Origin of the sequence: Pseudomonas sp. UBA6699 (assembly GCF_002454615.1) — a bacterium.
In the GTDB taxonomy this organism is placed as follows: domain Bacteria; phylum Pseudomonadota; class Gammaproteobacteria; order Pseudomonadales; family Pseudomonadaceae; genus Aquipseudomonas; species Aquipseudomonas juntendi.
Genome location: NZ_DKJF01000080.1, coordinates 64,134 through 119,874, shown reverse-complemented (window position 1 = coordinate 119,874; position 55,741 = coordinate 64,134). Strand labels below are relative to the sequence as shown.

The window sequence follows — 55,741 nt, the reverse complement described above, 5'->3', positions numbered from 1 at the left end:
GGCTGCAACAATAGTTGATGCACATTGGCGCAAGCCCGATTCAGCCGGGGCAGCATACCTTCAGGCCCCGCCAGCCGTCGACCGCTCGTCGCCACATTTGTAAAAAAGGATGTGGTCATTTCCCGACAGGCACACTAGGGTAGGCTTTTTCCAGACTGCACTGGCAGATGGGCCACTGACAGCCAAGGAGCCACCATGCGTGCCGCCGCCCTTTCCTTATTGTTCAACTCCCTGTTCACCGCCACCCTGTTCGCGGGTGGCATCGCCCAGGCCGCGCCCCTGAGCGTTTGCAGCGAGGCCAGCCCCGAAGGCTTCGACGTGGTGCAGTACAACTCGCTGACCACCACCAATGCCACCGCCGACGTGCTGATGAACCGCCTGGTGGAGTTCGATGCAGCACAGGGCAAAGTGGTGCCGAGCCTGGCGGCCAGCTGGACGGTCTCGGCCGACGGGCTGGTGTACGACTTCACCCTGCGCGACGGTGTGAAGTTCCATACCACCCCGTACTTCAAGCCCACCCGCGAATTGAATGCCGATGACGTGCTGTTCAGCTTCCAGCGCATGCTCTACCCGGCCCATGCCTGGCACAAGACTGCACCCGGCGGCTACCCGCACGCCCAGTCGCTGCAACTGGGTAGCCTGATCAAGGCGATCGACGCCCCGGCCCCGAACACCGTGCGCTTCACCCTCAGCCACCCAGACGCCACGTTCCTGGCCACCCTGAGCATGGGCTTCGCGTCCATCTACTCTGCCGAATATGCCGACAAGCTGCTCAAGGCCGGCACGCCAGAGAAGCTCAACAGCCAGCCGATCGGCACCGGGCCGTTCACTTTCCAGCGCTTCCAGAAGGACGCAGTGGTGCGCTACCGCGCCAACCCGGACTACTTCGGCGGCAAGCCGGCAGTGGACCCGTTGATCTTCGCCATCACCACCGATGCCAACGTGCGCCTGCAGAAGCTCAAGCGCGGCGAATGCCAGGTCGCCTTGTCGCCCAAACCGCTGGATATTGCCGAAGCGGCCAAGGACGACAAGCTCAAGGTGGCCAGTACGCCCGCGTTCATGACCGCCTTTGTCGCCATCAACAGCCAGCACCCGCCACTGGACAAGCCGGAAGTCCGCCAGGCGATCAACCTGGCCTTCGACAAGCAGGCTTACCTCAAGGCCGTGTTTGAAGACTCTGCGGTGGCGGCCAACGGCCCCTACCCGCCCAATACCTGGAGCTACGCCAAGGACTTGCCCGGCTACCCTCTGGACGTGAAAAAGGCCAAGGCCCTGCTGGCCAAGGCCGGCCTGGCGGAGGGCTTCAGCACCACTATCTGGACGCGGCCATCGGGCAGCCTGCTCAACCCCAACCCAAGCCTTGGCGCGCAAATGCTGCAGGCCGACCTGGCCAAGGTCGGCATCAAGGCCGAGATCCGTGTGATCGAATGGGGTGAGCTGATCCGCCGCGCCAAGGCCGGCGAGCATGACCTGCTGTTCATGGGCTGGGCCGGTGACAACGGCGACCCGGATAACTTCCTCAGCCCGCAGTTCTCCTGTGCGGCAGTGGAGTCGGGCACCAACTTCGCGCGGTTCTGCGACAGCCGCCTGGACCAGCTGATCAGTGCCGGGCGCACCACCAACGACCAGAGCGTGCGTAGCCGGCTGTACCAGCAGGCGCAAACCCTGATTCAGCAGCAGGCACTGTGGGTGCCGTTGGCGCACCCGACGGCGGCAACCTTGCTGCGCCAGGAAGTCGAGGGGTACCAGGTCAGCCCGTTCGGGCGGCTGGATTTCAGCAAGGTGTCGGTGGCCAGGTAGATCTGCACCGGGCTCTTCGCGGGCACGCCCGCTCCCACAGGGACATCACCGCCTTCAAGGCCGGCGAATATCCTGTGGGAGCGGGCTTGCCCGCGAAGAGGCCAGCACACAACTAAACGGCCTAAGCCACGATCCACCCCTGCTCAACCATCGACAACGGCTCCCCGTCGCCAATGATGATGTGATCCAGCACCCGCACGTCGATCAATGCCAGCCCGCGTTTGAGCGACAAGGTCAGGTGCACATCGTCCTGGCTAGGCTCACTGTTGCCTGAAGGGTGGTTATGGCACAGGATCAACGCGGCCGCGTTGTGCAGCAGTGCCCGCCGCACCACCTCCCGCGGGTAGACGCTGGCCCGGTCGATGGTGCCCCTGAACAGAATCTCGAACGCCAGCGGCCTGTGCTTGGTGTCCAGAAAGAGGCAACCGAACACCTCGCTGGGCTCATGGCGCAGCATGGCCTTCAGGTAACGCCGCACCGCCTCGGGCCCTTCCAGCACCGCTGCGCGCGCGATGTGCTCATCCAGGTAACGCCGGCCGATTTCCAGCAGCGCTTGCAACTGTGCGTACTTCACAGCGCCTATGCCCGGCTCGCGCAGCACCGCCGCGCGCTCGGCCTCAAGAAACTGCCGCAGCCCTCCAAAACGCACCAGCAGCCCGCGTGCAAGGTCCAGCACATTGCGCCCGGCCACGCCCGAACCGAGCAACACGGCCAGCAACTCGGCGTCCGACAGCACCGCCGCCCCCCGTTGCAACAGCTTCTCCCTTGGCCGATCTTCAGCCGGCCACTCTCTGATATTCATCCCTGCCCCTCTGCCCTTGCTGCGGCCCATTTCGGCCCTGTGTTAATCTATTTCGCCTCGTACATGCGACGTTCTGCCGCAGGCATTTGCAAACGTCGCCGCCCGCTCTCACTGGAAAAAGGCAAGCCTATGCAGCGGCTGTATCGCAAGCGCATCGTTCTCGGCGTGGGGGGCGGCATTGCCGCCTACAAAAGCGCCGAGCTGATTCGCCGTCTCCTGGAGCACGGCGCGCAGGTGCGCGTCGTCATGACCCGTGGGGGTGCCGAATTCATCACCCCGCTGACCCTGCAGGCGCTGTCGGGCCACCCGGTGCACATGGACCTGCTGGACCCGGCTGCCGAAGCGGCCATGGGCCACATCGAACTGGCCAAGTGGGCCGACCTGGTCTTGATCGCCCCGGCCACCGCCGACCTGATGGCGCGCATGGCCCAGGGCATGGCCGATGACCTGCTGACCACCCTGGTACTGGCCACCGACGCCACCGTGGCGGTGGCCCCGGCGATGAACCAGGCCATGTGGCGCGACCCGGCGACCCAGGCCAACCTCGACCTGCTCAAAAGCCGTGGCATCCAGGTATTCGGCCCGGCCTCCGGCAGCCAGGCCTGTGGTGACGTGGGCCTGGGGCGCATGCTCGAGGCCACCGAGCTGGCCTGGTGCGCGGCAGAAAGCTTCAAGCGCCAGGCCCTGACCGGCAAGCATGTGCTGATCACCGCCGGGCCGACCCAGGAAAACATCGACCCGGTGCGCTACATCACCAATCATAGCTCCGGCAAGATGGGTTTCGCCCTCGCCGAGGCGGCAGCTGAAGCAGGGGCTCGGGTGACCCTCGTGACCGGCCCGGTGCACCTGCCAACCCCGGACCGGGTCAGCCGTATCGACGTGGTCAGCGCGCGGGACATGCTCGCGGCCTGCGAGGCGGCCATGCCGTGCGACCTGTTCATTGCCTCGGCAGCCGTTGCGGACTACCGCCCGGAAGTCGTTGCCACACAAAAACTGAAGAAAGATCCTACGACCGGCGACGGCATGCTGCTGCAGATGGTGCGCAATCCCGATATCCTTGCCACCATCGCCGGCCGCGCCGACCGCCCGTTCAGCGTCGGCTTTGCCGCCGAGACCGAACACCTGCTCGATTACGCCACGCGCAAGCTCAAGGACAAGAACCTCGACCTGATCGTCGCCAACGATGTGGCCAACCCCAGCATTGGCTTCAACAGCGAAGAAAATGCCTTGACCGTGATCGACCGCCAACAGCACCAAACCCTCTTCGCGCAGACCAGCAAGGGCAAGATCGCCCGGCAACTGGTCGCCTTCATCGCCGAACGGCTCAACCAGGTTCAATAAGTTACATGCACGCTCTTCAAGCCAAGATCCTCGACTCACGCCTGGGCAGCGAATTTCCGCTGCCAACCTACGCCACCCCCGGCTCCGCTGGCCTCGACCTGCGCGCCCTGCTCCAGCAAGACACCGTCCTCGAACCAGGCCAGACCCTGCTGATTCCTACCGGCTTGTCGATCTACATCGGCGACCCGGGCCTGGCCGCAATCATCCTGCCGCGCTCGGGCCTGGGCCATAAGCACGGCATCGTGCTGGGCAATCTGGTCGGGCTGATCGATTCGGACTACCAGGGCGAGCTGATGGTGTCATGCTGGAACCGCGGCACCACCCCTTTCACCATCGCCGTGGGCGAGCGTATCGCCCAGCTGGTGCTGGTGCCGGTCGTGCAGGCGCATTTCGATATCGTCGAGGCCTTCGATGAAAGCCAGCGCGGCGCTGGCGGCTTCGGTCACTCCGGCAGCCACTGAGCCGAAACACGACCGTTCAGGCCAAGGATGGCGAACTCTCTGGTGAAACCACCGTCCAAGCGTTCAATTTGCGCCTGCCCAGAAAGCCTTTGATTAATGGAGCTTCCAGAGATGAACGACATGGCCCACCTGGTCCCCGCCACATTGCCAGACAGCATTTTCCGCGCGTATGACATTCGCGGCGTGGTCGGCAAGACCTTGCACGCCGAAACCGCCTACTGGATTGGCCGCGCCATTGGTGCGCAAAGCCTGGCCCAGGGCGAACCGCAAGTCTCGGTAGGCCGCGATGGCCGCCTGTCCGGGCCAATGCTGGTGGAGCAACTGATCAAGGGCCTGGTCGATGCCGGTTGCCAGGTCAGCGACGTCGGCCTGGTGCCAACCCCGGCCCTGTACTACGCGGCCAACGTATTGGCCGGCAAGTCGGGCGTGATGCTGACCGGTAGCCACAACCCGTCCGACTACAACGGCTTCAAGATCGTCATCGCCGGCGACACCCTGGCCAATGAACAGATCCAGGCCCTGCTGACCCGCCTGAAAACCAACGACCTTACCCTGGCTGCAGGGCGTGTGGAAAAAGTCGAGATCCTCGACCGCTACTTCCAGCAGATCGTCGGCGACGTGAAGCTGGCCAGGAAGCTCAAGGTCGTGGTGGACTGCGGCAATGGCGCCGCCGGTGTGATCGCCCCCCAGTTGATCGAAGCCCTGGGCTGTGAGGTGATCCCGCTGTTCTGCGAGGTGGACGGCAACTTCCCTAACCACCACCCGGACCCAGGCAAGCCGGAAAACCTCGAAGACCTGATCGCCAAGGTCAAGCAGACCGGCGCCGACATCGGCTTGGCCTTCGATGGTGACGGCGACCGCGTCGGCGTCGTGACCAACACCGGCAGCATCGTCTACCCCGACCGCCTGCTGATGCTGTTCGCCCAGGACGTACTGGGACGCAACCCGGGCGCCGAGATCATCTTCGACGTCAAGTGCACCCGGCGCCTGACCCCGCTGATCGAACAACACGGTGGCCGGGCGCTGATGTGGAAAACCGGCCATTCGTTGATCAAGAAGAAGATGAAACAGACCGGTTCGCTGCTGGCGGGCGAGATGAGTGGTCACATCTTCATCAAGGAACGCTGGTACGGTTTCGACGACGGTATCTACAGTGCCGCGCGCCTGCTGGAGATCCTCAGCAAGGCCGAACAGAGCGCCGAAAACCTGTTTGCCGCCTTCCCGAACGATATTTCCACGCCGGAAATCAATATTGATGTGACCGACGAGGGTAAATTCAGCATCATTGATGCACTGCAACGCGACGCCGACTGGGGCGAAGCCAACCTGACCACCATCGACGGTGTGCGGGTCGACTATGCCCATGGCTGGGGCCTGGTTCGCGCCTCCAACACCACACCGGTGCTGGTACTGCGCTTCGAGGCCGACAGTGACGCCGAATTGCAACGTATCAAGGATGTTTTCCGTACCCAGTTGCTGCGGGTTGATCCTGAGCTGCAACTGCCGTTCTGACCGATTATCTGTTCCTCACAGGAGCCCTGCATGACCCTCGATCGCGATGCCGCTTCCCATGTAGCCGAGGTTTTGTCCGAAGCGCTGCCCTACATCCGCCGCTTTGTCGGCAAGACCCTGGTGATCAAGTACGGCGGCAACGCGATGGAGAGCGAGGAGCTCAAGACCGGCTTCGCCCGTGACATCGTGCTGATGAAAGCGGTCGGTATCAACCCGGTGGTCGTGCACGGGGGTGGCCCGCAAATCGGCGACCTGCTCAAGCGCCTGTCGATCGAAAGCCACTTCATCGACGGCATGCGCGTGACCGATTCGGCGACCATGGACGTGGTGGAAATGGTGCTGGGCGGCCAGGTCAACAAGGACATCGTCAACCTGATCAACCGCCATGGCGGCAGCGCCATCGGCCTGACCGGCAAGGACGCGGAGCTGATCCGCGCACGCAAGCTGACCGTCAGCCGCCAGACCCCCGAGATGACCACCCCGGAAATCATCGACATCGGTCACGTGGGCGAAGTGGTGAGCGTGAACACCGACCTGTTGAACATGCTGGTCAAGGGCGACTTCATCCCGGTCATCGCGCCAATCGGCGTGGGTGTCAACGGTGAGTCCTACAACATCAACGCCGACCTCGTGGCCGGCAAGGTGGCCGAAGCGCTGAAGGCCGAGAAGCTGATGCTGCTGACCAACATTGCGGGCCTGATGGACAAACAGGGCCAGGTCCTGACCGGCCTGACCACCGAGCAAGTCAACGAGCTGATCGCCGATGGCACCATCTACGGCGGCATGCTGCCGAAGATCAAGTGTGCGCTGGATGCAGTGCAGGGCGGCGTTAACAGCTCGCACATCATCGACGGCCGCGTGCCGAATGCGGTGCTGCTGGAGATCTTCACCGACAGCGGCGTGGGCACCCTGATTACCAACCGCAAGCCGCGCTGAGTGATCGGTTAGCCTGTACCGGCCCCTTCGCGGGCGTGCCCGCGAATAGGCCAAAACAGGCGGCACAAAAAAGGCGACCTTCACAAGAAGGTCGCCTTTTTCATTTCCGGGCCAGGATCAGATCCCGTACTGCGCCCGGTAAGCTTCGACAGCCGGCAGGTGCTGCTTGAGCTGTGGGTCGTCAGCCAGGAACTCCAGCACCTGGGTCAGCGAAACGATGCTGACCACTGGAATGCCGAAGTCACGCTCCACTTCCTGGATAGCCGACAGCTCGCCATTGCCACGTTCTTCGCGGTTCAGCGCGATCAGCACGCCGGCGGCCTTGGCCTGCTGGGCGTTGATGATCTGCATGACCTCACGGATGGCAGTGCCGGCGGTGATCACATCGTCGATGATCAGCACATCACCGGCCAGCGGTGCGCCAACCAGGCTGCCGCCTTCGCCGTGGTCCTTGGCTTCCTTGCGGTTGAAGCACCATGGCACATCGCGCTGGTGCTGGTCAGCCAGCGCCACGGCAGTGGTCGCCGCCAGCGGAATGCCTTTGTACGCAGGGCCGAACAGCACATCGAACGGGATCTTGCTGTCGACGATGGCGGCGGCATAGCAGCGGCCCAGTTCAGCCAGGGCGGAACCGGTGTTGAACAGGCCGGCATTGAAGAAATACGGGCTGGTACGCCCCGATTTCAGGGTGAATTCACCGAAACGCAGTACCCCGCGATCGATGGCAAAACGGATAAAGTCGCGCTGATACGGCTGCATGAATAGTCCCGGACACCACGGATTTAGCTAAATGGGTTGAGCTCGGGTATCATACACGCACGAGATTTATGGGGCCATTTATGCGGATCATCAGTGTGAACGTTAATGGCATTCAGGCTGCGGCCGAGCGTGGTTTGCTCAGCTGGCTTCAAGCCCAGAATGCCGACGTCATCTGCCTTCAGGATACCCGCGCCTCGGCCTTTGAACTCGATGACCCAGCTTTCCAGCTCGATGGCTATTTCCTTTATGCCTGCGACGCGGAGGTGCCAGCCCAAGGTGGTGTGGCCCTTTATTCGCGCATGCAGCCCAAGGCAGTCATCACCGGCCTGGGCTTCGAGACAGCCGACCGCTACGGGCGTTACCTGCAAGCAGATTTCGACAAAGTCAGTATTGCCAGCCTGCTACTGCCTTCGGGCATGAACGGCGACGAAGACTTGAACCAGAAATTCAAGTTGATGGACGACTTCGCCAAGTACCTGGACAAGCAGCGCCGCAAGCGCCGCGAGTACATCTATTGCGGCTCGTTCTACGTGGCGCAGCAGAAGCTCGACATCAAGAACTGGCGCGACAGCCAGCAGTCGCCTGGCTTCCTGGCGCCGGAGCGTGCGTGGATGGATGCGATCACGGGCGAGATGGGTTACGTCGACGCCCTGCGCGAAGTCAGCCGTGAAGGCGACCAGTACAGCTGGTGGCCAGACAACGAGCAGGCCGAGATGCTCAACCTGGGCTACCGGTTCGACTACCAGATCCTCACCCCGGGCCTGCGCCGCTTCGTGCGCAACGCCCGCCTGCCGCGCCAGCCGCGCTTCTCGCAGCATGCGCCGCTGATTGTCGACTATGACTGGACGCTGACCATCTGAAGCCATTGGGGCTGCTTTGCAGCCCCGTTCGCGGGCGTGCCCGCGAACGGGGCCACAGAAAATCTATGTGATCGGCCGCCAGATCAGCGGGCCCAGCAGCGCGGAGAGGTGGCAGAACATCTGCACCTCTCCGGCTGGTCTCAATCGGCCAGCGCCGCCTGCTGCAGCTCGAAGATTTCGGTCATGCCTTTCTGCGCCAGGGCGAGCATGGCGTTGAAATCTTCCGGCTGGAACGGCGCGCCTTCGGCAGTGCCCTGCACTTCGATGAAGCCGCCCGCGCTGGTCATGACCACGTTCAGGTCGGTTTCGGCAGCGGAATCTTCCAGGTAGTCCAGGTCGAGCACCGCTTCGCCCTGGTACATGCCGACCGAAACGGCAGCGATCATGTGCTTGAGCGGGTTACCGCCCTTGAGGCCACCGCGCTTCTTGATTACTGCCAGGGCGTCGCACAGGGCAACCATGGCACCGGTGATGGACGCGGTACGGGTACCGCCATCGGCCTGGATCACGTCGCAGTCGACGTACAGGGTGATGTCGCCCAGCTTGCTCATGTCCAGTGCGGCACGCAGAGAGCGCCCGATAAGGCGCTGGATTTCCAGGGTGCGGCCACCCTGTTTGCCGCGGCTGGCTTCACGCTGGTTACGCTCACCGGTGGAACGCGGCAACATGCCGTACTCGGCGGTCAGCCAACCCTGGCCCTGGCCTTTCAGGAAGCGCGGCACACCGTTTTCCACGCTGACCGTGCAGATGACCTTGGTGTCACCGAACTCGACCAGTACCGACCCTTCGGCGTGCTTGGTGTAGTTGCGGGTGATGCGGATCGAGCGGAGCTGATCGGCGGCGCGACCACTTGGACGTTTCATCTGGGATACCTGTACTGGGACTTTGAATCTGGCGAGCATTATAGAGCCGCAAACCCGGTGAGGACATGCCTATTGTCGCGCGCAGACGGCCCGTCGCCTTTTCCTACCCCGACCACCACCTACCGGTAACATAGGCCGATTGGGCGCCACGCCCCCACTGCGCTACAATCCTGCGCCGTTCACTTATCCAAGCGAGGTACTCCCCATGGTGCATAGCATGACCGCTTTTGCGCGTGTCGAGCGCGCCGGCAGCCAAGGCACCCTGGTCTGGGAGCTGCGTTCTGTCAACCACCGTTACCTGGAGCCGCACCTGCGCCTGCCCGAGGCCCTGCGCGACCTCGAAGGCGGCGTGCGTGAAGGCCTGCGCCAAGGGCTGTCACGGGGCAAGGTGGAATGCACCTTGCGCCTGAATGAAGACAGCACCGGCAAGCCGCTGAAGGTCGACCGCGAGCGCGCCGCACAACTGGTCGCCGCCGCCGAAGAAGTGGCCGGGCTGATCAGGCAGCCAGCCGCGCTCAACCCGCTGGAAGTGCTGTCGTGGCCCGGCGTGCTGGTAGCCGATACCAGTGACCCGCAGGCACTCAACGCTGAAGCCATGGCGCTGTTCGACGAAGCCCTGGCCGAACTCAAGGCCGGGCGCCAGCGCGAAGGCCAGGAACTGGCGCGCCTGATCAACGAGCGCCTGGACAGCATGGCCGGTGAAGTCACGACGCTGCGCGCACTGGTGCCGCAGATGCTCGCGGCACAGCGGCAGAAAATCCTCGACCGCTTCGGCGACATGCAGGCAGAGCTCGACCCACAGCGCCTCGAGCAGGAAATGGTGCTGCTGGCCCAGAAAAGCGACGTGGCCGAGGAACTCGACCGCCTCAGCACCCACGTTACCGAAGTACGCCGCGTGCTCAAGGGGGGCGGCGCCGCCGGCCGGCGCCTGGACTTCCTGATGCAGGAGCTCAACCGCGAGGCCAACACCCTTGGCTCCAAGGCCTTCGACCCACGCAGCACGCAGGCGGCGGTCAACCTGAAGGTATTGATCGAACAGATGCGTGAACAAGTACAGAACATCGAGTAAGGCCACCCCAACCATGAACCACAACAGCGGCACCCTCTACATCGTCTCGGCCCCTTCCGGCGCCGGCAAGACCAGCCTGGTCAACGCCCTGATCAAGGAAGACCGGCAGATCCGCGTCTCGGTCTCGCACACCACCCGCGCCATGCGCCCGGGCGAGCAGCACGGGGTGAACTACCACTTCGTCGTGCACGAGGAATTCAAGGCGCTGATCGCACAGGGTGACTTCCTGGAGCATGCCGAAGTGTTCGGCAATTTCTACGGCACGTCGCGCAGCGCACTGCAGCAAACCCTGGACGAGGGCTATGACCTGATTCTGGAAATCGACTGGCAAGGCGCCCAGCAGGTTCGCCGGGTGATGCCCGATGCGTTGTCGGTATTCATCCTGCCACCGAGCCAGCAGGCGCTGCGCCAGCGCCTGGACGGGCGCGGGCAGGACAGCGAAGAGATCATCAATGGGCGCATGAAAGAAGCGGTCAGCGAGATGGTGCACTACGACGAGTACGACTACGTGATCATCAATGATGATTTCGACGAGGCGCTGGAGGATTTGAAGGCGGTGTTCCGCTCGAATCGGCTGGCGCTGAAGAAGCAGCAGCAGCGTCATGCAGTGTTGCTGAAGCAAATGATCGGCTGAAGATCGATGGGGCCTCTTCGAGGCCCTATCGCGACACAAGGCCGCTCCCACATTAGATGGCGTACGCCGTGCTTTTGTGGGAGCGGCCTTGTGTCGCGATAGGGGCGCAAAGCGCCCCCAGCTTCATTCCTGCAAAGGCAGGGTAGCCTGCTGGCGCAGGGTAGCCCCCAGGAAATACGCCGGCGCACGCAGGCGTGACAGCATCATCAGCCCGATGCCCAGCACCGAGATGATCGCGGCAATCACGAACACCAGCCCCACCCCGCCGACATGCGAGCCGCTGCCGAAGTCCGGCGACGCGCTGTCGATGGCGGTCCGCGCGAAGATCACCGACAGAATCACCCCACCCACCAGCGGGCACATGCCACGCATGAAGAAGTGGCGCACGCTGCTGAACAGGCTGCCGCGGAAATACCAGACGCAGGCAAACGCCGTCAGCGAATAGTAGAAACAGATCATCATGCCCAGCGCAGTGATGGTATCGGCCAACACGTTCTCGCTCAGTGTGCGCATGGTCACGTAGAACAGGCCCGCTGCCACACCTGCGCAAATGGTCGCGTAGCGTGGGGTCTGCGAGCGGGGGCAAACACTGGCGAACTTCGGCGGTACTGCGCCGTAATAACCCATGGCCAGCAGCGTGCGCGCCGGCGCCACGAAGGTCGATTGCAACGAGGCTGCGGTACTGGCCAGCACGGCAATGGACATCAGGATCGCCAGCGGCCCCATCACCGGGCCGGCCAGGTGGGCAAACACGTTCTCCTGGATGCGCGGGTTGTTGAGCCCCAGGCCGGTTTCGCTAATGCCGGCAAACTGCAGGGTGGCAATGGCAGTGAACAGGTACAGGCCGAGGATCAGCATGACGGTCAAGGTGGCAGCCTTGCCCGGCACCTCTTCACTGCCAACCGACTCTTCGCTGACGGTCAGGCAGGTATCCCAACCCCAGAAGATAAAGATCGACAGCGACAAGCCCGCGGCAAAGGCCGAGAACGACTCCACGCCGAATGGATTGAACCAGGCCAGGTCGAACGCCATCGGCGGTGGCGCAGTGGTGCCGCCGAACGCGGCGAAGGCGAAGCCGACCAATACCAGCAGTTGCAGGGCCACCAGGCCATACTGCACGGTCATGGTGGTGGCCATGCCCCGGCAGCAGATCCAAACCGCCAGGGCGATGAACACACAACAGGTGACGATGTTGATCAACAGGTTGTCGGCCAGTCCCGCCAGCGCGTGCCTGCCGGTGATCTGGCCGAGGAACAGGTAGAAGAAGTCGACCGCCACCCCCGCCAGGTTGGACAGCACGATGGTGGTGGCAACCACCAGCCCCCACCCCCCGATCCAGCCGATCATCGGCCCGAAGGCGCGCGCCGACCAGGTAAAGGAGGTGCCGCTGTCCGGCTCTGCCGAGTTCAGTTCACGGTAGCCCAAGGCTACCAGCAGCATTGGCAGGAAGCCGACGATGAACACGGCTGGCAGGTGTGCCCCTACCTCACGCACGGTAGGGCCCAGTGCGCCGGTGAGGGTATAGACCGGGGCGATGGTGGAGATGCCCAGTACCACGCTGGCCAGCAAGCCCAGGCGACCCTTGGCCAGGCCTTTGCTGCGCTGATTGTTGCCCGCTTCGGCCGCCACGTCGGGTGGGCGGGCGGCTTCGGTGTAATTGCTCATGAGTATTTGCCGTAAGTTTTGGAATTGTTCTTACAGGCCTTGCGCACAAGGCCCGCTTTCACTCATTGAAAGCTTGCTGTCAGGGGCGCGTCAGCCGTGCGCCCTTCCGTGCTGCATAGGCAGTGCAGGCCTCGCGAAACGCCTGAAACAGGCGCAGCGAGACCGGGTTTTCGCTGAACCGCCACTCTGGGTGCCACTGCACGCCAAGGACGAAGCCCGGCGCACCGGGCATGGACACCGCTTCGATGAGGCCGTCCGGGGCCCGCGCTTCGACCCGCAGGCACGAAGCCAGGCGCTCGATGCCCTGGCTGTGCAGCGAGTTGACCTCGAACTGCGCTGCCAGCCCCAGGCGCTCGAACAAGCCGCCAGGCTCGACGAACACCGGGTGCCGAAGGCCGTACTGCACCTCCAGGGGCGCGTCTTCGGGCTCGCGATGGTCCAGGTAGCCAGGCAGCGCCTGCACACGCTGGTGCAGGCTGCCCCCCAGGGCCACGTTCAGTTCCTGATAGCCACGGCAAATGCACAACACCGGCACACCGGCGGCGATCGCCGCCTGCAGCAGCGGCAGGGTCAGCCGGTCACGCGCCAGGTCATGAAGGGTGCCCGCGGCACTGGGGGCGCCATTGTAATGATGCGGTTCGATATTTGAAGGCGAGCCCGTAAAAACAATGCCGTGCAGGCAGGCCAGCAACGCTTGCGTGTCGCTACCACCGTCACGGGCCGGCAGAATCAGCGGCAGGCCGGCAAACGCGGCCGCCTCGACATACTTGTCGCCAACCGTGTGCGACGAGTTCTTCCCCACCTGCTGGCGGCAGGCGCTGACACCGATCAAGGGGACCGCAGTTGCGCTCATGGGCTTACACCGTGTGCAGGTACCAGTTGTACTCGAGGTCGGAAATCGACACTTCGAACTCGGCCAGTTCGCTTTCCTTGCAGGCCACGAAGATATCGATGTAGTCCGGGCTGATGTATTGGTTGAGCACCTCACTGTCGTCCAACGCACGCAAGGCATCGCGCAGGTTGTTCGGCAGGCTCTGTTCGAGTTGCTCGTAGGAGTTGCCTTCGATCGGCGCCTGGGGTTCGACCTGGTTGGTGAGGCCGTGATGCACGCCGGCCAGGATGGCCGCCAGCATCAGGTACGGGTTGGCGTCGGCGCCGGCCACGCGGTGCTCAAGGCGCACGTTGTCGCTGCTGTCGGTGGGCACGCGGACGGCTACCGTACGGTTGTCCAGGCCCCAGCTCGGCGCATTGGGCACGTAGAACTGGGCGCCGAAGCGGCGGTAGGAGTTGATGTTCGGGCACAGGAAAGCCATCGATGCCGGCATCGTCTCCAGCACCCCACCAATGGCGTGACGCAGGGTGTCGCTCTGCAGCGGGTCGTCACTGGCGAAGATGTTCTTGCCGGTTTTCTTGTCCAGCAGCGAGATGTGCACGTGCAGGCCGTTGCCTGCCTGGCCTGGGTAGGGCTTGGCCATGAAGGTGGTGTCCATTTCATGGTCGTAGGCCACGTTCTTGATCAGCCGTTTCAGCAGGATCGCGTAGTCGCAGGCTTTCAGCGGATCGGCAACGTGGTGCAGGTTGACCTCGAACTGCGCCGGGGCACTTTCCTTGACGATGGCGTCCGCCGGCAGCCCCTGCTCCTTGGCGGCTTCGAGCATGTCCTGCAGGCAATCTGCATATTCGTCGAGGTCGTCGATCAGGTACACCTGGGTCGATTGCGGGCGCTTGCCGGAAATCGGCGAGCGCGGCGGTTGCGGGCGGCCGTTGAGGTTGTCCTGGTCGATCAGGTAGAACTCAAGCTCGAAGGCGGCGCAGATAGCCAGGCCCAGGTCGTCGAACTTGCTGACCACCTGGCGCAGCACTTCCCGCGGGTCGGCGAAAAACGGCTGGCCATCCAGCTCGTGCATGGTCATCAGCAACTGGGCTGTGGGGCGCTTCTGCCACGGCTCATCCGATAACGTGCCAGGGATCGGGAAGCAGATACGGTCGGCATCGCCGATGTCCAGGCCAAGGCCGGTGCTTTCCACGGTGGAGCCGTTGATGTCCAGGGCGAACAGCGACGCCGGCAGGTTGATGCCCTTTTCGTACACCTTGTGCAGGCTGGCTCGCTCGATGCGCTTGCCGCGTACCACGCCGTTCATGTCGGAGATCAGCAGGTCGACGTACTGCGTATCCGGATGGGCCTGGAGGAAGTCTTTCATCTCGCTGGAAGAACTGGCGCACGGGGTGACCGACGTCATGGCTGTACATCCTTTGATTTGCTGCGGCGATGTGGGGGGGTACGGCTGGCGCCTCATGGGCGACGATGGTTGCAGCTGTTGTTCTTTTCACTTCCCATCGTGGGGATTGTTGACCCGACCGGGCGCATTGATTCCGGGGGGCGGTTTCACTATAAAATGGCCCTGATGCAACAGACATTGGCAATTCGGCAAGCAGAGCGTGCACCAATGCAATATCAGATTACCCACGCCGACCTCACTCTGGTCCTGGCACTGGAGCGTGGCCGCTCGCTGGCGAAGGCCGCCGAGTTGCTCAAAGTTGACGTATCGACGGTCTTTCGCTCGATACGCCGGCTGGAATCGGCCCTCGGTACTGCGCTGTTCGTGAAAAGCCGCAAAGGCTACCTGCCAACCGATACTGCCCAGGCCCTGGCCGAGCAGGCCGAGCGTGCCGAGCAGGCGCTGGAGGCCGCGCGCATTGCCATGACCAGTGGCGAGCAGGTGGTCAGCGGCACGGTGCGCCTGACCTGTACCGAGGCGGTCATGCACAGCCTGCTGCTGCCGGCGCTGGCCGAGTTCATGCCCAACTACCCGGCGCTGTCGCTGGAAATGGGCACCTCCAACACCTTCGCCAACCTCAGCCGGCGCGACGCCGACATTGCCCTGCGCCTGACCAATACACCGCCGGAACACCTGGTGGGCCGCAACCTGGGCTCGACGTCCTATGTCATCTGCGGCCAGCCGCAGTGGCGCGAGCGGCTGGCCGAATCGCCTGCCAGCACCCCGTGGATCGCCCCTGACGACTCCATGCAGGACCACCCCACGGTGGTCTGGCGCAACCAGCAGCACCCCGGGTTGAGCCCGCGCTACCAGTGCAGCAGCATGTCGACCATCGCCCAGTTGGTGACCGCCGGGTTGGGCGTGGCGGCGCTGCCGGACTACATGGTGCATGCGCTGCCCGGCGTCGATGCGCTCAGCGGGCCGCTGGCCGGCTGCGACACCCAGCTGTGGCTGCTGACCCGCCCGGACTGCCGGGCACTGCGCTCGGTGCAGACCTTGTTCGAAGAGCTGACCCCGAGGTTGCGCGGCGCGATGCTCTGAGGTTATCGTCAGGCTCATGCGTCGAGGGTGTCTGTTTCGGCCCTTTCGCGGCTGAAACCGCGCCTGCACGGTGCGGTGGCAGGCTTGGGGATGACGCTGCTCGGCAAAACAGCGCTTCCCTATTGGCTGGTGAATTTTTATACTATCGAGTCCGCCTGCCCACTATTGGGCTGCACGCCCACCGCATTTGCTACTGAGGAAGACCATGGCCCGCGTAACTGTTGAAGACTGCCTGGAACACGTGGATAACCGCTTTGAGCTGGTCATGCTCTCGACCAAGCGCGCTCGCCAGCTGGCGACCGGCGGCAAGGAACCACGCGTAGCGTGGGAAAACGACAAGCCTACCGTCGTTGCCCTGCGTGAAATCGCCGAAGGCATCGTCACCAACGAATTCATCGCCGCTGAAGAGATCGTCACCGAGGATCCGGTGTTCGCCGCGTTCGAGGACGAGAACAACGAGGCTGTCTGATTGATGCCAGGTCGACGTCGCACGGCGCAAGGCCCTCTTCCTCGGCAGGAGGTAAACCCATGCCGGGTATAGAAGCCTTGGCCGAACGGCTGTCGACCTATCTTGGCCCTGAACAGGTCAACCTGGTCCGGCGCGCCTATTTCTACGCCGAACAGGCCCACGACGGGCAGCGCCGCCGCAGCGGCGAGCCCTATGTGACCCACCCGCTGGCCGTGGCCAGCATCCTCGCCGACATGCACATGGACCATCAAAGCCTGATGGCGGCCATGCTGCACGATGTGATCGAAGACACCGGTATCGCCAAGGAAGCCCTCAGCCAGCAATTTGGCGAGACCGTGGCCGAGCTGGTTGACGGGGTCAGCAAGCTGACCCAGATGAACTTCGAAACCAAGGCCGAGGCGCAGGCTGAAAACTTTCAGAAAATGGCCATGGCCATGGCGCGCGATATCCGCGTGATCCTGGTCAAGCTGGCTGACCGCCTGCACAACATGCGCACCCTTGAAGTGCTGTCCGGTGAAAAGCGCCGGCGCATCGCCAAGGAAACCCTCGAAATCTACGCCCCCATCGCCAATCGCCTGGGCATGCATACGGTGCGCGTGGAGTTCGAAGACCTCGGCTTCAAGGCCATGCACCCCATGCGCTCGTCGCTGATTCACCGTGCGGTGAAAAGCGCTCGTGGCAACCGCAAGGAAATCGTCGCCAAGATCGAGCACTCGCTGGCCAACTGCCTGGCTGCCGATGGCATCGAAGGCGAAATCAGCGGCCGGCAGAAGCACCTCTATGGCATCTACAAGAAGATGCGCGGCAAGCGCCGCGCCTTCAACGAGATCATGGACGTGTACGCCTTCCGCGTCATCGTTGACAAAGTCGATACCTGCTACCGTGTGCTCGGCGCCGTGCATAACCTGTACAAGCCGCTGCCCGGCCGCTTCAAGGACTACATCGCGATCCCCAAGGCCAACGGTTACCAGTCGTTGCACACCACGCTGTTCGGTATGCATGGCGTGCCCATCGAAATCCAGATCCGCACCCGCGAGATGGAAGAGATGGCCAACAACGGCATCGCGGCGCATTGGCTGTACAAGTCCAACGACGACGAGCAACCCAAGGGCAGCCACGCCCGTGCCCGCCAGTGGGTCAAAGGCATCCTGGAGCTGCAGCAGCGTGCTGGCAACTCGCTGGAGTTCATCGAAAGCGTGAAGATCGACCTGTTCCCGGACGAGGTCTACGTGTTCACGCCCAAGGGCCGCATCATGGAGCTGCCCAAAGGCTCGACGGCCGTCGACTTCGCTTACGCGGTACACACCGACGTCGGCAACAGTTGCATCGCCTGCCGTATCAATCGCCGCCTGGCGCCGTTGTCCGAACCGCTGCAGAGCGGGTCCACGGTGGAAATCGTCAGCGCCCCGGGCGCCCGGCCAAACCCGGCCTGGCTCAACTTCGTGGTTACCGGCAAGGCGCGCACGCACATCCGCCACGCGCTCAAGCAGCAGCGCCGGTCCGAATCCATCAGCCTGGGCGAACGCCTGCTGAACAAGGTGCTGACCGGCTTCGACAGCAGCCTGGAGAAGATCCCTCAGGAACGTATCCAGGCGATCCTGGCGGAGTACCGCCTGGAACTGATCGAAGACCTGCTCGAAGATATCGGCCTGGGCAACCGCATGGCATATGTGGTTGCGCGCCGCCTGCTGTCAGCCGAAGGCGAACAGTTGCCCGCACCGGAAGGGCCGCTGGCGATCCGCGGTACCGAGGGGCTGGTACTGAGTTATGCCAAGTGCTGTACACCCATCCCGGGCGACCCGATCGTCGGCCACCTGTCGGCAGGCAAGGGCATGGTCGTGCACCTGGAGAACTGCCGCAACATCAGTGAAATCCGCCACAACCCGGAAAAATGCGTGCAGCTTTCCTGGGCCAAGGACATCACCGGCGAGTTCAATGTCGAACTGCGGGTCGAACTGGAGCACCAGCGCGGCCTGATTGCCCTGCTTGCCAGCAGCGTCAACGCGGCCGACGGCAATATCGAGAAAATCAGCATGGACGAGCGCGACGGCCGTATCAGTGTGGTCCAACTGGTGGTCAGCGTACACGATCGCGTGCACCTGGCCCGTGTGATCAAGAAGCTGCGTACCTTGACCGGTGTGGTCCGCATCACCCGCATGCGTACGTAGTCCGCCAACCGCAAGGAGTCATCATGAGCAAGACCGTCATCAACAGCGACAAGGCCCCCGCCGCTATCGGTACCTACTCGCAGGCGATCAAGGCCGGCAATACCGTGTACATGTCCGGCCAGATCCCGCTGGACCCGAAGACCATGGAGCTGGTCGAAGGCTTCGAAGCCCAGACCGTGCAGGTATTCGAGAACCTCAAGGCCGTGGCTGAGGCTGCCGGCGGTTCGTTCAAGGACATCGTCAAGCTGAACATCTTCCTGACTGACCTGAGCCACTTCGCCAAGGTCAACGAGGTGATGGGCCGCTACTTCGAACAGCCTTACCCAGCCCGCGCCGCGATTGGCGTTGCCGCGCTGCCAAAAGGCGCCCAGGTCGAAATGGACGCCATCCTGGTCATCGAATGATGCCTTGGGCGACGGGCACCCTGCCCGTCGCCCCCTCTCCTGCGCAAGGTTTCCCGACATGCGTCACGCACTGCCCCTCGCGCTGGCAGCCCTGCTCCTGAGCGGCTGCGCCAGCCACAAACCCGAAGATTTCAACGGCACCTGGATCAACCAGGCTGCGATCAAGGCCGCGGTAAAGGGCGACAGCCTGCGCCAGGCCCTCAATGAAAATGGTCCGGTATTCGAGTGGAAGCTCGACGTCGCCAACCAGCAGGCCAGCTACAGCAATGGCTTCGAAGCGGCGGACGGCCAGCTGGTCACGCTCGACAAGCAATTGCAGGCCAACTTTGACGGTGGCCAGACCGAGCAGCTTGCGCTGGACGGTGACGAACTGCTGACCACAGACCAGAGCGGCGCAAAGCAGGCTTTTGTCCGCGTACAACCCTCTGCCACCGCCAACGCCTCGCTGGGCAGCAGCTTTGAAAAAGCCCTGTACCAAGCGTATCTGGGCGGTGAATGGACCATTCTCGAAGGCCAGGGCCAAGGCGGAAAAGTACGCTTCAGCGATACCGGCAACGTCACTGGCTTGCCTGGGCCAGACCGTTTCGCCCTGTGCCTGGCCGGCGACTGCGCCACCATGGGCGGCAGCAACGACAGCCTGTGGCTGGAGCGCAACCAACGGGGTGCGCCTTTCATCATCAAGCGTGACGGCGACAAGCTGGAGATCTTCCAGGCGGTGAACCGTGCCCAGGCTGATGACATGCCCCAACTGGCAGCGGGCAAGCGCCAGTGGTTGCTGGAAAAAAACTGAAGCCTGCAGCAGCGGCCTTGTTTCGCGACAGGGCCGCAACACGGCACCAGGGCATCAGCGTCGGCGCGTGGATTGCCAGGGCTGCGTTGCAGCCCAATCGCAACGCCAGGCCGCGCCTACAGAAGTCGCGTCAAGGGTGTGGTCAGGCTTTCGCCGCCAGGATGGCTGCGTAGCCTTCCTTGTAACTCGGATACACCGGTGCCCAGCCCAACGCCTTCACCCGTGCGTTGCTGCAGCGCTTGCTACCGGTACGCCGCACGCGCTGTTCATCTGACCACTCGGTAACCCCCAGGTAGGCCCGCAACCAGGCCACCACATCGGCCAGCGGTGCCGGATCATCGTCAACCCCGATGTAACAGTCGTCCAACGCCTTGCCATCAGCATCTTCCTGCAGCAGAAACGCCAGCAAGCTGGCAGCATCTTCGGCATGAATACGGTTGCCGTACAGCGGCGGCTGCTCAGCCACCCGATAGCCTTGGCGTACCTGGCTCAGCAGCCACTCGCGGCCGGGGCCGTAGATGCCAGTGAGGCGCACCACACTCGCCGGTATGCCGCTGCCAAGGGCCAAGCGCTCCGCTTCCAGCATCACCCGCCCCGAATACCCCTCGGGCTCGGTCGCCGACCCTTCCTCAACCCACTCGCCGTCCTTCTGCGCATACACGCTACTGCTTGACACGAACAGCAAGCGGCGCGGCCGTTGGCCACGCTCGGCCAGCCAGGCCAGCACATGGCGTAAACCGTCGACATAGGCCGCCCGGTAACCCGCCTCGTCATGCTGGCTGGCCGCCACGCAGTACACCAGGTAGTCCAGCGTACCCCGTGGCCATGCGGCTGGCAGCGAAGGCTCGGCCAACTCCGCAGCCACCGGGTGAACCCCCGCAGGCAATTGCCCCACCGAACGGCGCAGACCGCTGACCTGCCAACCACGTGCCAGCATCTGCCGGGCCAAGCGCCCGCCTACATCACCACAACCCACCACCATCACGGAAAGGTCTGACATCACAAAACTCCCTGGACCAACTGATCAGCCCAACCACGCTACACGATGGATGGCTAGACCATAGGCGAAAAAAGCTACAATATTACTTTTGTTAACAAGAATTACTTGCAATAATGGCGACCAAGTTGTTCTCGGCCCGCCTCGAGGCCTTGGAGAACGTTCGTCTTTTCTCTTCATCAGGTCCGGCCAGCATGACACGTACTAAACCCTCCGCTTCGCCAACCCAGTCGCGCGCCTGGCGCGCCATCGCCGCGCTGACGCTCAGCCTGGTGCTGGCCCCGGCAGCCATGGCCGATGAGCCAACCGCCAATACCACCACGCCGGCCGCCGCCACTGCCGCTGCTGCCCCGAGCACCGCCCCGGCTGGCGAAGCACCCGCCACCAGCGCCACTGCCGGTGCACCAGCTGCAGCAGACCCAAGCGTCGAAGCCCTGGTTGAAGATACCTCGCTGGGCATGGCCCACGACCTGTCCCCATGGGGCATGTACAAGAACGCCGACATCGTGGTGAAGATCGTCATGATCGGCCTGGCTATCGCCTCCATCATCACTTGGACCATCTGGATCGCCAAAGGCTTCGAGCTGATGGGCGCCAAACGCCGCCTGCGTGGCGAAATCGCCCAGCTGAAGAAGGCCACCACGCTGAAAGATGCCAGCGAAGTCTCCAGCAAGGAAGGCACGCTGGCCCATACCCTGGTGCACGACGCCCTTGAAGAGATGCGCCTGTCGGCCAATGCCCGCGAGAAAGAGGGTATCAAGGAACGCGTCAGCTTCCGCCTGGAGCGCCTGGTGCATGCCAGCGGCCGTAACATGAGCAGCGGCACCGGCGTACTCGCCACCATTGGTTCCACCGCCCCGTTCGTCGGCCTGTTCGGCACCGTCTGGGGCATCATGAACAGCTTCATCGGTATCGCCAAGACCCAGACCACCAACCTGGCCGTGGTCGCCCCGGGTATCGCCGAAGCCCTGCTGGCCACCGCCCTGGGCCTGGTCGCGGCAATCCCGGCCGTGGTCATCTACAACGTCTTCGCCCGTTCCATTGCCGGCTACAAGGCTCAGGTGTCCGATGCTTCCGCCCAGGTACTGCTGCTGGTCAGCCGCGATCTGGACCACCAAGGCAGCGAGCGCGCCGCCCCGCACATGGTGAAAGTGGGGTAAGCCATGGGCCTGCATCTCAACGAAGGTGGCGACGACCTCGCCGAAAACCACGAAATCAACGTTACGCCGTTCATCGACGTAATGCTGGTACTGCTGATCATCTTCATGGTTGCCGCCCCCCTGGCCACAGTCGATATCAAGGTCGACCTGCCGGCCTCGACCGCCAAACCGGCGCCGAGGCCCGAGAAGCCGGTGTTCGTCAGCGTCAAGGCAGACCAGAAGCTGTACGTCGGCGACGATCAGGTCCCGGCACCCGACCAGCTTGGCCCGATGCTTGACGCCAAGACCAAGGGTGACAAGGAAACCACCATCTTCTTCCAGGCCGACAAAGGCGTGGATTACGGTGACCTGATGGAAGTGATGAACAACATGCGCTCGGCCGGCTACCTGAAAGTCGGCCTGGTAGGTCTCGAGACGGCAGCCAAGAAATGACAAAACCGCGCTCAAACATGGCGCGCTACGCTGGCAGCCTGGCGATCGTGCTGGGCGTGCACGTGGTCGCCGTGCTGCTGACGCTCAACTGGTCTGTGCCCCAGGCCATCGAGTTGCCGCCAGCAGCCATGATGGTCGAACTGGCACCGCTGCCGGAACCCGCGCCACCGCCGCCCCCGAAAGCGGCGCCGCAGCCACCTGCACCGGTAGAGGAACCACCTTTGCCGAAGCTGGTGGAGGCACCCAAGCCGAAGATCGCCATCCCCAAGCCGCCCAAGCCGAAGGCCAAGCCCCAGCCGCCCAAGCCTGAGAAGAAGCCTGAGCCGCCGAAGGAAGCACCGCCGACCGAGCAGACCGTCGACGCGCCGCCGAGCAATACGCCACCGCAGAAGTCCGCGGCACCGGCCCCGAGCATCGCGTCCAACAGCAACGCCCTGCCGACCTGGCAGAGTGACCTGCTGCGCCACCTGGCCAAGTACAAACGGTACCCGGAAGACGCGCGCCGCCGTGGCCTGCAAGGCATCAACCGCCTGCGCTTCGTGGTCGACGCCGAGGGCAAGGTGGTGTCGTATTCGATGGCCGGTGGGTCGGGCAGTGCCGCGCTGGACCGCGCAACCATGGAAATGATCCGCCGCGCCGGCAAAGTGCCAAAGCCGCCACCCGAGTTGTTGAACAATGGCACCATCGAAGTCGTGGCGCCCTTCGTCTACTCGCTGGACCGCCGCTAAGACTTTTGTTTCTGTCACAAATCGGCAAGTCTGATAACGTGCGTCTATCGATTGCAGCCGCTATGCTGGGGCCGCAACTTCATGGACGCACGTTATGACCCTCACAGAACTACGCTACATCGTCACACTCGCCCAGGAACAGCACTTCGGCCATGCCGCCGAGCGCTGCCACGTGAGCCAGCCGACCCTGTCGGTCGGTGTGAAGAAGCTTGAGGATGAGCTTGGCGTTCTGATCTTCGAACGCAGCAAAAGCGCGGTCCGCCTGACCCCTGTCGGCGAGAGCATCGTTGCCCAGGCACAAAAGGTACTGGAGCAGGCCCAGGGCATTCGCGAACTGGCCCAGGCTGGCAAGAACCAGCTGACTGCGCCGCTCAAGGTCGGTGCCATCTACACCGTGGGCCCCTACCTGTTCCCGCACCTGATCCCGCAACTGCACCGCGTGGCACCGCAGATGCCGCTGTACATCGAAGAAAACTTCACCCATGTGCTGCGCGAGAAGCTGCGCAATGGCGAGCTGGACGCGGTGATCATCGCCCTGCCGTTCAATGAAGCCGATGTGCTCACCCTTCCCCTCTACGACGAACCGTTCTGCGCGCTGATGCCTGCCGACCACCCATGGACGGCCAAAAAGACCATCGACACCGCCATGCTCAACGACAAGAGCCTGTTGCTGCTGGGTGAAGGTCACTGCTTCCGTGACCAGGTGCTGGAAGCCTGCCCTACCCTGAACAAGGGGGGTGAAGGGTCGCGGCACACCACGGTCGAATCCAGCTCGCTGGAAACCATCCGCCACATGGTAGCGTCCGGCCTTGGCGTGTCTATCCTGCCGCTGTCGGCGGTGCACAGCCACCACTACGCGCCTGGGGTCATCGAAGTCCGCCCGCTGACCGCCCCGGCACCGTTCCGCACCGTGGCCATCGCCTGGCGCGCCAGCTTCCCACGGCCAAAGGCCATCGAGATCCTCGCCGACTCGATCCGCCTGTGCTCGGTAGCCAAGGCCCCTGCAGAACAAACGGCCTGAGTCATGACGGAGCTGTCGAACGTCCCGGTCACCGTGCTCAAGGGTGTTGGCGAGGCCATGGCCGAAAAGCTCGCCAAGGTCGGCCTGGAAAACTTGCAGGACGTGCTGTTCCACCTGCCCCTGCGCTATCAGGACCGCACCCGCGTGGTTCCGATCGGCCAGCTGCGCCCAGGCCAGGACGCGGTGATCGAGGGGGTGGTCAGCGGTGCCGACGTGACCATGGGCAAGCGTCGCAGCCTGGTGGTACGCCTGGGTGACGGCAGTGGCGTGTTGAGCTTGCGCTTCTACCATTTCAGCAACGCGCAAAAGGAAGGGCTCAAGCGCGGCACCCACCTGCGCTGCTACGGCGAAGCTCGCCCGGGCGCTTCCGGGCTGGAGATCTACCACCCGGAGTACCGCGCACTGAACGGTGACGAACCGCCACCGCCGGTCGACCAAACCCTCACCCCGATATACCCGTCTACCGAGGGCCTTACCCAGCAACGCCTGCGCCAACTGTGCCAACAGAGCCTGAGCCTGCTCGGCCCGCGCAGCCTGCCCGACTGGCTGCCCGACGAACTGGCCCGCGACTACCAGCTGGCGCCGCTGGATGACGCCATCCGCTACCTGCACAACCCGCCCGCCGACGCCGACGTCGAGGAGTTGGCCCTGGGCCACCACTGGGCTCAGCACCGCCTGGCATTCGAAGAGCTGCTCACCCACCAGCTGTCGCAACAGCGCCTGCGCGAGAGCCTGCGCAGCCTGCGTGCGCCAGTGCTGCCCAAGGCCACCCGGCTGCCGGCGCAATACCTGGCCAATTTGGGCTTCCAGCCGACCGGCGCGCAGCAGCGCGTCGCCAACGAAATTGCCTACGACCTCAGCCAGCACGAGCCGATGATGCGCCTGGTGCAAGGCGACGTGGGTGCCGGCAAGACCGTGGTCGCCGCGCTGGCCGCGTTGCAGGCCCTGGAGGCTGGTTATCAGGTGGCATTGATGGCCCCCACCGAGATCCTTGCCGAACAGCACTACATCACCTTCAAGCGCTGGCTGGAGCCTTTGGGTCTGGAGGTGGCCTGGCTGGCCGGCAAACTCAAGGGCAAGGCGCGGGCGGCGTCGCTCGAGCAGATCGCCAATGGCGCCCCGATGGTGGTCGGCACCCACGCCCTGTTCCAGGACGAGGTGAAGTTCAAGCACCTGGCCTTGGCCATCATCGACGAACAGCACCGTTTCGGCGTGCAGCAACGCCTGGCGCTGCGCAAGAAAGGCGTGGCCGGCGAGCTGTGCCCACACCAGCTGATCATGACCGCGACCCCCATTCCGCGCACCTTGGCCATGAGTGCCTACGCCGACCTGGACACCTCGGTGCTCGACGAGCTGCCGCCTGGGCGCACGCCGGTGAACACCGTGCTGGTGGCCGACAGCCGGCGTTTCGAAGTGGTCGAACGGGTACGCGCCGCCTGCGCTGAAGGGCGCCAGGCGTACTGGGTGTGCACGCTGATCGAAGAGTCCGAGGAACTGACCTGCCAAGCAGCCGAAAGCACTTACGAGGAGCTGGGCAGCGCCTTGGGTGAACTGCGGGTCGGGTTGATCCACGGCCGCATGAAACCGGCGGAAAAGGCCGAGATCATGGCCGAGTTCAAGGCCGGCAACCTGCAGTTGCTGGTCGCCACCACCGTCATCGAGGTGGGCGTGGACGTGCCCAATGCCAGCCTGATGATCATCGAAAACCCCGAGCGCCTCGGCCTGGCCCAGCTGCACCAGTTGCGTGGCCGGGTGGGCCGCGGCAGCGCCGTCAGCCATTGCGTGCTGCTGTACCACCCGCCGCTGTCGCAGATCGGCCGCGAGCGCCTGGGCATCATGCGCGAAACCAACGACGGCTTCATCATCGCCGAAAAAGACCTTGCGCTACGCGGCCCGGGCGAAATGCTGGGTACCCGCCAGACCGGCCTGCTGCAATTCAAGGTCGCCGACCTGATGCGCGACGCCGACCTGTTGCCAGCGGTACGCGATGCCGCCCAGGCCCTGATCGCACGCTGGCCGGAGCACGTCAGCCCGCTGCTGGACCGTTGGCTGCGTCATGGCCAGCAATATGGTCAGGTGTGACGCCTGTCCCATAATGGATCCAGATTTGCGCCCAGGGTGGTTATACTTCGCGTTTAAAAGAATCAGTGGATACGGACCATGACTGAAGTTGCCCTGGACACCGCAACCCCACACACGCCTTCCGTCATCAGGCTGCTGCTCGAGAAACTCGGCGTAGCCTACCGCGAGGTGGTCGAACATCCGCACCTGCCCGCAGCCTCGCGGGTACAGGCCGTGCTGCTGGACGACGAGGTGGGCGCCATGATGGTGCTGTTCCCGCAGAGCCAGCTGCTGGACCTGAACCGCCTGGCCGAACTGACCGGGCGCAAGCTCACCGCCGTGTCGGTGCCACGCCTCAAGCAAATGCTCGACAAACACCAGCTCAAGGCGCTGCCGGGCATCCCGGCGCTCACCAGCTCACCGTGCCAGTACGAAAAAAGCCTGCTGGACGTCGACCTGGTGTACATCAATTCGGGTGAAGCCGGCCTGTTGCTGGAAATAGAGCGCGCGCACTTCAAGCGCATGTTGCTCAAGGCCAGCGCCAGCAGCTTTGGCCAGGAAGTCGGGGCGATCAGCCCCAACCTCGACCGCCCTAACGACGATACCCGCGAAATCACCAATGCCGTGCAAGCCTTCACTGCCCGGCGCATCCAGAAGCGCCTGGAAGAAACCATCGAAATCCCGCCGCTGGCCGATACTGCGCAGAAAATCATCAAACTGCGGGTAGACCCCAACGCCAGCATCGACGATATCACTGGGGTGGTAGAAACCGACCCGGCCCTGGCCGCCCAGGTGGTCAGCTGGGCGGCATCACCCTACTACGCCTCGCCGGGCAAGATCCGCTCGGTGGAAGACGCCATCGTGCGCGTGCTGGGCTTCGACCTGGTGATCAACCTCGCCCTCGGCCTGGCCCTGGGCAAGACCCTGAGCCTGCCCAAGGACAACCCTCAGCAGGCCACCCCGTACTGGCAGCAGTCGATCTACACCGCCGCCATCATCGAAGGCCTTACCCGAGCCATGCCGCGGGCAGAGCGCCCTGAAGCAGGCCTGACCTACCTGGCCGGGCTGTTGCACAACTTCGGTTACCTGCTGCTGGCACACGTTTTCCCGCCGCACTTCTCGCTGATTTGTCGCCACCTGGAGGTCAACCCTCATCTGAACCACACCTATGTGGAACAACACCTGCTGGGCATCAGCCGCGAGCAGATTGGTGCCTGGTTGATGAAACTGTGGGACATGCCGGTAGAGCTCTCGGCCGCGCTGCGTTTCCAGCACGACCCAGCCTACGATGGCGAGTTTTCGGCATTCCCCAACCTGGTATGCCTGGCCACACGCCTGCTGCGCTCGCGGGGGATTGGTTCGGGGCCGCTGGAGGAGATTCCTGAAGAACTGCTGGAGCGTTTGGGCATTGCCCGGGAAAAGGCCGAAGATGTGGTGAACAAAGTGCTGGAGGCCGAGAGCTTGCTGCGGGAGCTGGCTTCGCAGTTCAACGCACCGCATTGAAGCCCGGGGCCGCTTGGCGGCCCCAAACATTTCAGCCCTGCTTCTTCTTCGGCTTCAGGTACTTCATCAACCCCTGAAACCACATCACCAACGCCGGATTGCCCTTGATCTGGATGTTCTTGTCCTGAATGCCCTGCATGAACGCCAACTGCTTGTTGCTTGCCTGCAAGGTGGCAAAGCCATAGGCGGCATCCTTGAAGGCAATGGCAAAGGCCGGCTGTGAGTACGACCCGCTTTTGCTGCTGACCCGCTCGTTGCTGACGATAAAGTGCCGGGCGACCTTGCCGTCCAGGGTCTGCATCTGGAACACCAGGTCCTTGCCTTTGAGCTGCTGCTGGAATGCCGGATTATTGCGGCTGGCCCGGGCCATCAGCAGCCCCATGGCCCACAGAAGAAAGCGGAACTTCATCGACACGCCTCGATGGAAAAGTGACTAAGTTGCGCAGTTTATCCTCCTAATGACCTTTTTATGCAAGTTCGCAGCAATTACCGGGTGTAAAGCACAACGGGCGCCATCTGGCGCCCGTTCGGGATCAACGCATCCTCAGTGCACAGTTACTTTTTCTTGCTGGCCTTGCTCGGCGCGGCCGGCGTATTGACGCTGTCCCTGAGGTTCTTGCCGGGCTTGAAAGCTACGGTATTGCTGGCTTTGATCTTGACCGGCTGGCCGGTTTGCGGGTTTTTGCCGGTACGCGCGCCGCGGTGGCGTTTTTCGAAAGTGCCGAAACCAACCAGGGTCACGGTGTCCTTGTCCAGGGCGCCCGTGATGCTGTCGAGAATCGCGTTCAGCACTTGATTAGCCTTTTCTTTGGTCAGGTCAGCTTTTTCAGCGATGACGGCGGCGAGTTCTGGTTTGCGCATAGTAAAGCCTCTTTGACGGAATTCTTGTTGTTATGCCGTGCTGCCTTCAGGAGCAGCGCTCAAGGCACCGCAGGCTCTAACCTGCGGCAGACGGGAGTGAGAATGGCACGTGGTTCGGGGCCGCGCCAGTATCTGAGCGGCCATTGTGCAGGCAACAACAGGACAAACCAGACAGAACGCCGGGCAATTACGCCATAACTGCAGGTAGCTGGCGGTTCAGCGCCAGCTTTTCCGTGACCGCAGCCCCGGTCAGGGCGTAACCCAGCAGCCCGCCACCCGCATCGATGCACAGCACCTTCAGGTCATTGCCCTGCCCTTCGACCTGCCAAGTGCCTTCTCGCCCCTGTGGCGGTGGCGAAACCACCAGCGGGCAGGCCGGGGTTTTCACCGTGATCGGCATTGGCCCGTAGGCAACTGCCGTGGGCTTGCCGGCCAGGGTTTGGGCCAGTGCCCGTGCACAACTCATCAGTGGCATCACGTACAACAGGTTGATGCCGTCTACCTCGGCGCAATCCCCGAGGGCGAAGATATTGGCGTGGGAGGTTCGCAGCACACGGTCCACGCTGACGCCACGGTTGACCTGCAACCCGGCCGCGGCAGCCAGGTCGGTACGCGGGCGCAGGCCAATGGCCGAAACGACCAGGTCACAGCCAACCACGCTGCCATCCGACAGGTGCGCCTCCAGGCCGTGGGGCGCCTGCTGCAAGCGGGTCAGAACAGGCCCAAGGTGAAAGCGTACGCCCAGGTCTTGCAACCCACGTTGTACCGCGCCGGCAGCGGCCGGATGCAACAGGGTCGGCATGACCTGCTCGCATGGCGCTACCACGTCTACCTGAAAGCCCCCCAGGCTCATGTCGTTGGCAAACTCGCAGCCGATCAGGCCAGCGCCGAGAATCAGCACGCGTTGCTTGCCGGCGGCGGCAGCACGAAAGCGTGCGTAGTCCTCCAGGTCGTTGATGGGGAACACCAGGTGGCTGGCATCGCCTTCAACCGGCACCTGCACGGTCTGCGCACCCCACGCCAGCACCAGGTCGCGGTATGCCACGGCCTCTTCGCCGATCCACAGGCGTTTGTGCCCAGGGTCGATGCCGCTGATGCGGGTATGGGTGCGGATTTCGGCGTTCAGCTGCTCGGCCATGGCACCGGCTTCGGCCATGCACAGGTCAGCGGCGCCCTTGTGCTTGGCATAGCCCATGGAAAGCATGGGCTTGGAGTAGGAACGACCGTCATCGGCGGTGATCAGCAGCAACGGCGTATGCGCATCGAGCTTGCGAAATTCGCGGGCCAGGTTGTAGCCCGCCAGGCCGGTGCCGATGATTACCACAGGGGACGTCATGTCGTGCTTGCCTCGCTTAGCCGATGGAGATCATTTCAAAGTCGCTTTTGCCAACACCGCAGTCAGGGCATAGCCAGTCTTCCGGCACGTCCTCCCAACGGGTGCCAGGGGCGATGCCGTCGTCGGGCCAGCCTTCGGCTTCGTCGTAGATCAGGCCACAGACGATACATTGCCACTTTTTCATCAGGTTGTTTTCCTCGGGTCAGACTGGGGCTTTGTGTTGCTGCCGACGGCCCTATGGCGGGTGAACCCGCTGCAACAGGGACCAACGCGCAATGCTTGGGGGCTTTGTAGCGGCCCTGCCCGCAGTATGCAAGCAGTCGGGGCAATCATGCTAAGCTCGCCGCCTCTCAGGTTGTAACAAGCAGACCGACGTGTCGTACGAATCCCCGCAAGCAGCCGCTGTCGCGTGGCTGCCGTATTCACGGCTGGCGACCGACATCGACCAGCCCACCCTTGACTGGCTGTTCGACGAAGGCTCACTGACCCGCCGCCTGACGCGCCTGGCCCACGATGACTTCTGCGTCACCCCTTTGTTCGAGGGCTGGCAGCCGCTGCGCGCCGACGAATGCCAGGCACTGGGCATCGCTGTTGGCGCTGAAGGCTGGGTGCGCGAGGTGTACCTGCGCGGCCATGGCCAGCCGTGGGTGTTCGCCCGCAGCGTGGCCAGCCGCAGTGCCCTGGCGCGCGGCGGGTTGGACCTGGAACGCCTCGGCAGCCGTTCGTTGGGCGAGTTGCTGTTCTGCGACCAGGCGTTCATCCGCCACCCAATCGAAGTGTGCAGTTACCCACAGGCGTGGTTGCCGGCAGATGCCGCCCGGCCAGCGCTATGGGCCCGCCGCTCGCGGTTTGAACGTGACGGGCTGGACCTGCTGGTAGCCGAGGTGTTTCTGCCGGCGCTGTGGCAAGCGGCCCAGGAGGAAAACAGCTGATGTACCTGCAACTGCTCAAGTCGCTGAACCGCCTGCACCCGCGTGCCTGGGACTTTGTCCAGCTCAGCCGCATGGACCGCCCGATCGGTATCTACTTGCTGCTGTGGCCCACGCTGTCGGCGGTATGGATTGCCGGCAACGGCTCGCCAACCCTGGCCAACGTGCTGATCTTCGGCCTTGGCGTGGTACTGATGCGCGCCGCCGGCTGCTGCATCAACGATTTTGCCGACCGCAAGGTGGATGGCCACGTCAAGCGTACCGCCGACCGGCCCCTGGCCAGTGGGCGCGTGCGCCCGCGCGAGGCGCTGGCCCTGTTCGCCATGCTTGTCGGGGTCAGTTTCCTGCTGGTGCTGTGCACCAATAGCCGCACCGTGTGGCTGTCGTTCGGCGCGGTGGCGTTGGCGTTCTGCTACCCGTTCATGAAGCGCTACACCTACTACCCGCAAGTGGTGCTGGGGGCAGCGTACTCGTGGGGCATTCCGATGGCGTTCACGGCCGCTGGCGGCGAACTGCCGGCCAGTGCCTGGCTGCTGTACATCGCCAACCTGCTGTGGACGGTGGGCTACGACACCTATTACGCCATGGTCGACCGGGACGACGACCTGAAGATCGGCGTGAAATCCACGGCCATCCTGTTCGGTGAGGCCGACCGCAGCATCATCCTGACCTTGCAGTTGTTGTCGCTGGGCTGCCTGTTGCTGGCCGGTAGCCGCTTTGACCTCGGCGGCTGGTTCCACCTGGGGCTGCTGGGGGCGCTGGCGTGCTTTGCCTGGGAGTACTGGTCTACACGCAAGCTGAACCGCGAGTCGTGCTTCAAGGCGTTCCTGCACAATCACTGGGCGGGGTTGCTGGTGTTCGTGGGGGTGGTTCTGGACTACGCGCTGCGCTGACAGCGTGAGCACCCCACCTTGTGGGAACGGGCTTACCCCGCCCCCACAGGCCTACTGAAAGCCCTTACGGCTTGGCGACGTGCCAAACGTCTTTCATGCCGTCACCGGTCATGTCGCCAGCCTTCTTGTCCTTGACGAAGGTATACAGCGGCTTGCCGTCGTAGGCCCACTGCATCTTGCCGTCGTCCCGCTTGATCTGCGTCCACTTGCCCTCGGCTTTTTCGCCGCCACTGGTCATCAAAGGCGGCCAGTTCTTGGCGCATTCGCCATTGCACATCGACTTGCCGCCGGTATCTTTGTCAAAGGTGTACAGGGTCATGCCGGCATGATCGACCCACATGCCATCCTTTTCCATTGCAGGTTGTGCCGAGGCCACCCCCGGAAGTGCCAGCGCAGTGAAAAGGGCCATCCAGCTCAGCGTATGTCGTGTCATTGGATTCACCATCGTTTCGGGGGGTAATGGGTTCGGGTTGCCAGAACCGCGGCCCTCTGTAGCCTAGTTCAGTCACGCAATGTCGCCAGAACGGCCAACGCCCTGTCACACAGCTGCAATAATTCCGTTATCTAATGCGGGCCAAGACACTGAATCCAGGAGAGGTTTTGAGCATGGTAGGCAGGAACATTCTGATCGTCGACGACGAAGCGCCGATTCGCGAGATGATCGCCGTTGCCCTGGAAATGGCCGGCTATGACTGCCTGGAAGCGGAAAACTCCCAACAGGCCCACGCGATCATCGTCGACCGCAAGCCGGACCTGATCCTGCTCGACTGGATGCTGCCGGGTACCTCCGGCATCGAGTTGGCCCGCCGCCTGAAGCGCGATGAACTGACCGGCGACATTCCGATCATCATGCTCACTGCCAAAGGTGAAGAGGACAACAAGATCCAGGGCCTGGAAGTGGGTGCCGACGACTACATCACCAAACCGTTCTCACCGCGCGAGCTGGTTGCGCGGCTCAAAGCCGTGCTGCGCCGCACCGGCCCAAGCGACAGCGAGGCACCGATCGAGGTCGGCGGCCTGCTGCTCGATCCGATCAGCCACCGCGTGACCATCGACGGCAAGCCGGCTGAAATGGGCCCCACCGAATACCGCCTGCTGCAGTTCTTCATGACCCACCAGGAACGCGCCTACACCCGTGGCCAACTGCTGGACCAGGTGTGGGGCGGCAACGTCTATGTCGAAGAACGCACGGTCGACGTGCACATCCGCCGCCTGCGCAAAGCGCTGGGTGAGGCCTACGAGAATCTGGTACAAACCGTGCGCGGCACCGGCTACCGCTTCTCGACCAAGAGCTAGCTGCAAGCTGCAAGCTGCAAGCTGCAAGCTGCAAGCTGCAAGCTGCAAGCTGCAAGAAAGAGCATGTAGCATCAGGCTCAAAAAGGACTATCAGCACCACTGATCCGCTTCATCTTGCAGCTTGCAACTTGCAACTTGCAACTTGCAGCCGGATCCGAAGGACCCATCAATTGAACCAGAACTGGCACGCGACACTGATTCGCCACCTGCTGTTGCTGATCAGCATCTGCCTGATCGGCGGGCTGATCAGCGGCTACTATGGCTGGAGCCTGGCCATTGGCCTGGCACTGTACCTGGCTTGGACCCTCAAGCAACTGCTGCGCCTGCATGACTGGCTCCGCAACCATCAGCCCGACGAGGCGCCGCCCGACGGCTATGGCCTGTGGGGCGAGGTGTTCGACAGCATCTACCACCTGCAGCGCCGGGACCAACGTGTGCGGGGCCGCCTGCAAGCGGTGATCGACCGCGTTCAGGAGTCCACCGCTGCGCTGCGGGATGCGGTGATCATGCTCGACAGCGACGGCAACCTGGAGTGGTGGAACCGCGCCGCCGAGACCCTGCTGGGCTTCAAAACTCCACAGGACGGCGGCCAGCAAGTCACCAACCTGGTTCGCCACCCGCGCTTCAAGGAGTACTTCGAGGCAGAAAACTACCTCGAACCGCTGGAAATCCCCTCACCGATCAACGACCGCATGCGGCTGCAGTTGCACATCACCCGCTACGGCAACAACGAGCACTTGATGCTGGTGCGCGACGTCACCCGCATTCACCAGCTGGAACAGATGCGCAAAGACTTCGTCGCCAACGTGTCGCACGAATTGCGCACACCGCTGACCGTCATCACCGGCTACCTGGAAACCCTGCTGGACAACGTCGAGGACGTGAACCCGCGCTGGCGCCGGGCCTTGCAGCAGATGAGCCAGCAAGGCTCGCGCATGCAGACGCTGCTCAACGACCTGTTGCTGCTGGCCAAGCTGGAGGCCACCGATTATCCGTCGGACAACCAGCCAGTGCCGGTCGATGCCCTGCTGGCCGCCATCAAGAACGACGCCCAGGCGTTGTCTGGGCCGCGCAACCAGCGCATTACGCTGGAAGCAACCCCCGGCGTGCAGCTCAAGGGGAGCGAGTCGGAGCTGCGCAGCGCCTTTTCCAACCTGGTGTTCAACGCCGTCAAATACACCCAGGATGAAGGCGATATCCGCATCCGCTGGTGGGCCGATGCCCAGGGCGCGCATTTGTCGGTGCAGGACTCTGGCGTGGGCATCGATGCCAAACACCTGCCACGCCTCACCGAGCGCTTCTACCGGGTGGATTCCAGCCGGGCCTCGAATACAGGCGGCACCGGGCTGGGGCTGGCCATCGTCAAGCATGTGCTGATGCGCCACCGCGGCAAGCTGGAAATCAGCAGCGTCCCGGGGCATGGCAGTACCTTCATCTGTCATTTTGCCCCGGCACAATTGGTCAACAGCAAGGTCTGAGCAACTCAGGGCCCTTTGCTTTTGCAGCCCCAGCCGCTACATTGGATCCCCTGTGCCAGCAAGAGCTGGCACTTTTTTTCTCTCCATTTCTAAGACGGACCCCGTAAAAACTCCATCATGGACCCTTCCCCTGGTATCAGCCTCAGTTCGTTATTCGCCGATTTCGGCATGATCATCTTTGCCTTCCTGCTGGTGCTGCTCAACGGCTTCTTCGTTGCTGCAGAGTTCGCCATGGTCAAGCTGCGCGCCACCCGGGTGGAGGCCATTGCCGAAGAGCATGGCTGGCGCGGCAACATTCTGCGTAAAGTGCACAACCAGCTGGACGCTTACCTGTCAGCCTGCCAACTGGGTATCACCCTGGCCTCGCTGGGCCTGGGCTGGGTCGGTGAGCCGGCGTTTGCCCACCTGCTGGAACCACTGCTGGCGTATTTCGGCGTCGACTCACCGGAACTGATCAAAGGCGTGTCGTTCTTCGTCGCCTTCTTCGTCATTTCGTACCTGCACATCGTTGTCGGTGAGCTGGCACCCAAATCCTGGGCCATCCGCAAACCGGAGCTGCTGTCGCTGTGGACTGCCGTACCGCTGTACCTGTTCTACTGGGCCATGTACCCGGCCATCTACCTGCTCAACGCCAGCGCCAACACCATCCTGCGCATCGCCGGCCAGGGCGAGCCGGGGCCGCACCACGAGCACCACTACAGCCGTGAAGAACTGAAACTGATCCTGCACTCCAGCCGTGGCCAGGACCCAAGCGACCAGGGCATGCGCGTGCTGGCTTCGGCCGTGGAAATGGGCGAGCTGGAAGTGGTCGACTGGGCCAACTCGCGCGAAGACATGGTCACCATCGACGCCCATGCGCCGCTGAAGCAGATCCTGGCCCTGGTGCGCCGCCACAAGTTCAGCCGCTACCCGGTGTACGACGCCGAGCGCGAGGAATTCACCGGCCTGCTGCACATCAAGGACCTGCTGCTGGAGCTGGCGGAGCTGGAGCACTTGCCCGAAGCCATCGACCTGGACGACCTCGCCCGGCCGCTTGAGCGCGTATCGCGCCACATGCCACTGGCCCAGTTGCTGGAGCAGTTCCGCAAGGGTGGTGCGCACTTTGTGCTGGTCGAAGAAGCCGATGGCAAGGTGATCGGCTACCTCACCATGGAAGACGTGCTGGAAGTGCTGGTCGGCGATATCCAGGACGAGCACCGCAAGACCGAACGCGGCATCCTCGCCTACCAGCCGGGCAAGTTGCTGGTCCGTGGCGACACGCCGCTGTTCAAGGTGGAGCGCCTGCTTGGGGTCGACCTTGACCACATCGAGGCGGAAACCCTGGCTGGCCTGGTCTACGAGACGCTAAAGCGCGTGCCTGAAGAAGAAGAGGTGCTGGAAGTCGAAGGGCTGCGGATCATCATCAAGAAGATGAAAGGGCCGAAGATCGTGCTGGCCAAAGTGCTCAAGCTGGATTGATGGCCATGGGGCTGCCGCGCAGCCCCTCTGGATTTGCGTATACCTGTAGGCGCGGCCTTGTGTAGCGATGGCCTGCCAAGCAGGCCCGACGCTCTCAAGGGTTACCCGCAGTAAAGTCCGGCAAGCCGCTGAGCGGCCTGTCGAACCGGTAAGGGATCGACTCCAGCGCCAAGCCTACGTTGCGCTGTACCACGAAATGCAGGTGTGGCCCGGTGCTGTTGCCGGTATTGCCCGACTTGGCCAGCATCTGCCCCTGGCGCACCCGCTGCCCCTCCTTCACCACCACCGAGTCGCGCATCAGGTGCAGGTAGACGCCCATGGTGCCGTCCGAGTGCAGCACCCTGACAAAGTTGCCCGACGGGTTGGGCTCGCGCCCGCTCTGGCTATTCTGCGTTTTCACCACCACCCCTTCGCGCGCCGCGATAATGGTGGTGCCTTCGGGCATGGCGATATCCATGGCATAGCGCCCCTTAGGCCCGAAATGGCTGACACGGCCATTGGGGCCCTGGGTCACGCGGAATGGCCCGCCAAGCCACGCGAACCCGTAGCGGAAGCCCTGCGGCCGCTTGCCCGGGTCACCCATGGCCTGCAGCAGGGTCGAGCGGTAATTCAGCAACAAACCGGGCCGCCCCCTCAGCACGCTGAGCATTTGCGTGGTGCCCGGTGGCAGCAGCCGGCGCACGATACGCGGGGCATCACCGCCCTGGGCGTTCACTAGGTTGTCCAGGCGCAGCTCGACCTCGACCGGAACATGCAGTTGGTTGCGTGCCGAAAAGCTCACACCGCCGTTGAACACTTTCGCGTTCAGGAACACTTGGCCTTCGAGCGTTTCGACCATGGGCTCAAGCAAATTCAACGGCCTGGCGCCAGGGCCGGGGCGGTCGGAATAGGAAATGACACCGGACTCGTCGGTGCTCTTGTAAAGGGTCACACCCAGGCTCGACGCCGAGGCCATGAAAAGTGCACAGAACAGCAGCAGGCGCCCGGGCATGATAGTGGCTTTTTGACAGTTGAGGTCTGTCGAAGACTAGCAGCAGGTTTAACGGCAAGTGTTGCAGTTGGTCGGATGGCTCAGGCCCCTGGGGTGAAATGCTTCTGCGCGGTGCCACGGGCAATCAGCCGCGACAGGTAATCGAGCTTCTGCGCATCCTGGTCGACGAACTTGAAGGTCAGTTGCAGCCAGTCGCTGTCCGGCTTGGGCTCCAGCGCCGCGACGGCGTGCAGATAGCCGTTCAGGCGGGCGACTTCGGCACTTTCGCCTTGCACCAGGTCCAACACTGCACCTTCCAGCACCTGTGGCAGCACATCGCCGCGGCGTACCACCAGCAGAGCCTCTTTCAGGCTTAACGCCTTGATCACGCACGGCTGCATGCCATCGGCCAGGCGCAGTTGCCCTTGCCCCCGACCGGTCGGGGTGGCCGCGGCCGGCGTGGGCGCCTTGGCCGCTGGCCTGGCAGCAGCCGGTGCCAGTGCCGGCGCTGCAACCTTTACCGCCTCCGGCTTGCCGACGGTCAGCGCACTCAAGGAATCGTTGGCGAACGCCGGGTTGGCGCGCGCCGGGGCGATGGCCGTCAGGCTGTCGAGCTTGCCGATCTTGGTCAGGGCCTTTTTCACCTTGGTCAGCAACTGCTCGTTGGTGAATGGCTTGCCGACAAAATCGGAAACACCGGCCTGGATCGCCTGGATGACGTTTTCCTTGTCGCCACGGCTGGTCACCATGATGAACTGCAGGTGCTTCAACGCAGGCTGCTGGCGGCACCAGGTGAGCAGTTCCAGGCCCGACATCTCGGGCATTTCCCAGTCGCACAGCACCAGGTCGAACGCCTCCTTGGCCAGCATGGCCATGGCCTTGCGACCATTGACGGCATCGTCGATCGCCATCCCCGGGAAGGCACTGCGCAGGCACTTGCGGACCAGGTCGCGGATAAACGGGGCGTCATCCACGACCAGCACATTCACTTTACTCATCGAAACTCCTTCTGAACCCGACTAGCCTACTGCCAAATACTGGCTACTTGCTACCACCTGGTAACGCCGGGCGTTCATCCGATCGTTCGCGGGTGCCTGCCGGCTCTCGGCCGTAAACGAAAACGCCCGGCCAAGGCCGGGCGTCGCTGCTCGGGGGCAACCTTACTTATCGTCAGATTCACCAGGAACATTAGCCTTTTCGCCATCGGCGGGCGCGGTGCCCTGCACTTCTGCAGTCATTCGCTTGAGGCCCATGTGACGCACATCGGTACCGCGGACCAGGTAGATCACCAACTCGGAGATATTGCGTGCATGGTCGCCAATACGTTCCAGCGAGCGCAGCACCCAGATCACGCTCAGTACCCGCGAAATCGAGCGCGGGTCTTCCATCATGTAGGTCACCAGTTCACGCAGGGCGGTCTTGTACTCCCGGTCGATGGTCTTGTCGTACTGAGCCACGGACAGTGCCAGGTCGGCGTCGAAGCGGGCAAAAGCGTCCAGCGCATCGCGGACCATGTTGCGCACCTGGTCACCGATGTGGCGCACTTCCACATAGCCCCGTGGCGACTCGCCTTCTTCACACAGCTGGATGGCCCGGCGGGCGATCTTGGTCGATTCGTCACCAATGCGCTCCAGGTCGATCACCGACTTGGAGATACTGATGATCAGGCGCAAGTCGGAGGCCGCCGGCTGCCGACGGGCGAGGATACGCAGGCATTCCTCGTCGATATTGCGCTCCATCTGGTTGATCTGCTCGTCAACCTCGCGCACTTGCTGGGCCAGGCCCGAATCGGCTTCGATCAGCGCGGTGACCGCGTCGTTGACCTGTTTTTCAACCAGCCCGCCCATGGCCAGCAGGTGGCTGCGCACCTCTTCCAGCTCGGCATTGAACTGCTGGGAAATGTGGTGGGTAAGGCTTTCTTTGTTGATCATGCTGTCGCTCCGCGAAGTTGCTAGCCGCTAGCTGCAAGCTTCAAGTGGTTCGTGTCGTTCCCTGGCTCCGCGCTAACCGCTTCATCTTGCAGCTTGCAGCTCGAAGCTTGCAGCTGCGCCAAAGGCGCTCTTAGCCGTAGCGACCAGTGATGTAGTCTTCGGTCTGCTTCTTCGCCGGGTTGGTGAACAGGGTATCGGTGTCGCCAAACTCGACCAGCTTGCCCATGTACATGAACGCGGTGTAGTCCGAAACACGGGCAGCCTGCTGCATGTTGTGGGTCACGATGACGATGGTGTACTTGGCTTTGAGTTCGTAGATCAGTTCCTCGACCTTGAGGGTCGAGATCGGGTCCAGCGCCGAGCACGGCTCATCCAGCAGCAGCACCTCAGGCTCCACGGCGATGGTGCGGGCGATGACCAGGCGTTGTTGCTGGCCACCAGACAGGCCCAGGGCCGACTCGTGCAGGCGGTCCTTGACCTCGTCCCACAGCGCCGCGGCCTTCAACGCCCACTCGACGGCCTCGTCGAGCACGCGCTTCTTGTTGATGCCCTGAATGCGCAGGCCATAGACCACGTTTTCGTAAATGGTCTTGGGAAAGGGGTTGGGCTTCTGGAACACCATGCCCACACGGCGGCGCAGCTCCGCGACATCTTCGCCCTTGCGGTAGATGTTGTTGCCATACAAGTTCACGGCACCCTGTACGCGGCAACCGTCAACCAGGTCGTTCATGCGGTTGAACGTGCGCAACAAGGTCGACTTGCCGCAGCCGGAGGGGCCGATGAACGCGGTCACACGCTGCTTGGGGATGTTCATGCTGACATCGAACAAGGCCTGCTTGTCGCCGTAGAACAGGCTTAGCCCCGGTACCTCGATGGCCACGGTTTCTTCGGCCAGGCGCAGGCCCTGCTTGCTGCGGCCCAGGGCAGACATGTCGATGCCGTGGGTGTGGGATTCGTTCTGCATGGTTGACTCCGTTTGTAGCTGCAAGCTTCGAGCTGCAAGCTGCAAGTTTGGGCAAAGCGGCAATCTGCTTGGAGCTTGCCGCTTGTGGCTTAAAGCTTCAATCAGCTGTCCAGCGCCTTGTACTTTTCGCGCAGGTGGTTGCGGATCCATACCGCCGACAGGTTCAGGGCCGCGATCACCAGCACCAGCAACAGCGCCGTGGCGTAGACCAGCGGCCGCGCGGCTTCTACGTTGGGGCTCTGGAAGCCGACGTCATAGATGTGGAAGCCCAGGTGCATGATCTTCTGGTCCAGGTGCAGGTACGGGTAGTTACCGTCAACCGGCAACGACGGCGCCAGCTTCACCACACCCACCAGCATCAGCGGCGCCACCTCGCCCGCAGCGCGGGCCACGGCGAGGATCATGCCGGTCATCATCGCTGGGCTGGCCATGGGCAACACAATCCGCCACAGCGTTTCGGCCTTGGTCGCACCCAGCGCCAGCGAGCCTTCACGCACCGTACGCGGAATGCGCGCCAGGCCTTCTTCGGTGGCCACGATCACCACAGGCACTGCCAGCAGCGCCAGGGTCAGCGACGCCCACAGCAAGCCTGGTGTACCCAGGGTTGGCGCGGGCAGCGCTTCGGGGAAGAACAGGCGGTCGATCGAGCCACCCAGCACATACACGAAGAAACCCAAACCAAATACGCCGTAGACGATCGCCGGCACCCCCGCCAGGTTGTTCACGGCAATGCGGATCAGCCGGGTTACCGGCCCCTGCCTTGCGTATTCACGCAAGTAGACTGCCGCAAGCACGCCGAACGGGGTGACGATCACGGCCATGATCAGGGTCATCATCACGGTACCGAAGATGGCCGGGAAGATGCCGCCCTCGGTGTTGGCTTCACGCGGGTCGTCGCTCAGGAATTCCCATACCTTGGCAAAGTAGGTGCGCAGCTTGGTAAAAGCAGACATGCCGTTTGGCTGGAGGGCGTGCACCACCTTGTTCAGGCTGATTTCCACTTCACGGCCGTTGCCATCGCGGGCCACCAGGCTGTCACGCGCGAGAGCCTGGTGCAGGCCGCCGAGGCGCGCTTCGATAGCCTGGTAGCGGCTGTTCAGTTCGGCGCGCTCGGCGTCCATGTCCGCCTGGGCGGTAGCGTCCAGCTTGCCGTCCAGCTCCAGCTTGCGGGCATGCAGCCGCAGGCGCTCCAGGCCATGGTTGATGGCCCCGATGTCTTTCTTCTCCAGTTGCTGCAATTCACCGTTGAGCTGGCTGGCACGCTTGAGCCGCGCTTGCAACTCGCTCCAGGCAGCCGGGCCTTCGGCAACCACCCGGCCCTGTTCCTTGACGCTGACCAGGTAGCCATAGAAGTTGCCCCACTCGCGGCGCTCCAGGGCCATCAGGTCGGCCGGGCGCTGCTCGTCGACCAGCCAATCGCCGACCACCCAGGTGAAATCGCTGCCATAGAGGTCGCGGTTACCGACCTTGATCAGTTCACGGCTCATGAACTCCGGGCCCTGGTCCGGTACCGGCAAGCCGGCACCTTTGAGGCGGGCACGCGGCACGTCCTCCTGCTGCACCACTTCGCCAATCACCACTTGGCCAGCCTGGCCCGGCACCTGGTAGGTGGCCTGCACCAGGTCGGCCGGCCAGAAGTGGCCCAGGCCGCGCACGGCGATGACCGCCAGCAGGCCAACGGTCATGATCACCGCCATGGCCACTGCGCCGCCGCTCATCCACACACCGGGGGCGCCGCTCTTGAACCAGCCTTTGAGGGAATCCTTTTTCACGGATCGCTACCTTTCTATCAAAGCGACGAGTATTTCTTGCGCAGACGCTGGCGAATCAGCTCGGCCAAGGTGTTCATGACGAAGGTGAACATCAGCAGTACCAGCGCGGCCAGGAACAGCACGCGGTAGTGGCTGCCGCCGACTTCCGATTCGGGCATTTCCACGGCCACGTTGGCGGCCAGGGTGCGCATGCCCTCGAACAGGTTCATTTCCATCACCGGCGTATTGCCGGTGGCCATCAGCACGATCATGGTTTCGCCCACTGCGCGGCCCATGCCGATCATCAGCGCCGAGAAGATGCCCGGGCTGGCGGTGAGGATGACCACACGGGTCAGGGTCTGCCAGGGGGTGGCGCCCAGCGCCAGCGAGCCCAGGGTGAGGCTACGCGGCACGCTGAACACGGCGTCTTCGGCGATGGAGTAGATATTGGGGATGACCGCGAAGCCCATGGCGATGCCGACCACCAGGGCATTGCGCTGGTCGTAGGTGATGCCCAGATCGTTGGTGATCCACAGGCGCATGTCGCCAGCAAAGAACCAGTTTTCCAGGTACGGGCTCATGGCCAGGGCGAACCAGCCGATCAGCAGGATCACCGGAATCAGAATCGCCGCTTCCCAGCCGTCAGGTACACGCAGGCGTATCGCCTCTGGCAGGCGGGTCCAGGCGAAGCCCACCAGCAGAATGCCGAACGGCATCAGCAGGAACAGGCTGAAGACCCCCGGCAGGTGACCTTCCAGGTAGGGGGCAAGGAACAGGCCGGCGAAGAAACCGAGGATCACCGTCGGCATCGCCTCCATCAGTTCGATCACCGGCTTGACCTTGCGCCGCATGCCCGGGGCCATGAAGTAAGCGGTATAGATGGCGGCGGCGACCGCCAGCGGGGCTGCCAGGATCATGGCGTAGAACGCGGCCTTGAGGGTACCGAAGGTCAGCGGCGACAGGCTGAGCTTGGGCTCGAAGTCGGTGTTGGAAGCGGTCGACTGCCAGACGTACTTAGGCTCGTCGTAGTTCTCGTACCAGACCTTGCCCCACAACGCGCTGAAGGAAATTTCCGGGTGCGGGTTGCGCAGGCTCAGCGGCAGCAGCTTGCCGCCTTGTTCGATGATGATACGGTTGGCACGCGGCGACAGGGCCAGGATGCCCGGGCCTTCGGCGACGGGTTCGACCAGCAGCGTACGGTGCGCCGTACTGTGGAACACTCCAAGCTGGCCGTTCGCGTCCAGCGCGATGAAGCCCTTGCGGCGCTCTTCGGCGTCGATCTGCACGATCGGTGCCTTGCCCAGCTGGAAGGTACGGATCTGCTTGAGGCGCGATTCGCCATCCGGGTCGCGGGCCATGAACCACTGGGCCAGGCCGCCCCTGGAGTCACCGACGATCAGCGAAATACCACCCACCAGTTGCCCCGTGGCGGTCACTTCGGTGTCGGCACTGTCGGCCAGTTTATAGCGGCCGTTGAGGCTCCTGTCGCGCAGGCTGAACACGTCGGCCGTGGCCCGGCCGTTGATCACGTACAGCCAGTGCTGGCGCGGATCGATGAAAATGTTCTTCACCACCTCGGTCATCTGCGGCAGGACGATGCGGTTCTGCTCCGTGGTGACTTCTTCGGTCAGCATGTTCTCGCTACGGGTCAACTCCAGCACCTGCAGTTGCGCACCGGTGGAGCCGGCCAGCACCAGGGTGTCACCGTTGGCATTGACGCTCACGTGCTCCAACGCACGGCCCTGCTCGTCGAGCACGAATGGCTGCTCGCCGTAGGGGTAGTCGATGCTGGCGGTAATCGCCTTTTTGTTGTCCGGGTAGGTGATCTTGTAGGCGTGGTGGAACACCAGCGCCTGACCGTTGGACAGGCCCAGCACCACCAGCGGGCTGCCCGGCTGGTCGGCCCCGATCGAAGTGACCTGGGTACCGGCGGGTACCGGCAGGTCGATGCGCTTGAGCGCTTGGCCGGTCTTGGCATCGAAGAACAACGCCTGGCCTTTGTCCGAAACCCGCATGCCCACCAGGTTCTGCTCTTCCAGCGCGATCATCAGCGGCTTGCCGGCATCCTGCTGCAGCCAGGTTGGCTGCAGGGCTTGCTTGCGCGTCAGCTCGGCGCCCTGGAACAGCGGCAGCACTACATAAGCCAGGTAGAAGAAGATCAACGTAATGGCGGCCAAAACGGCAAGGCCGCCCACCAGCACATACCAGCGGGTCAGGCGGTCCTTGAGCGCGCGCAAGCGGCGCTTGCGTTGCAACTCGGGCGTATTGAAATCAATGCGCACGGGCTGGGGTTTTTGGGTCATGTTGGAGTTGGCCAGATCATTCATGCGCACACCCTAGCGGTCCCGTGTGACAAAAACATTACAAAATGGTGACGCGCGAAAGCCCGCCGCACAGGTTACCTGGCTTCGGGCCGGGAATTCGGGGGAGAGGCCGGGCGGTGGCACCGGCCTCCCCTGCAATCACTTACTGCTTGGCAACGCTACCGGCATGGGACAGGCCCAAATCTGCCAGGGTCTTGTCGACGACCTTGGCCGGCAGCGGGATGTAGCCGTCCTTGACCACCACCTGCTGCCCAGCCTGCGACAGCACCAGCTTGACGAACTCGGCTTCCAGCGGCGCCAGTGGCTTGTTCGGCGCCTTGTTCACGTACACGTACAGGAAGCGCGACAGTGGGTAGGTGCCGTTCAGGGCGTTGGCTTCGTTGTCTTCAACGAACGCGCTGCCTTCTTTCTTGGCCAGGGCTACGGTCTTGACGCTGGCTGTCTTGTAGCCGATGCCCGAGTAACCGATGCCGTTGAGCGAAGAGCTGATCGACTGCACGACCGAAGCCGAACCGGGTTGTTCGTTGACGTTAGGCTTGAAGTCGCCTTTGCACAGGGCCTCTTCTTTGAAGTAGCCATAGGTGCCGGAAACCGAGTTGCGGCCGAACAGCTGGATCGGCTTGTTGGCCAGGTCGCCGGTCACACCTACATCACCCCAGGTCTTGACCTCGGCCTTGCCCCCACACAAGCGGGTCGAGGAGAAGATGGCATCGACCTGCGCCATGGTCAGGCCCTTGATCGGGTTGTCCTTGTGCACGAACACGGCCAGGGCGTCGACGGCAACGGGAATAGCGGTCGGTTTGTAGCCGTACTTCTGCTCGAAGGCTTGCAGCTCGACGTCCTTCATCTTGCGGCTCATCGGGCCGAGGTTGGCAGTGCCTTCGGTCAACGCAGGTGGCGCGGTGGAGGAACCCGCCGCCTGGATCTGGATGTTTACGTTCGGATATTCCTTCTTGTAGGCCTCGGCCCACAGCGTCATCAGGTTGGCCAAGGTGTCGGAGCCGACGCTGGAGAGGTTGCCCGAAACACCGGTGGTCTTGGTGTACGTCGGGATCGCAGGATCGACAGCGGCCACCGCGTTGGCGGTTGCAACGCCAGCGGCGGCGAACGTGAGGGCCGCCATCAAACGCTTCAGTTTCATGCCTTGCTCCTAGCAGGAATATTGGGGTGCTGGATGGAACGGGCCCCAGTATCGGCAGGCCGCATGAACACGATATGACCTAATTGTGACAAATGGATTAAAGGCCATCATTTGAGGGCCGCGCCAACCGCCAGCGCAGCTCAGCGTTTGTTGGCGAGCAGATAAACCCCTACGCCCAGCCCGACGGCACACAACCCCGCCACATAGTAGGCCGGCGCCATGGGGCTGATCTTGAGCAGCGCCGTCACCACCATCGGCGTCAGCCCGCCAAAGATCGCGTAGGCCACGTTGTACGAGAACGACAACCCACTGAAGCGCACCACCGCCGGGAACGCCTTGACCATCACATAAGGCACCGCGCCGATCACTCCCACGCACAGGCCGGTTACCGCATACAGCGGGAACAGCAACTCGGGCCGGGTTGGCAAGCTATGGTAGAAGCTCCAGGAGGTTATCAGCAGCAACAGGCTGCCAATCACGAACACTCGGCCCGCGCCAAATCGGTCCGCCAGGCTGCCAGCGCTGATGCAGCCGAAGCTGAGCAGTACGATGGCCAGGCTGTTGGCCTTGAGCGAGTCGGTGGGGCTGATGTGGTAGATGCTCTGCAACAGCGCCGGGGTCATCAGGATGAGCACGACGATGGCCGCCGACAGCATCCAGGTCAGCAGCATCGACAAGATGATCGCGCCACGATGGTCGCGCAGCACCGCACGCAGCGGTAGCTCTTCTGCCAGGGCCTTGCGCTGCTGCATCTCGGCGAATACCGGCGTTTCGTGCAGCCAGCGGCGCAGGTAGACCGAGAACAGGCCGAACACGCCACCCAGCAGGAAGGGGATGCGCCAGGCGTAATCCGCGACTTCTGCAGGGCTGTAGACCGTGTTGATCAGCGTGGCGACCAGCGACCCCAGCAGAATGCCCGAGGTCAGGCCGGCCGTGAGGGTGCCGCAGGCGTAACCGGTGTTACGCGCCGGTACGTGCTCGGAAACGAACACCCAGGCGCCCGGCACTTCCCCTCCGATCGCAGCGCCCTGGATAACCCGCATCAGCAGCAGCAGGATCGGTGCCCACATGCCGATCTGGGCATACGTTGGCAGCAGACCCATGATCAGCGTCGGCAGGGCCATCATGAAAATGCTCAGGGTGAACATCTTCTTGCGCCCGAGCAGGTCGCCAAAGTGGGCCATGATGATGCCGCCCAGCGGCCGCGCCAGGTATCCGGCCGCGAAGATGCCGAAGGTTTGCATCAGGCGCAGCCACTCGGGCATGTCGGCCGGGAAGAACAGCTTGCCGACCACCGTGGCGAAGAACACGAAGATGATGAAGTCGTAGAACTCCAGCGCCCCGCCCAGTGCGGACAGTGAGAGGGTCTTGTAGTCACTGCGGGTCAGCGGCCGCGAGGGCTGCTCGATACTGCTCGGCACGGAAGTCATCGCTGGTTGTTCTCTTTATAGGGCATGCAGGCCGCTGGGCGCGCGGCTTCTGGATTGGGAGACCAGCGAAGATAGCAAATTGCCGAGGCGTGCTGATAGCGCTACAAAAACCCTACAGATATTCACGAATGTGCGGTCGTCGCTGGCCGTTATGCTCTATATACTGGCAACTCGTAGGAAAAGGTTGCGCCTAACGTGGGATGTTGTGCGAAAACGCCGGTCTTTATTGTCAGGCGGTTTCGCAGAGTTTCCCTACGGCCGCCCAGTGAAACGAAATCGGCGTAGTATGTTTCAAGCTGAATCGTTTACCCGGCCCTCGCGCCACACCAACGAAAGCGTCACGGGTCAGAGGCCCCATCGCATGATTGAGCTCGAACAAGAAGATCCTATCCCGCAGGGCGACCTGGCCTTGCAGATCACTGCACTCCCGCGCGAGACCAATGGGTTTGGCGACATCTTCGGCGGCTGGCTTGTCGCCCAGATGGACCTGGCCGGCACTGCCATGGCCAGCCGTGTCGCCGGTGGCCGGGTAGCCACCGTGGCCATCGACCGCATGGCGTTCCTCGTGCCGGTCGCCGTGGGCGCGCAGCTGTCGTTCTATACCCAGACCCTGGAAATCGGCCGTAGCTCGATCCAGATGATGGTCGAAGTGTGGAGCGACGACCCGCTGTCCAGCGAATGGCGCAAGGTCACCGAGGCGGTATTCGTCTTCGTCGCCATCGACGGCAGCGGCCGCACGCGCTCGGTGCCTCGTCGCTGAGCCTTGCCGGCGGTAAACTCATTGCAGGTGCCCGGGTCCAAGGCCCACTGGCAATCAATGAGACAAGTGCAATGGCAACCTTCCAGGTCGTAACCGAGCAACATGGCGAACTGAACTGCTGGCGTATCAGCAGCAACCACGCCGAACTCCTGATCGCCCAGCAGGGCGCACAGATCCTCAGCTACCAGCGGGTGGGCGAGCCGCCACTGCTGTGGCTGAGCGACCAGGCCATCTTCGGCAAGGGCAAGTCGGTGCGCGCCGGGGTACCCGTGTGCTGGCCGTGGTTCGGCAACCTGCAGCGTAACCCCCAGGCTGTGCAGGCCATGTACAACGGAGCGCAGGCGCCTGCCCACGGCCTTGCGCGCGCTCGAGACTGGCAATTGCTGGGTATCGAGGAAGTCGGCCAGCAACTGCAGATCGAATTCGCGCTGCCAGAAGCGCAGGGTCAACTGCCCGACTGGCCGCATTCAGTCGAACTGAAACTGATGGTAGCGCTTGGCGCGGACCTGAAACTGAACCTCACCAGTCGCAACGTGGGCACTGCACCCGTCACCATCAGCCAAGCCCTGCACAGCTACTTTGCGGTCAGTGACGTGCGCCAGGCCCAGGTCGAAGGGGTGGAGGGGCTGAGTTACATCGAAACCTTGGCTGACTGGCAACAGCGCCAGCAGCAGGGGCCGCTCACGTTCACCGGGGAGACTGACCGGATCTACCTCGGCGCCCCGCAAACGCTGAGCATTGTCGACCCGCACTGGAACCGGCGGATAACCCTGACCAGCAGTGGCTCGCGTTCGGCGGTTATCTGGAACCCCTGGACCGAACGGGCCAGGGAGCTGCCGGACATGGCCGATGAGGGTTGGCAACGGATGCTATGCATCGAGACGGCGAATGTGTGGGATGACCTGGTGGAGTTGAAGCCTGGGGTCAGTCATTCGCTGGGCGTGGTGCTGGCTAGCGAAGCGCTTTGAGTACCCGGGACCGCTGCGCGGTCCTTTCGCGACACAAGGCCGCTTGTGTCTTGAGAGGGGATTAGAATCTGCAGTGAGAGCGGTGAATGACAAGCTGAATGCCGCAGGTGCCTAGAGCACGAGCAGGAGCAGAAGCTGTCATTCACCGTTCCACTTGTGGGAGCGGGCGTGCCCGCGAACACCGGCGCAGCCGGTGCCAGACACCGCGTCGCCTGCTTCGCGGGCAAGCCCGCTCCCACAATGAATCGCGCAGGCTTTTCAAATTTTGGGAAAGACAGTTGCTCCTACTGGCGATCGCGTGCCGTTGCAGGTGCGGCCTTGTGTGGCGAGGGCTCAGAGGTCGGCGTCTTCCACCACCCTCACCTTTCCGGCATCCAGCGCATAGGCGGCATCGGCCAGATCATTGCTGACCTTCTCCACCTTTAATTTGCCGGTGACCCACAGTGGGGTGTAGATGTCATCGATCTTCAGGCCTTTCGGGTAGCGCACCAGCACCAGCTGATTGGGCGGCGGAGGCGGTACGTGGATGCACGCGCCCGGGTACGGCACCAGGAAGAACAACGTGCTGTTACCCTTGGCATCGCTTTCCAGCGGTACCGGGTAACCGCCCAGGCGGATGTCCTTGCCATTCATGGCTGGCACGGTCTTGGTGGAATACATCACCGCCGGCAGGCCCTTGCTCTGCTTGAGGCCGCCCTTGTCGGTGAAGGTACCCATGGCTTCCGGCGAGTTATGGTCGATTTCGGGCATCTGCTCGAGCGCCTTCTGGTCCGACTTGGGCATCAGCTCCAGCCAGTCGGTTTCAGGCAGTTCGGCATGGGCCAGGGTACTGGCCAACAGCAGGGGCAGGAGAAAAAAGGCACGCATGACAATGCTCGGCAACTCGATGGAATTGCCGAGCATTCTAACCGGTATTCAGCGTTTCTTGATGAACCCGTAGATCACCAGAAGGACAATGGCACCGACCAGCGCGCCGAAGAAGCCCGCTGCCTGCCCAGCCTGGTAAATGCCCAGCGCCTGGCCGCCATAGGTGGCCAACAGCGAACCGGCAATACCCAGCAGGATGGTCATGATCCAGCCCATGCTGTCGTCGCCTGGTTTGATGAAGCGGGCCAGTAGGCCGACGATGAGGCCGATGAAGATGGTTCCGATGATGCCCATGGCAATCCCTCTGCAGTGAAAATGGAACAAGCCAAAGCCTAGACAGCGCTTCGACTTGTTGCCATTTCAGAGGGCAAGCCGCTGGTAGAAGTTCGATCAGTTGCTGATCAGGGCCTCTACCTCGGCAATTTTGCGCTCGAGGGTAGCCATGTCGTGGCAGCGCAGGGTGGCGTGGCCAACCTTGCGGCCGGCCTTGAAAGCCTTGCCGTAGTGGTGCAGGTGGCAGCCATCGATGGCGATCACCTTGTCCACGGCAGGCACTTCACCGATGAAGTTGAGCATCGCACTCTCGCCCACCTTGGCGGTGGAGCCCAGCGGCAGGCCGGCCACCGCGCGCAGGTGGTTCTCGAACTGGCTGCATTCGGCACCTTCGATGGTCCAGTGCCCGGAGTTGTGCACGCGCGGGGCGATTTCGTTGGCCTTCAGGCCACCGTCGACTTCGAAGAACTCGAACGCCATCACGCCCACGTACTCCAGCTTTTGCAGTACACGGCCTACATAGTCTTCAGCCAAAGCCTGCAGCGGGTGTGCCTGGCTGGCCACCGACAGGCGCAGGATGCCGCTCTCGTGGGTGTTGTGCACCAGCGGGTAGAAGCGGGTTTCGCCATCACGGGCCCGTACGGCCACCAGCGAGACTTCGCCGGTAAAGGGTACAAAGCCTTCCAGCAGGCAGGGCACGCTGCCCAGCTCGGCGAAGGTATCAACCACGTCTTCAGGCGTGCGCAGCACCTTCTGGCCCTTGCCGTCGTAACCCAGGGTACGGGTTTTCAGCACGGCTGGCAGGCCGATGCTGGCGACTGCGGCGTCCAGGTCGGCTTGCGAGAGGATGTCGGCGAAAGCCGGGGTAGGAATACCCAGGTCGCGGAACATGCTCTTCTCGAACAAGCGGTCACGGGCGATGCGCAGCGCTTCGGCGCTGGGGTAGACCGGTACGAACTGCGAGAGGAAGGCCACGGTTTCGGCCGGGACACTCTCGAACTCGAAGGTCACCAGGTCAACTTCGTCAGCCAACTGGCGCAGGTGCTCCTGATCGCCGTAATCGGCCCGCAGGTGCTCGCCCAGAGGCGCAGCGCAAGCATCCGGCGCCGGGTCGAGGAAAGCGAAATTCATGCCCAGCGGGGTACCCGCCAGGGCCAGCATGCGGCCCAGCTGGCCGCCACCGATTACACCGATCTTCATGGGTTGAGCCTCAAGCCTGGCGCGGGTCTGGGTTGTCCAGCACGGTGTCGGTCTGTTCCGTGCGGAATTGCTTCAGCGCAGCGTGGAATTGCGGGTATTTGGCACCCAGGATGCTGGCCGACAACAGCGCCGCATTCACTGCACCGGCACGGCCGATGGCCAGGGTGGCAACCGGTACGCCGGCTGGCATCTGCACGATCGACAGCAGCGAGTCGACGCCCGAGAGCATCGACGACTGCACCGGCACGCCCAGCACCGGCAGGTGGGTCTTGGCGGCGCACATGCCCGGCAGGTGGGCAGCGCCACCAGCACCCGCGATGATCACCTCGATGCCACGGCCCTCGGCCTCTTCGGCGTACTGGAACAGCAGATCCGGGGTGCGGTGGGCGGACACCACCTTCACTTCGTAGGGAATGCCGAGTTTTTCCAGCATATCGGCGGTGTGGCTAAGGGTGGACCAATCGGACTTGGAGCCCATGATCACGCCAACCAGTGCACTCATCGTCGAGCCTCTCCTGCAAGCGCCTTCTGGCGCGCTATAAAGCAACAAGCCACGCGGGTAGGCCGGCGTGGCTTGTCATACGGATTCTAATCGGCCCGGTGGCCGAAGGCGCGGGATTGTAGCGTACTTGCAGGCGGGCCGCCCACCCCTGCAAGCACATGACAGATAAAAGGGCAAGCTGTCTCGCGGGACAACTTTTTCCGGCTGCGACGCGTAACGGCAGTTGCAAGAGGATTGAACACCCCTGTTCAAACTTCTTGGAGAAAAAGATGGCCAGACCATTTTTCACCTCACTGCTGTTTTGCATGACGATGGCCCTTCAGGCCTCCCCCACATGGGCTGCGAGAACCTTGGTGGTTACTATCTATCCGCACGATGAACTAGCCGATGTGAGCGACAAACAGATCGATAAAGACTACGTGCAGCCGTGGCTGGAAGAAATGCGCAGAATCAGCAATCACTCAATTGAGGTCATCTTCAAGCGTGATGTTGCAGGCATTACCGATATTCCTTATCGCCAGATGCCTCCAGAAGATACCCACAGGGTCTTCAGCGCTGCAGCGCATCCACAGTTCAGGTGGCAGAAATCGATTTTGCTGACGCGCGATAGTTTCGGCCTCAATAGCGAAGGCGCAGAACACCTTGGCCTGGCCAAATTGGGCTATGCCCACGCGATCGCCTCAATGACCAGCTATGGCACCCTGGGGCATGAACTGGGTCACTTGATGAACGCCACTCACGAGGCAGCAGAGCTACGCTACAACCCATGGCCATGCGAGACCTTTGTCTATCCGGCCCGCTTCTCGCTTCGGGCCAATTGCTACCGCTACAGCGACCAGAACAGAGCGGCCATCGCCAATCACCTTGATCACGCGCTTCGTAACTGAAGAGGCTCACTCTGGCGCAGGCGTATTTTCCAGCTTGCGCCAGAGTAACCGCACGTTGGCCTTACGCACCAAGGCGCAGCGGTACAGGCGGATTTCCAGTGGTACATGCCACTGGCTGCCTCCGCAGATCGCCAACTCACCGCGTTCCAGCTCGCCCCGCATCGAAAGCCGGGGCACCCAGGCGATGCCCATGCCTTCCAGCGCCATGCTTTTGAGGCTGTCCGCCATGGCGGTTTCATAAACGGTGGTATAACGCACATTGCGCTGGCGCAGCAGCAGGTTGACCGACCGCCCGAGGAAGGCCCCGGCAGTATAAGCCAGCAGTGGCACGCTACTTTCACCTTCCAGGTCGAACATGGGTCTGCCGTCGGCGCCCACCGCGCATACCGGCACCATTTCGGTATTGCCCATGTGCAGCGACGGGAAAATCTCGGCATCCATCTGCAAGGCGGCGTCCGGGTCGTAGAACGCCAGCATCAGGTCGCAGCCGCCCTCGCGCAGTGCATGCACGGCATCCCCTACGTTAGTCGCAACCAGGCGGGTGGCGATATTCAGGCCGTCATTACGCAGCTGTGCCACCCAACGCGGGAAAAAGCCCGACGCCAACGAGTGCGCTGCAGCCACCTGAATGACCTCCCCCTGGCCACCCTCAAGGTGATGCAAATGGCGGAGAATTTCGCCCAACTGGTCGACAACCGTGCGCGCCGTAACCAGAAACAGCTGCCCGGCCTCGGTCAGCTCTATCGGCGTGCGGGAACGGTTGACCAGTTGCAGGCCCAACGCTGCCTCAAGGCTGCGGATACGCCGGCTGAAGGCCGGTTGGGTGACGAAGCGCCGCTCTGCCGCCTGGGAAAAACTGCGGGTGGCGGCCAGCGCACTGAAATCTTCCAGCCATTTGCTTTCAAGGTTCACGAAGCACATCTCCCGTCGTGCACCAAAATGGAACACGCTCGAATTTCGATTGGCGTCACATGAATCACTATGCCGTTTGTGCATAGGTTAGCGTGCAACAGCATTGGCCGCAAAATCCCCTTAAGGCCTAGGATTGGCGCCATTCCGGCATGTGCCGGGTCAACATCGAGATGATATACATCATGTCCGCTGCTGCATCGTTCCGCGTCGAAAAAGATCTGTTGGGCACCCTGGAAGTACCTGCCGATGCTTACTACGGCATCCAGACCCTGCGCGCTGCCAACAACTTCCACCTCTCCGGTGTTCCGCTGTCGCACTACCCGAAACTGGTAGTGGGCCTGGCGATGGTCAAGCAGGCTGCTGCCGACGCCAACCGTGAGCTGGGGCACCTGAGCGATGCCAAGCATGCTGCCATCAGCGCCGCCTGCGGCCGCCTGATCAAGGGCGACTACCACGAGCAGTTCGTGGTCGACATGATCCAGGGTGGCGCCGGTACGTCCACCAACATGAACGCGAACGAAGTCATCGCCAACATCGCGCTGGAGGCCATGGGCCACCAGAAGGGTGAGTACCAGTACCTGCACCCGAACAACGATGTGAACATGGCGCAGTCGACCAACGACGCCTACCCGACGGCCATTCGCCTGGGCCTGCTGCTGGGTCACGATGCCCTGCTGGCCAGCCTCGAAAGCCTGATCCAGGCATTCGCCGCCAAAGGCAAGGAATTCGACCACGTACTGAAGATGGGCCGGACCCAGCTGCAGGACGCCGTGCCGATGACCCTGGGCCAGGAATTCCGTGCCTTCGCCACCACCATGACCGAAGACCTGCAGCGCCTGCGCTCGCTGGCGCCGGAGCTGCTGACGGAAATCAACTTGGGCGGTACCGCCATCGGCACCGGCATCAACGCCGACCCTGGCTACCAGGCCCTGGCCGTACAACGCCTGGCAATCATCAGCGGCCAGCCGCTGGTACCGGCTGCCGACCTGATCGAAGCCACCTCCGACATGGGTGCCTTCGTACTGTTCTCCGGCATGCTCAAGCGCACCGCGGTCAAGCTGTCGAAGATCTGCAACGACCTGCGCCTGCTGTCCAGCGGCCCACGCACCGGCATCAACGAAATCAACCTGCCAGCGCGTCAGCCAGGCAGTTCGATCATGCCAGGCAAGGTCAACCCGGTTATCCCGGAAGCCGTCAACCAAGTCGCCTTCGCCATCATGGGCAACGACCTGGCCCTGACCGTTGCTGCCGAAGGTGGCCAGCTGCAGCTGAACGTCATGGAGCCGCTGATCGCCTACAAGATCTTCGACTCGATCCGCCTGCTGCAACGCGCCATGGACATGCTGCGCGAGCACTGCATCGTCGGCATCACCGCCAACGAGCAGCGCTGCCGTGAGCTGGTCGAACACTCGATCGGCCTGGTCACCGCCCTGAACCCATACATCGGCTACGAAAACGCCACCCGTATCGCCCGCGTTGCCCTGGAAACCGGCCGCGGCGTGCTGGAACTGGTGCGTGAAGAGAAGCTGCTGGACGAAGCGATGCTCAACGACATCCTGCGTCCGGAAAACATGATCGCGCCACGCCTGGTTCCGCTGAAGGCGTAACCGGCTGCTGCACACTGTCTCACCAGGTTAAGGGACTAGACACCTCTCAACCTTTCCAAGCCCGGGCTTATGCACCGGGCTTTTTTTTGCCTGCTGGCTTGCGCAGGCGCGTGCCCTGCCTACACCGGTAGGCGTGGGAGCGGCCTGGCGCCGCAAAGGGGCTGCACAGCCGCCTTTGAATATCGGCACACAACTTGCTCCATAATGTGTTCCAGGCCCACGGGATTACCCAGCATGCTGCACAGCCACCTGACCACCCTCAACGCGGTTTCGCTGATACTCAACGTCTTCCAGGCAGACGGTGCTGAGGCTTCGGCGCTGCTCGCCGGTAGCGGCATTGGCCCGGCAGACCTGGGGCACGCCGACGCGCGCATCACCACACAGCAGGAACTGCAAGTGTGTGCCAACGCCGTGGCCCGGCGGGAAGACATCGGCCTGGAGCTGGGCCAGCGCATGCATGTGTCGTGCTATGGCATGCTCGGTTACGCCCTGCTCTCCAGTGCCACTTTGGGTGACGCCCTGCGCCTGGCGCTTCAGTATCCGGCACTGCTGGGAACAGTCTTCTCGCTGCGCTTGCGCGACGATGGCCAACGCATCTGGTTCAGCGCCAGCGAGTACCACGACAACCCGGCATTGAGCGCTTTCAATGCCGAGTTCTGCCTGGTTTCGCTGAAAGTCATCTGTGACGACCTGCTTGGCCGCCCATTGCCGCTGCTGGAGGCACGCTTCGAGCACCCTCGGCCTGACTACCATGCACGCTATGCCGGTGCGTTCCAGTGCCCAGTGGTGTTTGCGGCGCAAGACAATGCCTTTGCCTTCGAGCGGCGCTGGCTGGATACGCCGCTGCCGTTGGCTGACCCGATCACCCACAAAGCCATGAGTGAACGCTGCCGGCGCCTGAACCTGGAATTCACGGGTCGCCAGGCCTGGCTGGGGCGGATTCGCCAGTTGCTTACGCAACAACTGGACGCCGCGCCAGGGCTGGACGGGCTGGCACGGCAGATGAACTGCTCGTCGCGCACGTTGCGCCGGCATTTGCAGGCGCTGGGTAGCAGTTACCAGCAGTTGCTGGACGAACTGCGGTTCGAGCGGGCCAAGCAGTTGCTGGCCGATGAGCAGATGCCAATCTACCGCATTGCCGAAACCCTGGGGTTCAGCGAAACGGCCAGTTTCCGGCATGCCTTTCAGCGTTGGAGTGGTGTAGCGCCCAGCCATTTCCGCGGCTGACCTGTGCTGGCTGCTTCGCGG

At 62.9% G+C, this 55,741-nt stretch carries 54 protein-coding genes and 1 pseudogene; 29 read left to right on the top strand and 26 right to left on the bottom strand.

Features of this window, described 5'->3' with window-relative positions; all coding sequences use genetic code 11:
* Positions 1-195 precede the first annotated feature (195 nt).
* Positions 196-1,800 (top strand): ABC transporter substrate-binding protein, encoded by a 1,605-nt coding sequence (locus tag B3361_RS15875; RefSeq protein WP_054905198.1) that lies wholly within the window; start codon positions 196-198, stop codon positions 1,798-1,800.
* 121 nt (positions 1,801-1,921) lie between these two features.
* Here the strand turns inward: B3361_RS15875 and radC are convergent, their stop codons facing one another.
* On the bottom strand, positions 1,922-2,602 hold the full coding sequence (gene radC / locus B3361_RS15870) for a RadC family protein (protein WP_029885730.1): 681 nt from the start codon (positions 2,600-2,602) through the stop codon (positions 1,922-1,924).
* 129 nt (positions 2,603-2,731) lie between these two features.
* On the opposite strand from radC, the gene coaBC reads away from it, so the two are divergent.
* Together coaBC and dut are read left to right on the top strand one after the other, a co-directional pair.
* Complete coding sequence (coaBC, locus tag B3361_RS15865; protein ID WP_009681996.1) at positions 2,732-3,943, top strand: bifunctional phosphopantothenoylcysteine decarboxylase/phosphopantothenate--cysteine ligase CoaBC; 1,212 nt, start codon at positions 2,732-2,734, stop codon at positions 3,941-3,943.
* A gap of 5 nt (positions 3,944-3,948) precedes the next feature.
* Positions 3,949-4,404 carry a dUTP diphosphatase gene (gene dut / locus B3361_RS15860; protein ID WP_054905199.1) on the top strand — a complete coding sequence of 152 codons (456 nt, stop codon included), beginning with the start codon at positions 3,949-3,951 and terminating at the stop codon, positions 4,402-4,404.
* Here the strand turns inward: dut and B3361_RS15855 are convergent.
* A complete protein-coding gene (locus tag B3361_RS15855; protein WP_165944130.1) occupies positions 4,386-4,526 on the bottom strand; it encodes a hypothetical protein in 141 nt (46 codons plus the stop codon). The genes dut and B3361_RS15855 overlap by 19 nt on opposite strands.
* A gap of 16 nt (positions 4,527-4,542) precedes the next feature.
* Between B3361_RS15855 and B3361_RS15850 the strand changes: the two are divergent.
* Both B3361_RS15850 and argB read left to right on the top strand, forming a co-directional pair.
* A pseudogene (locus tag B3361_RS15850) lies at positions 4,543-5,916 on the top strand (phosphomannomutase/phosphoglucomutase); the annotation flags it as partial.
* 30 nt (positions 5,917-5,946) lie between these two features.
* Positions 5,947-6,852: an acetylglutamate kinase gene (gene argB / locus B3361_RS15845; RefSeq protein ID WP_009681993.1), complete on the top strand. Its 906-nt coding sequence runs from the start codon at positions 5,947-5,949 to the stop codon at positions 6,850-6,852.
* Between the two features lie 117 nt (positions 6,853-6,969).
* Here argB and pyrE read toward each other — a convergent pair whose 3' ends face one another.
* Positions 6,970-7,611, bottom strand: a complete 642-nt coding sequence (gene pyrE / locus B3361_RS15840) for an orotate phosphoribosyltransferase (RefSeq protein WP_054905201.1) — start codon at positions 7,609-7,611, stop codon at positions 6,970-6,972.
* Positions 7,612-7,691: 80 nt separating this feature from the next.
* Here pyrE and B3361_RS15835 point away from each other — a divergent pair, with 80 nt between their 5' ends.
* Complete coding sequence (locus B3361_RS15835) at positions 7,692-8,471, top strand: exodeoxyribonuclease III (protein WP_003253401.1); 780 nt, start codon at positions 7,692-7,694, stop codon at positions 8,469-8,471.
* Between the two features lie 140 nt (positions 8,472-8,611).
* Here the strand turns inward: B3361_RS15835 and rph are convergent, their stop codons facing one another.
* Positions 8,612-9,334, bottom strand: a complete 723-nt coding sequence (gene rph, locus B3361_RS15830) for a ribonuclease PH (protein WP_009681991.1) — start codon at positions 9,332-9,334, stop codon at positions 8,612-8,614.
* 205 nt (positions 9,335-9,539) lie between these two features.
* Between rph and B3361_RS15825 the strand changes: the two genes are divergently transcribed.
* Positions 9,540-10,403 carry a YicC/YloC family endoribonuclease gene (locus tag B3361_RS15825; protein ID WP_054905203.1) on the top strand — a complete coding sequence of 288 codons (864 nt, stop codon included), beginning with the start codon at positions 9,540-9,542 and terminating at the stop codon, positions 10,401-10,403.
* A gap of 13 nt (positions 10,404-10,416) precedes the next feature.
* Positions 10,417-11,037, top strand: coding sequence for a guanylate kinase (gene gmk / locus B3361_RS15820; protein ID WP_054905204.1), 621 nt, complete (start codon positions 10,417-10,419; stop codon positions 11,035-11,037).
* 123 nt (positions 11,038-11,160) lie between these two features.
* Here the strand turns inward: gmk and B3361_RS15815 are convergent, their stop codons facing one another.
* The 3 genes from B3361_RS15815 to B3361_RS15805 form a co-directional block, all read right to left on the bottom strand.
* Positions 11,161-12,702 carry an APC family permease gene (locus tag B3361_RS15815; RefSeq protein WP_047149774.1) on the bottom strand — a complete coding sequence of 514 codons (1,542 nt, stop codon included), beginning with the start codon at positions 12,700-12,702 and terminating at the stop codon, positions 11,161-11,163.
* Between the two features lie 79 nt (positions 12,703-12,781).
* Entirely contained in the window at positions 12,782-13,555 is a 774-nt protein-coding gene (locus B3361_RS15810; RefSeq protein WP_054905205.1) for a gamma-glutamyl-gamma-aminobutyrate hydrolase family protein, read from the bottom strand.
* A gap of 4 nt (positions 13,556-13,559) precedes the next feature.
* Entirely contained in the window at positions 13,560-14,903 is a 1,344-nt protein-coding gene (locus B3361_RS15805; protein ID WP_370593786.1) for a glutamine synthetase family protein, read from the bottom strand.
* Between the two features lie 246 nt (positions 14,904-15,149).
* On the opposite strand from B3361_RS15805, the gene B3361_RS15800 reads away from it, so the two are divergent.
* The 5 genes from B3361_RS15800 to B3361_RS15780 all read left to right on the top strand — a co-directional run bounded on the left by B3361_RS15800 (position 15,150) and on the right by B3361_RS15780 (position 19,853).
* Entirely contained in the window at positions 15,150-16,022 is an 873-nt protein-coding gene (locus B3361_RS15800) for a LysR family transcriptional regulator (protein ID WP_009684533.1), read from the top strand.
* 205 nt (positions 16,023-16,227) lie between these two features.
* Positions 16,228-16,491, top strand: coding sequence for a DNA-directed RNA polymerase subunit omega (gene rpoZ, locus B3361_RS15795; RefSeq protein WP_003253383.1), 264 nt, complete (start codon positions 16,228-16,230; stop codon positions 16,489-16,491).
* A 59-nt stretch (positions 16,492-16,550) separates the two neighbouring features.
* Complete coding sequence (gene spoT, locus B3361_RS15790) at positions 16,551-18,659, top strand: bifunctional GTP diphosphokinase/guanosine-3',5'-bis pyrophosphate 3'-pyrophosphohydrolase (protein ID WP_009684532.1); 2,109 nt, start codon at positions 16,551-16,553, stop codon at positions 18,657-18,659.
* A 23-nt stretch (positions 18,660-18,682) separates the two neighbouring features.
* Entirely contained in the window at positions 18,683-19,063 is a 381-nt protein-coding gene (locus B3361_RS15785) for a RidA family protein (protein ID WP_009684531.1), read from the top strand.
* A gap of 58 nt (positions 19,064-19,121) precedes the next feature.
* On the top strand, positions 19,122-19,853 hold the full coding sequence (locus tag B3361_RS15780; protein ID WP_009684530.1) for a hypothetical protein: 732 nt from the start codon (positions 19,122-19,124) through the stop codon (positions 19,851-19,853).
* A gap of 142 nt (positions 19,854-19,995) precedes the next feature.
* On the opposite strand, the gene B3361_RS15775 is transcribed toward B3361_RS15780, so the two are convergent.
* Positions 19,996-20,853 carry an SDR family oxidoreductase gene (locus B3361_RS15775; protein WP_054905206.1) on the bottom strand — a complete coding sequence of 286 codons (858 nt, stop codon included), beginning with the start codon at positions 20,851-20,853 and terminating at the stop codon, positions 19,996-19,998.
* Positions 20,854-21,044: 191 nt separating this feature from the next.
* Here B3361_RS15775 and exbB point away from each other — a divergent pair, with 191 nt between their 5' ends.
* From exbB to B3361_RS15745, 6 genes are all read left to right on the top strand, one after another.
* A complete protein-coding gene (gene exbB / locus B3361_RS15770; protein WP_009684526.1) occupies positions 21,045-22,010 on the top strand; it encodes a tonB-system energizer ExbB in 966 nt (321 codons plus the stop codon).
* 3 nt (positions 22,011-22,013) lie between these two features.
* Positions 22,014-22,442, top strand: coding sequence for a TonB system transport protein ExbD (gene exbD, locus B3361_RS15765; protein ID WP_009684525.1), 429 nt, complete (start codon positions 22,014-22,016; stop codon positions 22,440-22,442).
* The gene (locus B3361_RS15760; RefSeq protein ID WP_033690730.1) at positions 22,439-23,170 is read left to right on the top strand and encodes an energy transducer TonB; all 732 of its coding nucleotides are present in this window, start codon (positions 22,439-22,441) and stop codon (positions 23,168-23,170) included. Before exbD ends, B3361_RS15760 begins: the two co-directional genes overlap by 4 nt.
* A 94-nt stretch (positions 23,171-23,264) precedes the next feature.
* Positions 23,265-24,191 carry a hydrogen peroxide-inducible genes activator gene (locus tag B3361_RS15755; protein WP_009684523.1) on the top strand — a complete coding sequence of 309 codons (927 nt, stop codon included), beginning with the start codon at positions 23,265-23,267 and terminating at the stop codon, positions 24,189-24,191.
* A gap of 3 nt (positions 24,192-24,194) precedes the next feature.
* Positions 24,195-26,273, top strand: a complete 2,079-nt coding sequence (gene recG / locus B3361_RS15750; protein ID WP_009684522.1) for an ATP-dependent DNA helicase RecG — start codon at positions 24,195-24,197, stop codon at positions 26,271-26,273.
* Positions 26,274-26,351: 78 nt separating this feature from the next.
* The gene (locus B3361_RS15745) at positions 26,352-27,755 is read left to right on the top strand and encodes an aminoacyl-tRNA deacylase and HDOD domain-containing protein (protein ID WP_054905207.1); all 1,404 of its coding nucleotides are present in this window, start codon (positions 26,352-26,354) and stop codon (positions 27,753-27,755) included.
* A gap of 31 nt (positions 27,756-27,786) precedes the next feature.
* Here the strand turns inward: B3361_RS15745 and B3361_RS15740 are convergent, their stop codons facing one another.
* The 4 genes from B3361_RS15740 to B3361_RS15725 form a co-directional block, all read right to left on the bottom strand.
* Positions 27,787-28,164 (bottom strand): SCP2 sterol-binding domain-containing protein, encoded by a 378-nt coding sequence (locus tag B3361_RS15740; RefSeq protein WP_009684520.1) that lies wholly within the window; start codon positions 28,162-28,164, stop codon positions 27,787-27,789.
* A gap of 146 nt (positions 28,165-28,310) precedes the next feature.
* Entirely contained in the window at positions 28,311-28,616 is a 306-nt protein-coding gene (locus tag B3361_RS15735; RefSeq protein WP_009684519.1) for an HU family DNA-binding protein, read from the bottom strand.
* 187 nt (positions 28,617-28,803) lie between these two features.
* On the bottom strand, positions 28,804-29,952 hold the full coding sequence (locus tag B3361_RS15730) for an NAD(P)/FAD-dependent oxidoreductase (protein ID WP_054905394.1): 1,149 nt from the start codon (positions 29,950-29,952) through the stop codon (positions 28,804-28,806).
* 16 nt (positions 29,953-29,968) lie between these two features.
* Complete coding sequence (locus B3361_RS15725) at positions 29,969-30,136, bottom strand: rubredoxin (protein ID WP_003253349.1); 168 nt, start codon at positions 30,134-30,136, stop codon at positions 29,969-29,971.
* A 190-nt stretch (positions 30,137-30,326) separates the two neighbouring features.
* Here B3361_RS15725 and B3361_RS15720 point away from each other — a divergent pair, with 190 nt between their 5' ends.
* Together B3361_RS15720 and ubiA are read left to right on the top strand one after the other, a co-directional pair.
* Complete coding sequence (locus tag B3361_RS15720; protein ID WP_054905393.1) at positions 30,327-30,884, top strand: chorismate--pyruvate lyase family protein; 558 nt, start codon at positions 30,327-30,329, stop codon at positions 30,882-30,884.
* Entirely contained in the window at positions 30,884-31,774 is an 891-nt protein-coding gene (gene ubiA / locus B3361_RS15715; protein ID WP_054905392.1) for a 4-hydroxybenzoate octaprenyltransferase, read from the top strand. Before B3361_RS15720 ends, ubiA begins: the two co-directional genes overlap by 1 nt.
* A gap of 64 nt (positions 31,775-31,838) precedes the next feature.
* Here the strand turns inward: ubiA and B3361_RS15710 are convergent, their stop codons facing one another.
* Entirely contained in the window at positions 31,839-32,207 is a 369-nt protein-coding gene (locus B3361_RS15710) for a hypothetical protein (protein ID WP_033690727.1), read from the bottom strand.
* A 173-nt stretch (positions 32,208-32,380) separates the two neighbouring features.
* Here B3361_RS15710 and phoB point away from each other — a divergent pair, with 173 nt between their 5' ends.
* The 3 genes from phoB to B3361_RS15695 all read left to right on the top strand — a co-directional run bounded on the left by phoB (position 32,381) and on the right by B3361_RS15695 (position 36,006).
* Positions 32,381-33,070 (top strand): phosphate regulon transcriptional regulator PhoB, encoded by a 690-nt coding sequence (phoB, locus tag B3361_RS15705; RefSeq protein ID WP_003253341.1) that lies wholly within the window; start codon positions 32,381-32,383, stop codon positions 33,068-33,070.
* A gap of 170 nt (positions 33,071-33,240) precedes the next feature.
* Entirely contained in the window at positions 33,241-34,548 is a 1,308-nt protein-coding gene (phoR, locus tag B3361_RS15700) for a phosphate regulon sensor histidine kinase PhoR (RefSeq protein ID WP_054905391.1), read from the top strand.
* Positions 34,549-34,665: 117 nt separating this feature from the next.
* Positions 34,666-36,006 (top strand): hemolysin family protein, encoded by a 1,341-nt coding sequence (locus B3361_RS15695; RefSeq protein ID WP_009684513.1) that lies wholly within the window; start codon positions 34,666-34,668, stop codon positions 36,004-36,006.
* 94 nt (positions 36,007-36,100) lie between these two features.
* Here the strand turns inward: B3361_RS15695 and B3361_RS15690 are convergent, their stop codons facing one another.
* The 8 genes from B3361_RS15690 to B3361_RS15655 form a co-directional block, all read right to left on the bottom strand.
* Positions 36,101-36,997, bottom strand: a complete 897-nt coding sequence (locus B3361_RS15690; protein ID WP_054905390.1) for a peptidoglycan DD-metalloendopeptidase family protein — start codon at positions 36,995-36,997, stop codon at positions 36,101-36,103.
* Between the two features lie 80 nt (positions 36,998-37,077).
* Positions 37,078-37,974: a response regulator gene (locus tag B3361_RS15685; protein WP_286920270.1), complete on the bottom strand. Its 897-nt coding sequence runs from the start codon at positions 37,972-37,974 to the stop codon at positions 37,078-37,080.
* Between the two features lie 162 nt (positions 37,975-38,136).
* On the bottom strand, positions 38,137-38,907 hold the full coding sequence (gene phoU / locus B3361_RS15680; protein WP_009684510.1) for a phosphate signaling complex protein PhoU: 771 nt from the start codon (positions 38,905-38,907) through the stop codon (positions 38,137-38,139).
* Between the two features lie 130 nt (positions 38,908-39,037).
* Positions 39,038-39,871, bottom strand: a complete 834-nt coding sequence (gene pstB / locus B3361_RS15675) for a phosphate ABC transporter ATP-binding protein PstB (RefSeq protein ID WP_009684509.1) — start codon at positions 39,869-39,871, stop codon at positions 39,038-39,040.
* A gap of 101 nt (positions 39,872-39,972) precedes the next feature.
* Entirely contained in the window at positions 39,973-41,589 is a 1,617-nt protein-coding gene (pstA, locus tag B3361_RS15670) for a phosphate ABC transporter permease PstA (RefSeq protein WP_154211365.1), read from the bottom strand.
* 71 nt (positions 41,590-41,660) lie between these two features.
* The gene (locus B3361_RS15665; RefSeq protein ID WP_154211359.1) at positions 41,661-43,949 is read right to left on the bottom strand and encodes an ABC transporter permease subunit; all 2,289 of its coding nucleotides are present in this window, start codon (positions 43,947-43,949) and stop codon (positions 41,661-41,663) included.
* A 139-nt stretch (positions 43,950-44,088) separates the two neighbouring features.
* Positions 44,089-45,087 carry a phosphate ABC transporter substrate-binding protein PstS gene (locus tag B3361_RS15660; protein ID WP_009684506.1) on the bottom strand — a complete coding sequence of 333 codons (999 nt, stop codon included), beginning with the start codon at positions 45,085-45,087 and terminating at the stop codon, positions 44,089-44,091.
* A gap of 140 nt (positions 45,088-45,227) precedes the next feature.
* Positions 45,228-46,517, bottom strand: a complete 1,290-nt coding sequence (locus B3361_RS15655; protein ID WP_009684505.1) for an MFS transporter — start codon at positions 46,515-46,517, stop codon at positions 45,228-45,230.
* Positions 46,518-46,878: 361 nt separating this feature from the next.
* Here B3361_RS15655 and B3361_RS15650 point away from each other — a divergent pair, with 361 nt between their 5' ends.
* The gene (locus tag B3361_RS15650) at positions 46,879-47,277 is read left to right on the top strand and encodes an acyl-CoA thioesterase (RefSeq protein WP_003253317.1); all 399 of its coding nucleotides are present in this window, start codon (positions 46,879-46,881) and stop codon (positions 47,275-47,277) included.
* Between the two features lie 71 nt (positions 47,278-47,348).
* Positions 47,349-48,245 (top strand): D-hexose-6-phosphate mutarotase, encoded by an 897-nt coding sequence (locus B3361_RS15645; protein ID WP_054904326.1) that lies wholly within the window; start codon positions 47,349-47,351, stop codon positions 48,243-48,245.
* A gap of 333 nt (positions 48,246-48,578) precedes the next feature.
* Here B3361_RS15645 and B3361_RS15640 read toward each other — a convergent pair whose 3' ends face one another.
* The 4 genes from B3361_RS15640 to purE all read right to left on the bottom strand — a co-directional run bounded on the left by B3361_RS15640 (position 48,579) and on the right by purE (position 51,087).
* On the bottom strand, positions 48,579-49,112 hold the full coding sequence (locus B3361_RS15640; protein ID WP_029886438.1) for a DUF3299 domain-containing protein: 534 nt from the start codon (positions 49,110-49,112) through the stop codon (positions 48,579-48,581).
* Between the two features lie 48 nt (positions 49,113-49,160).
* Positions 49,161-49,406, bottom strand: a complete 246-nt coding sequence (locus tag B3361_RS15635; RefSeq protein ID WP_009684502.1) for a GlsB/YeaQ/YmgE family stress response membrane protein — start codon at positions 49,404-49,406, stop codon at positions 49,161-49,163.
* 96 nt (positions 49,407-49,502) lie between these two features.
* Positions 49,503-50,585 (bottom strand): 5-(carboxyamino)imidazole ribonucleotide synthase, encoded by a 1,083-nt coding sequence (locus B3361_RS15630; RefSeq protein ID WP_029886439.1) that lies wholly within the window; start codon positions 50,583-50,585, stop codon positions 49,503-49,505.
* A gap of 10 nt (positions 50,586-50,595) precedes the next feature.
* Entirely contained in the window at positions 50,596-51,087 is a 492-nt protein-coding gene (gene purE, locus B3361_RS15625) for a 5-(carboxyamino)imidazole ribonucleotide mutase (protein ID WP_009684500.1), read from the bottom strand.
* A gap of 269 nt (positions 51,088-51,356) precedes the next feature.
* Between purE and B3361_RS15620 the strand changes: the two genes are divergently transcribed.
* On the top strand, positions 51,357-51,974 hold the full coding sequence (locus tag B3361_RS15620) for a hypothetical protein (protein WP_009684499.1): 618 nt from the start codon (positions 51,357-51,359) through the stop codon (positions 51,972-51,974).
* 6 nt (positions 51,975-51,980) lie between these two features.
* On the opposite strand, the gene B3361_RS15615 is transcribed toward B3361_RS15620, so the two are convergent.
* Positions 51,981-52,886, bottom strand: a complete 906-nt coding sequence (locus tag B3361_RS15615) for a LysR substrate-binding domain-containing protein (protein WP_161891645.1) — start codon at positions 52,884-52,886, stop codon at positions 51,981-51,983.
* Between the two features lie 182 nt (positions 52,887-53,068).
* Here B3361_RS15615 and aspA point away from each other — a divergent pair, with 182 nt between their 5' ends.
* Together aspA and B3361_RS15605 are read left to right on the top strand one after the other, a co-directional pair.
* Entirely contained in the window at positions 53,069-54,493 is a 1,425-nt protein-coding gene (gene aspA / locus B3361_RS15610) for an aspartate ammonia-lyase (protein ID WP_029886441.1), read from the top strand.
* A 234-nt stretch (positions 54,494-54,727) separates the two neighbouring features.
* Positions 54,728-55,720, top strand: coding sequence for an AraC family transcriptional regulator (locus tag B3361_RS15605; protein WP_054904325.1), 993 nt, complete (start codon positions 54,728-54,730; stop codon positions 55,718-55,720).
* Positions 55,721-55,741 lie beyond the last annotated feature (21 nt).

Bases quoted from the DNA above. Each gene is read 5' to 3' on its own strand.
- pyrE (WP_054905201.1), bottom strand. From the start codon at position 7,611: ATGCAGCCGTATCAGCGCGACTTTATCCGTTTTGCCATCGATCGCGGG.
- B3361_RS15800 (WP_009684533.1), top strand. From the start codon at position 15,150: ATGCAATATCAGATTACCCACGCCGACCTCACTCTGGTCCTGGCACTG.
- B3361_RS15755 (WP_009684523.1), top strand. From the start codon at position 23,265: ATGACCCTCACAGAACTACGCTACATCGTCACACTCGCCCAGGAACAG.
- B3361_RS15805 (WP_370593786.1), bottom strand. From the start codon at position 14,903: ATGAAAGACTTCCTCCAGGCCCATCCGGATACGCAGTACGTCGACCTG.
- B3361_RS15735 (WP_009684519.1), bottom strand. From the start codon at position 28,616: ATGCGCAAACCAGAACTCGCCGCCGTCATCGCTGAAAAAGCTGACCTG.
- phoU (WP_009684510.1), bottom strand. From the start codon at position 38,907: ATGATCAACAAAGAAAGCCTTACCCACCACATTTCCCAGCAGTTCAAT.
- aspA (WP_029886441.1), top strand. From the start codon at position 53,069: ATGTCCGCTGCTGCATCGTTCCGCGTCGAAAAAGATCTGTTGGGCACC.
- B3361_RS15740 (WP_009684520.1), bottom strand. From the start codon at position 28,164: ATGAAGTTCCGCTTTCTTCTGTGGGCCATGGGGCTGCTGATGGCCCGG.
- pstA (WP_154211365.1), bottom strand. From the start codon at position 41,589: ATGAGCGGCGGCGCAGTGGCCATGGCGGTGATCATGACCGTTGGCCTG.
- B3361_RS15665 (WP_154211359.1), bottom strand. From the start codon at position 43,949: ATGAATGATCTGGCCAACTCCAACATGACCCAAAAACCCCAGCCCGTG.
- B3361_RS15810 (WP_054905205.1), bottom strand. From the start codon at position 13,555: ATGAGCGCAACTGCGGTCCCCTTGATCGGTGTCAGCGCCTGCCGCCAG.
- purE (WP_009684500.1), bottom strand. From the start codon at position 51,087: ATGAGTGCACTGGTTGGCGTGATCATGGGCTCCAAGTCCGATTGGTCC.
- coaBC (WP_009681996.1), top strand. From the start codon at position 2,732: ATGCAGCGGCTGTATCGCAAGCGCATCGTTCTCGGCGTGGGGGGCGGC.
- exbB (WP_009684526.1), top strand. From the start codon at position 21,045: ATGACACGTACTAAACCCTCCGCTTCGCCAACCCAGTCGCGCGCCTGG.
- B3361_RS15695 (WP_009684513.1), top strand. From the start codon at position 34,666: ATGGACCCTTCCCCTGGTATCAGCCTCAGTTCGTTATTCGCCGATTTC.
- B3361_RS15725 (WP_003253349.1), bottom strand. From the start codon at position 30,136: ATGAAAAAGTGGCAATGTATCGTCTGTGGCCTGATCTACGACGAAGCC.
- B3361_RS15745 (WP_054905207.1), top strand. From the start codon at position 26,352: ATGACTGAAGTTGCCCTGGACACCGCAACCCCACACACGCCTTCCGTC.
- pstB (WP_009684509.1), bottom strand. From the start codon at position 39,871: ATGCAGAACGAATCCCACACCCACGGCATCGACATGTCTGCCCTGGGC.
- dut (WP_054905199.1), top strand. From the start codon at position 3,949: ATGCACGCTCTTCAAGCCAAGATCCTCGACTCACGCCTGGGCAGCGAA.
- B3361_RS15730 (WP_054905394.1), bottom strand. From the start codon at position 29,952: ATGACGTCCCCTGTGGTAATCATCGGCACCGGCCTGGCGGGCTACAAC.
- B3361_RS15825 (WP_054905203.1), top strand. From the start codon at position 9,540: ATGGTGCATAGCATGACCGCTTTTGCGCGTGTCGAGCGCGCCGGCAGC.
- gmk (WP_054905204.1), top strand. From the start codon at position 10,417: ATGAACCACAACAGCGGCACCCTCTACATCGTCTCGGCCCCTTCCGGC.
- B3361_RS15710 (WP_033690727.1), bottom strand. From the start codon at position 32,207: ATGACACGACATACGCTGAGCTGGATGGCCCTTTTCACTGCGCTGGCA.
- rpoZ (WP_003253383.1), top strand. From the start codon at position 16,228: ATGGCCCGCGTAACTGTTGAAGACTGCCTGGAACACGTGGATAACCGC.
- B3361_RS15660 (WP_009684506.1), bottom strand. From the start codon at position 45,087: ATGAAACTGAAGCGTTTGATGGCGGCCCTCACGTTCGCCGCCGCTGGC.
- B3361_RS15690 (WP_054905390.1), bottom strand. From the start codon at position 36,997: ATGCCCGGGCGCCTGCTGCTGTTCTGTGCACTTTTCATGGCCTCGGCG.
- phoB (WP_003253341.1), top strand. From the start codon at position 32,381: ATGGTAGGCAGGAACATTCTGATCGTCGACGACGAAGCGCCGATTCGC.
- spoT (WP_009684532.1), top strand. From the start codon at position 16,551: ATGCCGGGTATAGAAGCCTTGGCCGAACGGCTGTCGACCTATCTTGGC.
- B3361_RS15780 (WP_009684530.1), top strand. From the start codon at position 19,122: ATGCGTCACGCACTGCCCCTCGCGCTGGCAGCCCTGCTCCTGAGCGGC.
- B3361_RS15630 (WP_029886439.1), bottom strand. From the start codon at position 50,585: ATGAAGATCGGTGTAATCGGTGGCGGCCAGCTGGGCCGCATGCTGGCC.
- B3361_RS15640 (WP_029886438.1), bottom strand. From the start codon at position 49,112: ATGCGTGCCTTTTTTCTCCTGCCCCTGCTGTTGGCCAGTACCCTGGCC.
- B3361_RS15785 (WP_009684531.1), top strand. From the start codon at position 18,683: ATGAGCAAGACCGTCATCAACAGCGACAAGGCCCCCGCCGCTATCGGT.
- B3361_RS15650 (WP_003253317.1), top strand. From the start codon at position 46,879: ATGATTGAGCTCGAACAAGAAGATCCTATCCCGCAGGGCGACCTGGCC.
- ubiA (WP_054905392.1), top strand. From the start codon at position 30,884: ATGTACCTGCAACTGCTCAAGTCGCTGAACCGCCTGCACCCGCGTGCC.
- B3361_RS15605 (WP_054904325.1), top strand. From the start codon at position 54,728: ATGCTGCACAGCCACCTGACCACCCTCAACGCGGTTTCGCTGATACTC.
- exbD (WP_009684525.1), top strand. From the start codon at position 22,014: ATGGGCCTGCATCTCAACGAAGGTGGCGACGACCTCGCCGAAAACCAC.
- B3361_RS15635 (WP_009684502.1), bottom strand. From the start codon at position 49,406: ATGGGCATCATCGGAACCATCTTCATCGGCCTCATCGTCGGCCTACTG.
- B3361_RS15655 (WP_009684505.1), bottom strand. From the start codon at position 46,517: ATGACTTCCGTGCCGAGCAGTATCGAGCAGCCCTCGCGGCCGCTGACC.
- recG (WP_009684522.1), top strand. From the start codon at position 24,195: ATGACGGAGCTGTCGAACGTCCCGGTCACCGTGCTCAAGGGTGTTGGC.
- B3361_RS15815 (WP_047149774.1), bottom strand. From the start codon at position 12,702: ATGAGCAATTACACCGAAGCCGCCCGCCCACCCGACGTGGCGGCCGAA.
- B3361_RS15760 (WP_033690730.1), top strand. From the start codon at position 22,439: ATGACAAAACCGCGCTCAAACATGGCGCGCTACGCTGGCAGCCTGGCG.
- argB (WP_009681993.1), top strand. From the start codon at position 5,947: ATGACCCTCGATCGCGATGCCGCTTCCCATGTAGCCGAGGTTTTGTCC.
- rph (WP_009681991.1), bottom strand. From the start codon at position 9,334: ATGAAACGTCCAAGTGGTCGCGCCGCCGATCAGCTCCGCTCGATCCGC.
- B3361_RS15645 (WP_054904326.1), top strand. From the start codon at position 47,349: ATGGCAACCTTCCAGGTCGTAACCGAGCAACATGGCGAACTGAACTGC.
- B3361_RS15855 (WP_165944130.1), bottom strand. From the start codon at position 4,526: ATGTCGTTCATCTCTGGAAGCTCCATTAATCAAAGGCTTTCTGGGCAG.
- B3361_RS15685 (WP_286920270.1), bottom strand. From the start codon at position 37,974: ATGAGTAAAGTGAATGTGCTGGTCGTGGATGACGCCCCGTTTATCCGC.
- B3361_RS15875 (WP_054905198.1), top strand. From the start codon at position 196: ATGCGTGCCGCCGCCCTTTCCTTATTGTTCAACTCCCTGTTCACCGCC.
- B3361_RS15620 (WP_009684499.1), top strand. From the start codon at position 51,357: ATGGCCAGACCATTTTTCACCTCACTGCTGTTTTGCATGACGATGGCC.
- radC (WP_029885730.1), bottom strand. From the start codon at position 2,602: ATGAATATCAGAGAGTGGCCGGCTGAAGATCGGCCAAGGGAGAAGCTG.
- B3361_RS15775 (WP_054905206.1), bottom strand. From the start codon at position 20,853: ATGTCAGACCTTTCCGTGATGGTGGTGGGTTGTGGTGATGTAGGCGGG.
- B3361_RS15835 (WP_003253401.1), top strand. From the start codon at position 7,692: ATGCGGATCATCAGTGTGAACGTTAATGGCATTCAGGCTGCGGCCGAG.